General features: G+C 61.8%; 54 protein-coding genes, 1 tRNA gene and 12 pseudogenes (2 of these 67 cut by a window edge). 43 read left to right on the forward strand and 24 right to left on the reverse strand.

Features of this window, described 5'->3' with window-relative positions:
- The 4 genes and pseudogenes from truB to ACZ1HK_RS15690 form a co-directional block, all read left to right on the forward strand.
- Positions 1-22, forward strand: partial view of a tRNA pseudouridine(55) synthase TruB gene (gene truB / locus ACZ1HK_RS15675; protein WP_472629480.1) — the 3' end only. 884 nt of this gene lie to the left of the window's left edge; the window shows 22 of its 906 coding nt (coding positions 885-906); its start codon lies beyond the left edge, outside the window; its stop codon occupies positions 20-22.
- Between the two features lie 131 nt (positions 23-153).
- Positions 154-667 (forward strand): annotated as a pseudogene (locus tag ACZ1HK_RS15680) (DUF1643 domain-containing protein).
- Positions 657-1310 (forward strand): alpha/beta fold hydrolase, encoded by a 654-nt coding sequence (locus tag ACZ1HK_RS15685; protein ID WP_472629481.1) that lies wholly within the window; start codon positions 657-659, stop codon positions 1308-1310. Before ACZ1HK_RS15680 ends, ACZ1HK_RS15685 begins: the two are co-directional and overlap by 11 nt.
- Positions 1276-1641, forward strand: coding sequence for an alpha/beta fold hydrolase (locus ACZ1HK_RS15690; protein ID WP_472629482.1), 366 nt, complete (start codon positions 1276-1278; stop codon positions 1639-1641). The genes ACZ1HK_RS15685 and ACZ1HK_RS15690 overlap by 35 nt, the downstream gene beginning before the upstream one ends.
- On the opposite strand, the gene ACZ1HK_RS15695 is transcribed toward ACZ1HK_RS15690, so the two are convergent.
- Entirely contained in the window at positions 1616-3151 is a 1536-nt protein-coding gene (locus tag ACZ1HK_RS15695; protein WP_472629483.1) for a calcium-binding protein, read from the reverse strand. The two genes, ACZ1HK_RS15690 and ACZ1HK_RS15695, sit on opposite strands and share 26 nt — an antisense overlap.
- A 375-nt stretch (positions 3152-3526) precedes the next feature.
- Between ACZ1HK_RS15695 and rpsO the strand changes: the two genes are divergently transcribed.
- Positions 3527-3796: a 30S ribosomal protein S15 gene (rpsO, locus tag ACZ1HK_RS15700; RefSeq protein WP_368477324.1), complete on the forward strand. Its 270-nt coding sequence runs from the start codon at positions 3527-3529 to the stop codon at positions 3794-3796.
- Positions 3797-4065: 269 nt separating this feature from the next.
- Positions 4066-4686, forward strand: a complete 621-nt coding sequence (locus ACZ1HK_RS15705; RefSeq protein ID WP_472629484.1) for a nucleotidyltransferase domain-containing protein — start codon at positions 4066-4068, stop codon at positions 4684-4686.
- A 44-nt stretch (positions 4687-4730) separates the two neighbouring features.
- On the opposite strand, the gene ACZ1HK_RS15710 is transcribed toward ACZ1HK_RS15705, so the two are convergent.
- Entirely contained in the window at positions 4731-5048 is a 318-nt protein-coding gene (locus ACZ1HK_RS15710) for a P-II family nitrogen regulator (protein ID WP_472629485.1), read from the reverse strand.
- A 14-nt stretch (positions 5049-5062) separates the two neighbouring features.
- The gene (locus ACZ1HK_RS15715; protein WP_472629486.1) at positions 5063-6112 is read right to left on the reverse strand and encodes a sodium-dependent bicarbonate transport family permease; all 1050 of its coding nucleotides are present in this window, start codon (positions 6110-6112) and stop codon (positions 5063-5065) included.
- Positions 6113-6213: 101 nt separating this feature from the next.
- Here ACZ1HK_RS15715 and ACZ1HK_RS15720 point away from each other — a divergent pair, with 101 nt between their 5' ends.
- The 4 genes from ACZ1HK_RS15720 (at position 6214) to ACZ1HK_RS15735 (ending at position 8774) form a co-directional block, all read left to right on the forward strand.
- Positions 6214-7083, forward strand: a complete 870-nt coding sequence (locus ACZ1HK_RS15720) for a LysR family transcriptional regulator (RefSeq protein ID WP_472629487.1) — start codon at positions 6214-6216, stop codon at positions 7081-7083.
- Entirely contained in the window at positions 7080-7469 is a 390-nt protein-coding gene (locus ACZ1HK_RS15725; protein ID WP_472629488.1) for a polysaccharide deacetylase family protein, read from the forward strand. Before ACZ1HK_RS15720 ends, ACZ1HK_RS15725 begins: the two co-directional genes overlap by 4 nt.
- 155 nt (positions 7470-7624) lie before the next feature.
- Complete coding sequence (locus ACZ1HK_RS15730; protein ID WP_472629489.1) at positions 7625-7774, forward strand: hypothetical protein; 150 nt, start codon at positions 7625-7627, stop codon at positions 7772-7774.
- Between the two features lie 400 nt (positions 7775-8174).
- A complete protein-coding gene (locus ACZ1HK_RS15735) occupies positions 8175-8774 on the forward strand; it encodes a sterol desaturase family protein (RefSeq protein ID WP_472629490.1) in 600 nt (199 codons plus the stop codon).
- 399 nt (positions 8775-9173) lie between these two features.
- Here ACZ1HK_RS15735 and ACZ1HK_RS15740 read toward each other — a convergent pair whose 3' ends face one another.
- Entirely contained in the window at positions 9174-9914 is a 741-nt protein-coding gene (locus ACZ1HK_RS15740) for an RES family NAD+ phosphorylase (protein WP_472629491.1), read from the reverse strand.
- A 272-nt stretch (positions 9915-10186) separates the two neighbouring features.
- On the opposite strand from ACZ1HK_RS15740, the pseudogene pnp reads away from it, so the two are divergent.
- Positions 10187-12315: pseudogene (pnp, locus tag ACZ1HK_RS15745) on the forward strand (polyribonucleotide nucleotidyltransferase).
- A gap of 195 nt (positions 12316-12510) precedes the next feature.
- Here pnp and ACZ1HK_RS15750 read toward each other — a convergent pair.
- Both ACZ1HK_RS15750 and ACZ1HK_RS15755 read right to left on the reverse strand, forming a co-directional pair.
- Positions 12511-12915: a GNAT family N-acetyltransferase gene (locus ACZ1HK_RS15750; protein WP_472629492.1), complete on the reverse strand. Its 405-nt coding sequence runs from the start codon at positions 12913-12915 to the stop codon at positions 12511-12513.
- Between the two features lie 170 nt (positions 12916-13085).
- Positions 13086-13544, reverse strand: a complete 459-nt coding sequence (locus tag ACZ1HK_RS15755) for a hypothetical protein (protein WP_472629493.1) — start codon at positions 13542-13544, stop codon at positions 13086-13088.
- Positions 13545-13802: 258 nt separating this feature from the next.
- Between ACZ1HK_RS15755 and ACZ1HK_RS15760 the strand changes: the two genes are divergently transcribed.
- Complete coding sequence (locus ACZ1HK_RS15760; RefSeq protein ID WP_472629494.1) at positions 13803-14426, forward strand: L,D-transpeptidase; 624 nt, start codon at positions 13803-13805, stop codon at positions 14424-14426.
- Between the two features lie 204 nt (positions 14427-14630).
- On the opposite strand, the gene ACZ1HK_RS15765 is transcribed toward ACZ1HK_RS15760, so the two are convergent.
- Positions 14631-15284, reverse strand: coding sequence for a peroxiredoxin (locus tag ACZ1HK_RS15765; protein WP_472629495.1), 654 nt, complete (start codon positions 15282-15284; stop codon positions 14631-14633).
- 133 nt (positions 15285-15417) lie between these two features.
- On the opposite strand from ACZ1HK_RS15765, the pseudogene ACZ1HK_RS15770 reads away from it, so the two are divergent.
- Positions 15418-16853 (forward strand): annotated as a pseudogene (locus ACZ1HK_RS15770) (aldehyde dehydrogenase family protein).
- A 131-nt stretch (positions 16854-16984) separates the two neighbouring features.
- Here the strand turns inward: ACZ1HK_RS15770 and ACZ1HK_RS15775 are convergent.
- The 6 genes and pseudogenes from ACZ1HK_RS15775 to ACZ1HK_RS15800 all read right to left on the reverse strand — a co-directional run bounded on the left by ACZ1HK_RS15775 (position 16985) and on the right by ACZ1HK_RS15800 (position 21410).
- Complete coding sequence (locus ACZ1HK_RS15775) at positions 16985-18130, reverse strand: porin (protein ID WP_472629496.1); 1146 nt, start codon at positions 18128-18130, stop codon at positions 16985-16987.
- Positions 18131-18152: 22 nt separating this feature from the next.
- Positions 18153-18819: pseudogene (locus ACZ1HK_RS15780) on the reverse strand (RluA family pseudouridine synthase).
- Between the two features lie 461 nt (positions 18820-19280).
- A complete protein-coding gene (locus ACZ1HK_RS15785; protein WP_472629497.1) occupies positions 19281-19970 on the reverse strand; it encodes a class I SAM-dependent methyltransferase in 690 nt (229 codons plus the stop codon).
- A 104-nt stretch (positions 19971-20074) separates the two neighbouring features.
- Positions 20075-20464, reverse strand: coding sequence for a ChrR family anti-sigma-E factor (locus tag ACZ1HK_RS15790; protein ID WP_472629498.1), 390 nt, complete (start codon positions 20462-20464; stop codon positions 20075-20077).
- The gene (locus ACZ1HK_RS15795; protein ID WP_472629499.1) at positions 20412-20717 is read right to left on the reverse strand and encodes a cupin domain-containing protein; all 306 of its coding nucleotides are present in this window, start codon (positions 20715-20717) and stop codon (positions 20412-20414) included. The genes ACZ1HK_RS15790 and ACZ1HK_RS15795 overlap by 53 nt, the downstream gene beginning before the upstream one ends.
- A gap of 45 nt (positions 20718-20762) precedes the next feature.
- The gene (locus ACZ1HK_RS15800; protein ID WP_472629500.1) at positions 20763-21410 is read right to left on the reverse strand and encodes a sigma-70 family RNA polymerase sigma factor; all 648 of its coding nucleotides are present in this window, start codon (positions 21408-21410) and stop codon (positions 20763-20765) included.
- A gap of 157 nt (positions 21411-21567) precedes the next feature.
- Here ACZ1HK_RS15800 and ACZ1HK_RS15805 point away from each other — a divergent pair, with 157 nt between their 5' ends.
- From ACZ1HK_RS15805 to ACZ1HK_RS15820, 4 genes and pseudogenes are all read left to right on the forward strand, one after another.
- A complete protein-coding gene (locus ACZ1HK_RS15805; RefSeq protein ID WP_472629501.1) occupies positions 21568-22860 on the forward strand; it encodes an NAD(P)/FAD-dependent oxidoreductase in 1293 nt (430 codons plus the stop codon).
- A complete protein-coding gene (locus tag ACZ1HK_RS15810) occupies positions 22857-23621 on the forward strand; it encodes a DUF1365 domain-containing protein (RefSeq protein ID WP_472629502.1) in 765 nt (254 codons plus the stop codon). Before ACZ1HK_RS15805 ends, ACZ1HK_RS15810 begins: the two co-directional genes overlap by 4 nt.
- Positions 23622-23778: 157 nt before the next feature.
- A pseudogene (locus tag ACZ1HK_RS15815) lies at positions 23779-24517 on the forward strand (SDR family NAD(P)-dependent oxidoreductase).
- An 87-nt stretch (positions 24518-24604) separates the two neighbouring features.
- Positions 24605-24919, forward strand: a complete 315-nt coding sequence (locus ACZ1HK_RS15820; protein WP_472629503.1) for a DUF3775 domain-containing protein — start codon at positions 24605-24607, stop codon at positions 24917-24919.
- Positions 24920-24987: 68 nt separating this feature from the next.
- Here the strand turns inward: ACZ1HK_RS15820 and ACZ1HK_RS15825 are convergent.
- The 3 genes and pseudogenes from ACZ1HK_RS15825 to ACZ1HK_RS15835 form a co-directional block, all read right to left on the reverse strand.
- Positions 24988-26041, reverse strand: a pseudogene (locus ACZ1HK_RS15825) (saccharopine dehydrogenase).
- Between the two features lie 29 nt (positions 26042-26070).
- The gene (locus ACZ1HK_RS15830; RefSeq protein WP_472629504.1) at positions 26071-26772 is read right to left on the reverse strand and encodes a response regulator transcription factor; all 702 of its coding nucleotides are present in this window, start codon (positions 26770-26772) and stop codon (positions 26071-26073) included.
- Positions 26769-28676, reverse strand: a pseudogene (locus ACZ1HK_RS15835) (PAS-domain containing protein). Before ACZ1HK_RS15835 ends, ACZ1HK_RS15830 begins: the two are co-directional and overlap by 4 nt.
- A 197-nt stretch (positions 28677-28873) precedes the next feature.
- Between ACZ1HK_RS15835 and ACZ1HK_RS15840 the strand changes: the two are divergent.
- The 13 genes from ACZ1HK_RS15840 (at position 28874) to ACZ1HK_RS15900 (ending at position 40222) form a co-directional block, all read left to right on the forward strand.
- Positions 28874-30859: an AMP-binding protein gene (locus ACZ1HK_RS15840; protein WP_472629505.1), complete on the forward strand. Its 1986-nt coding sequence runs from the start codon at positions 28874-28876 to the stop codon at positions 30857-30859.
- Between the two features lie 97 nt (positions 30860-30956).
- Complete coding sequence (locus tag ACZ1HK_RS15845; RefSeq protein ID WP_472629506.1) at positions 30957-31406, forward strand: hypothetical protein; 450 nt, start codon at positions 30957-30959, stop codon at positions 31404-31406.
- Positions 31406-32227, forward strand: a complete 822-nt coding sequence (locus tag ACZ1HK_RS15850; RefSeq protein ID WP_472629507.1) for an ABC transporter ATP-binding protein — start codon at positions 31406-31408, stop codon at positions 32225-32227. Before ACZ1HK_RS15845 ends, ACZ1HK_RS15850 begins: the two co-directional genes overlap by 1 nt.
- On the forward strand, positions 32220-32741 hold the full coding sequence (locus tag ACZ1HK_RS15855; RefSeq protein ID WP_472629508.1) for a hypothetical protein: 522 nt from the start codon (positions 32220-32222) through the stop codon (positions 32739-32741). Before ACZ1HK_RS15850 ends, ACZ1HK_RS15855 begins: the two co-directional genes overlap by 8 nt.
- On the forward strand, positions 32734-33168 hold the full coding sequence (locus tag ACZ1HK_RS15860; protein ID WP_472629509.1) for a hypothetical protein: 435 nt from the start codon (positions 32734-32736) through the stop codon (positions 33166-33168). The genes ACZ1HK_RS15855 and ACZ1HK_RS15860 overlap by 8 nt, the downstream gene beginning before the upstream one ends.
- 220 nt (positions 33169-33388) lie before the next feature.
- A complete protein-coding gene (locus ACZ1HK_RS15865; RefSeq protein ID WP_472629510.1) occupies positions 33389-33805 on the forward strand; it encodes a hypothetical protein in 417 nt (138 codons plus the stop codon).
- 30 nt (positions 33806-33835) lie between these two features.
- Positions 33836-34822: a branched-chain amino acid ABC transporter permease gene (locus ACZ1HK_RS15870; RefSeq protein ID WP_472629511.1), complete on the forward strand. Its 987-nt coding sequence runs from the start codon at positions 33836-33838 to the stop codon at positions 34820-34822.
- Positions 34822-35049 (forward strand): hypothetical protein, encoded by a 228-nt coding sequence (locus ACZ1HK_RS15875; protein ID WP_472629512.1) that lies wholly within the window; start codon positions 34822-34824, stop codon positions 35047-35049. Before ACZ1HK_RS15870 ends, ACZ1HK_RS15875 begins: the two co-directional genes overlap by 1 nt.
- A gap of 15 nt (positions 35050-35064) precedes the next feature.
- Positions 35065-35493 (forward strand): hypothetical protein, encoded by a 429-nt coding sequence (locus ACZ1HK_RS15880; protein ID WP_472629513.1) that lies wholly within the window; start codon positions 35065-35067, stop codon positions 35491-35493.
- Between the two features lie 24 nt (positions 35494-35517).
- Positions 35518-36603 (forward strand): branched-chain amino acid ABC transporter permease, encoded by a 1086-nt coding sequence (locus tag ACZ1HK_RS15885; protein WP_472629514.1) that lies wholly within the window; start codon positions 35518-35520, stop codon positions 36601-36603.
- A 111-nt stretch (positions 36604-36714) separates the two neighbouring features.
- Positions 36715-37995, forward strand: a complete 1281-nt coding sequence (locus ACZ1HK_RS15890) for an ABC transporter substrate-binding protein (protein WP_472629515.1) — start codon at positions 36715-36717, stop codon at positions 37993-37995.
- Between the two features lie 171 nt (positions 37996-38166).
- Positions 38167-39003, forward strand: coding sequence for an ABC transporter ATP-binding protein (locus ACZ1HK_RS15895; RefSeq protein ID WP_472629516.1), 837 nt, complete (start codon positions 38167-38169; stop codon positions 39001-39003).
- A gap of 13 nt (positions 39004-39016) precedes the next feature.
- A complete protein-coding gene (locus ACZ1HK_RS15900) occupies positions 39017-40222 on the forward strand; it encodes a phenylacetate--CoA ligase family protein (RefSeq protein WP_472629517.1) in 1206 nt (401 codons plus the stop codon).
- 98 nt (positions 40223-40320) lie between these two features.
- Here the strand turns inward: ACZ1HK_RS15900 and ACZ1HK_RS15905 are convergent, their stop codons facing one another.
- Positions 40321-40623 carry an EF-hand domain-containing protein gene (locus ACZ1HK_RS15905; RefSeq protein ID WP_472629518.1) on the reverse strand — a complete coding sequence of 101 codons (303 nt, stop codon included), beginning with the start codon at positions 40621-40623 and terminating at the stop codon, positions 40321-40323.
- A gap of 234 nt (positions 40624-40857) precedes the next feature.
- Here ACZ1HK_RS15905 and ACZ1HK_RS15910 point away from each other — a divergent pair, with 234 nt between their 5' ends.
- Together ACZ1HK_RS15910 and ACZ1HK_RS15915 are read left to right on the forward strand one after the other, a co-directional pair.
- Positions 40858-42570, forward strand: coding sequence for a peptidoglycan-binding protein (locus ACZ1HK_RS15910; protein ID WP_472629519.1), 1713 nt, complete (start codon positions 40858-40860; stop codon positions 42568-42570).
- Between the two features lie 95 nt (positions 42571-42665).
- Positions 42666-43099 (forward strand): annotated as a pseudogene (locus tag ACZ1HK_RS15915) (DUF4329 domain-containing protein).
- A 6-nt stretch (positions 43100-43105) separates the two neighbouring features.
- On the opposite strand, the gene ACZ1HK_RS15920 reads toward ACZ1HK_RS15915, so the two are convergent.
- From ACZ1HK_RS15920 to ACZ1HK_RS15930, 3 genes are all read right to left on the reverse strand, one after another.
- Positions 43106-43246 carry a hypothetical protein gene (locus ACZ1HK_RS15920; protein ID WP_472629520.1) on the reverse strand — a complete coding sequence of 47 codons (141 nt, stop codon included), beginning with the start codon at positions 43244-43246 and terminating at the stop codon, positions 43106-43108.
- 164 nt (positions 43247-43410) lie between these two features.
- Positions 43411-43536, reverse strand: coding sequence for a type B 50S ribosomal protein L36 (gene ykgO, locus ACZ1HK_RS15925; protein ID WP_008562923.1), 126 nt, complete (start codon positions 43534-43536; stop codon positions 43411-43413).
- A gap of 177 nt (positions 43537-43713) precedes the next feature.
- A tRNA-Val gene (locus ACZ1HK_RS15930) sits at positions 43714-43788 on the reverse strand.
- 178 nt (positions 43789-43966) lie between these two features.
- Here ACZ1HK_RS15930 and ACZ1HK_RS15935 point away from each other — a divergent pair.
- A pseudogene (locus ACZ1HK_RS15935) lies at positions 43967-44825 on the forward strand (N-formylglutamate amidohydrolase).
- Between the two features lie 97 nt (positions 44826-44922).
- On the opposite strand, the pseudogene ACZ1HK_RS15940 reads toward ACZ1HK_RS15935, so the two are convergent.
- A pseudogene (locus ACZ1HK_RS15940) lies at positions 44923-46179 on the reverse strand (DNA polymerase IV).
- Positions 46180-46275: 96 nt separating this feature from the next.
- Here ACZ1HK_RS15940 and ACZ1HK_RS15945 point away from each other — a divergent pair.
- From ACZ1HK_RS15945 to ACZ1HK_RS15960, 4 genes are read left to right on the forward strand one after another with little or no spacing between them, the layout of a single operon-like run.
- On the forward strand, positions 46276-46590 hold the full coding sequence (locus tag ACZ1HK_RS15945; RefSeq protein WP_472629521.1) for an ArsR/SmtB family transcription factor: 315 nt from the start codon (positions 46276-46278) through the stop codon (positions 46588-46590).
- Positions 46590-46784 carry an SRPBCC family protein gene (locus ACZ1HK_RS15950; RefSeq protein ID WP_472629522.1) on the forward strand — a complete coding sequence of 65 codons (195 nt, stop codon included), beginning with the start codon at positions 46590-46592 and terminating at the stop codon, positions 46782-46784. The genes ACZ1HK_RS15945 and ACZ1HK_RS15950 overlap by 1 nt, the downstream gene beginning before the upstream one ends.
- Positions 46778-47002 (forward strand): SRPBCC family protein, encoded by a 225-nt coding sequence (locus tag ACZ1HK_RS15955; protein WP_472629523.1) that lies wholly within the window; start codon positions 46778-46780, stop codon positions 47000-47002. The genes ACZ1HK_RS15950 and ACZ1HK_RS15955 overlap by 7 nt, the downstream gene beginning before the upstream one ends.
- Positions 47003-47005: 3 nt before the next feature.
- Positions 47006-47317 (forward strand): DUF6958 family protein, encoded by a 312-nt coding sequence (locus tag ACZ1HK_RS15960; RefSeq protein ID WP_472629524.1) that lies wholly within the window; start codon positions 47006-47008, stop codon positions 47315-47317.
- A 157-nt stretch (positions 47318-47474) separates the two neighbouring features.
- Here ACZ1HK_RS15960 and ACZ1HK_RS15965 read toward each other — a convergent pair.
- A pseudogene (locus ACZ1HK_RS15965) lies at positions 47475-47834 on the reverse strand (GNAT family N-acetyltransferase); the annotation flags it as partial.
- Positions 47835-47881: 47 nt separating this feature from the next.
- On the opposite strand from ACZ1HK_RS15965, the gene ACZ1HK_RS15970 reads away from it, so the two are divergent.
- From ACZ1HK_RS15970 to ACZ1HK_RS15985, 4 genes are read left to right on the forward strand one after another with little or no spacing between them, the layout of a single operon-like run.
- A complete protein-coding gene (locus tag ACZ1HK_RS15970) occupies positions 47882-48772 on the forward strand; it encodes an SPFH domain-containing protein (RefSeq protein ID WP_472629525.1) in 891 nt (296 codons plus the stop codon).
- Positions 48772-49050, forward strand: coding sequence for an NfeD family protein (locus ACZ1HK_RS15975; protein WP_472629526.1), 279 nt, complete (start codon positions 48772-48774; stop codon positions 49048-49050). The genes ACZ1HK_RS15970 and ACZ1HK_RS15975 overlap by 1 nt, the downstream gene beginning before the upstream one ends.
- On the forward strand, positions 49043-49234 hold the full coding sequence (locus tag ACZ1HK_RS15980) for a hypothetical protein (protein ID WP_472629527.1): 192 nt from the start codon (positions 49043-49045) through the stop codon (positions 49232-49234). The genes ACZ1HK_RS15975 and ACZ1HK_RS15980 overlap by 8 nt, the downstream gene beginning before the upstream one ends.
- Positions 49235-49250: 16 nt before the next feature.
- Positions 49251-49781 (forward strand): hypothetical protein, encoded by a 531-nt coding sequence (locus ACZ1HK_RS15985; protein WP_472629528.1) that lies wholly within the window; start codon positions 49251-49253, stop codon positions 49779-49781.
- Positions 49782-49839: 58 nt separating this feature from the next.
- On the opposite strand, the pseudogene pyrF reads toward ACZ1HK_RS15985, so the two are convergent.
- Positions 49840-50528 (reverse strand): annotated as a pseudogene (gene pyrF / locus ACZ1HK_RS15990) (orotidine-5'-phosphate decarboxylase).
- Between the two features lie 60 nt (positions 50529-50588).
- A complete protein-coding gene (locus tag ACZ1HK_RS15995; protein ID WP_472629529.1) occupies positions 50589-50777 on the reverse strand; it encodes a hypothetical protein in 189 nt (62 codons plus the stop codon).
- Positions 50778-51137: 360 nt separating this feature from the next.
- On the opposite strand from ACZ1HK_RS15995, the gene ACZ1HK_RS16000 reads away from it, so the two are divergent.
- Entirely contained in the window at positions 51138-51644 is a 507-nt protein-coding gene (locus tag ACZ1HK_RS16000; protein WP_472629530.1) for a hypothetical protein, read from the forward strand.
- A gap of 87 nt (positions 51645-51731) precedes the next feature.
- A protein-coding gene (gene clpB / locus ACZ1HK_RS16005) for an ATP-dependent chaperone ClpB (RefSeq protein ID WP_472629531.1) crosses the window boundary here: on the forward strand, positions 51732-54109 show its 5' portion. Its footprint extends 238 nt past the window's final position; the window shows 2378 of its 2616 coding nt (coding positions 1-2378); its start codon is at positions 51732-51734; the stop codon falls past the right edge of the window.

Consider the following 54109-nt stretch of genomic DNA (forward strand, 5'->3'; position numbering starts at 1 on the left):
GGAACGTGTGTTCAATTTGTGACGGCGGGACGGGCCGTGGCGCAATGCCCGCCCACCCACCCCATTGCGCCACGGCCCGGTGCTTTGTTTGCGGGTGATGGCCCTAGAGGAGAGGGCGGATTTGCATATTTTTGGAACAAAGAGGGCGCGTGTGTGATCGAACGAGAGCATCTGAAGGGGGATGCGGCCTCGGTCGCGGTGTATTCGCCCTGTGAGCTGTATCGCTATTCCCTGACGCGGGTTTGGGACGAGGGCGGGCGGAAGGTTGCGTTTGTGATGTTGAACCCGTCGACTGCGACCGAAGTGCAAAATGATCCCACGGTGGAGCGCTGTGAGCGGCGGGCGCGGGCCTTGGGGTTTGGGGCGTTTCGGGTGCTCAACATCTTTGCCTGGCGCGCAACCGATCCGCGCGACATGCGGGCCGCGGCGGACCCGGTGGGGCCGGGCAATGATGCGGCGATCATGTCGGCACCGGATTGGGCGGATACGGTGATTTGTGCCTGGGGCACCCATGGCGCGCATCTGGGCCGGGGCCCTGAGGTGGAGTGCATGCTGCGCGGGGCGGGGGTGGAGTCTGATGCATCTGGGCCTATCGAAGGAGGGGCATCCGAAGCATCCGCTTTACATTGGCTACAAGGTGCAACCGGAGGTGTGGCATGCCGATTGAGGGATTTGCGCAGAGCTTTGTTGAAGTGGGCGCGGTGCGGCTGAGTGTGCACCGGGCGGGATCCGGCGCGCCGTTGATCCTGCTGCACGGATTTCCGCAGAACCACCATTGCTGGGAGAAGATCGCACCTGCTTTGGCCGAACGGTTCGATGTGATCATCCCGGATCTGCGCGGATATGGGCAGAGCGACGCGCCCGATGGTGTGGCGGCCTATGCCAAGCGAGAGATGGCGCGCGATATTGTCGGGCTGATGGATGCGCTGGGATTGGAGCGCGCCCATGTGCTGGGGCATGACCGGGGCGCGCGGGTGTCGTATCGGCTGGCGTTGGATGCGCCGGAGCGGGTGGATCGGCTGGGAATCATCGAAATTGTGCCGACTGGGGATTTCTGGGCGGCTTGGGACGCGGAGCTGGCCCTGGCGGCCTATCACTGGACCTTCCTCGCGCAGCCCGCACCCTTGCCGGAGCGGATGATCGCGGCGGACGGGCCAGGCTATATCGACTGGACGCTGGCCAGCCTGGACCCATGGCCGGTCGCTGGATGTGTTCGGGGCGGAGGCGTTGGAGAGCTACCGTGCGCAGGGGGCGGACCCGGTGCGGGTTGCGGCGATGTGCAACGACTACCGCGCAGGCGCGACGATTGACCGGCGCATTGATGCGGAAAGCCGGGCGGCGGGCGCGAAGATCAAGGCGCCGATGTTGTTTGTCTGGGGCGCGGGCGGGTTCCCGGCCAAGACGGGCGATCCGTTGGGCGTTTGGCGCGATTGGGCAGAGGATTTGCGGGGGGTTGAGCTGGAAGGCTCGGGCCATTTCGCAATGGAAGAGGTGCCGGAGGCGGTATTGGCAGCGGTTCTAGAGCACTTCTGCTTAGGTGGCGGTGTCGCAATGAAATGCCCCCGCAGATACCTGGATCTGCGGGGGCGCACTGCTCGGGCTTTTATGATGTTCGTCAGGCGCTTGTGCGCAGGTCGATGACACTTGGGTCGAGGCCCTGCGCGCCCGCGACGCTGAGAATGACTTGCCCGTTCAGGACGATATCGGCGCCGGAGCCGTCGGCAAAGTCCTGCACTTCGATCACGGGGTTCGGGGTGACAGCGGGATCGTAGATCACCTCAATCCGGTCTTCGGACGGGTTGAAATCGGACACGGTTCCAGCGGACGCATCGTCGGTGATGTGATCGCCGCTGACAAAGGTATCCGCCCCTGACCCGCCTTGGGCGACATCGTTATTGCCCAGAATGATCTGGTCATCGCCACTGCCACCGAGGAGCAGGTCGCCTGCATCCTGATCCCCGCTGCCATGGCTGAAGGTGCCGTTGAGCGTGTCATTGCCGGAGCCACCGTTGAGGGTATCTGCACCTGCGCCGCCGTGCAGGATATCATCCTCGCTGCCGCCATAGAGCGCATCATCGCCCTCGCCCCCGAACAAGGCGTCGCGGTCCGCGCCGCCGTCTAGCGTGTCATGGCCCTCGCCGCCATCCAGGAAGTCGATGCCGTCGCCGCCATGCAGGTCGTCATCCCCGAAATCGCCGTGCAATTCATCATTGCCGCCGCCACCGGAGAGGAGGTCATTGCCGTCGTCGCCGAACAGGGCATCCTGGCCGTCGCCGCCGGTCAGCACATCGTTGTTGAAGCTGCCGGTCAGCGCGTCGACACCGCCGGTTCCGAAGGCGGCATCGATATCACCGCGCGCATCCAGCATGTCGCCGGCGCCCCCCAGATCGGACAGGTTCGATCCCAGATCGTCCATAATGGCATCAAGCACCGCCGCGCCGGGGACGCCATCGCTGATGGTTTCGACCACGTCGACGATTGGGTCGATCAGGGGCACATCACCAAGGTCTTCGGGCAGATCAAGCGGCAGGTCCGGGACCAGGCCGGAGCCATCGATCAGACTGATGCCATCCTGCTCATCCTCACTCATTTGGACGAAAATATCCTTCTCGGACATGTCAGCGGCATCCTGCACGATGGTCACGGGTTGCCCGTTGGCATTGATGATGGCGTCTTCCGTGTCAGGATCCGCGTCCACGGTAATGACGGGCATGTCTTTTTCGCCGCCCTCAAAATCCATGACCAGCATGTCCGTGCCGGGCCAGAAATCGGTGACGAGGGGCACTTCTGCCCCGTCGTCCAGCAGGGTGGTTTCCGTCACCTCTAGCAGGGTATTCCCCGCGGCAGCCTCGGCCATTGGAGCTGCGTCAAAGGTGTCGGCCTCAGCCGCATCTTCATCGGCCATGTCGACATCGTCGAGCGGCGTGTAGCCAAGCGTTTCAGCGCGGGCTTGAAGAGAGGGATCTTCCGCCTCGTCCTCGGAGAAGAGCAGATCATCGAGGGTGGTCATCCCCGTAGGCACATCTTCGGGGGCATCACCCCCGTCTGCAGCACCGTTTGCCTCTTCCTCCTCCTCCGTTTCGGGGTTGAACAGGCCATCCACGGTGAGGCCCGCGAGCAATAGGGCAAGGACACTTCCGGCGACGAGCATTTGGGTTCCCTCAGATTGATGGGCTAGGTGAAACAGATTCAGGAGACATCGACCCCAAGGGGGCCTGACCCGGCCTTCTGGCAGAGTTCCGGTTCTTGGCGCATCGTCGCGGATCGCGTCGGGCACAGGTTTGGCAGATCCGGGATAGCCCCTGACGTCTTGCCGAACCCTAAAGACCAAGCCCCATAATACCGAAAATTTGACCCATTGGCGCCGCCGAATTTGGCCTTTGGTTAATGGCGCGGGGAGGGAGGGGTTTTCACAGGGAAGGATTCGGTGTACGGCCCCGCATCCGCCATTGCGCGGACCCTCCACGGGCCCTGCTGGACGACATCCCGGCTTGCGCCATACCACACAAACCCAAAGGAGACCCCGATGTCGATTACAGCTGAAGAAAAGCAGCGCCTGATGAAGGAATTCGCCACGAAAGAAGGCGATACCGGTTCCCCTGAAGTTCAGGTGGCCATCCTCACCAGCCGCATCACGACCCTGACCGAGCACTTCAAGACCCACAAGAAGGACAACCACGGCCGCCGTGGCCTCCTGAAGATGGTCGCGCAGCGCCGGAAGCTTCTGGACTACACCCGCGCCAAGGATGAGGCCCGCTACCAGGACCTGATCAAGCGCCTGGGCATCCGTCGCTAAGACGGACGTTCGGACAGCGAAAAGAAGGGCCCCGGTGGGGCCCTTTGTTTTTGGGGCATGGCTTTGTTAGAGGCGGCTGGTAGGGTGTCGGAGCTCTGCGGGAGAAGCCGAATGACACATGATGAGGTAATCGACGTCATTTCCGAATCCTTCGCGGTGCGGCCGGTATCCGCGCGCTATTTCTGAGCGGAAGCTACTGCAACGGGCTTGCCGATGAACACAGCGATATCGACTTTCTCCTTGTCTCAGAAGACGGCGCAACGGATGCGATGGCGGCCCAATGGCGCGCGGCAATCGAACGGACCGGCGAGATCGTGCTCTGGTGGGACCAGACCACTGCCCCGGTCCTGATCAACGCGATCACCGAGGACTGGACGCGCACGGATGTGGTGATCCTGAAACCCGACCAGCTTGGCCGTCAGACACAGAGCGCGTTGAAGCCGCTCTTCGACCACGACGGCCTTACGAGCAACTCGCCGCACGTCCGCTTGAAGTGGCACCGGATGCCAAACGGTTTCGGTATCAGGTGGAGGATCATCCGCATCCTTGGCCTGATCCCGCTGGCCGTGGGCGAAGAATACCTCAACGGGGCGCTTGCCGTTTCATTGCTGCGCAACAAGCTGGTCGATCTGATGGTCGAGAACGAATGCCACGAACCGTGGGGTATCTTGCACCTCAATCGACTCATAACCGCAGAGCAGAAGGCGATTTTGATGTCGATGCCCCCGCTCTGCCGGAGGGATGCGATGATCGAAGCACAACTGGCTTATGCAGCGTTCATTGCTTCGAGACTTGCGCGCCAGCGGGCCGACTCGCCTTGGGCTATGAATTCTCGTGCCTTGGAACAGTTCGAGGCCGTGACTCTGGTCCCGGTTGAAAGAAATGCCTAGAGATCGAGCGACTCTTACGCCATGAGCGGCGCTGATTAGGTGGGTCAGACCGCGAACTTATGCGGCCTGAGGATATGCACCGGCTCCACATAGGCGATGCCGGAATAGTGCTGGAAGTAGCGGTCAGCAATGGTCTGGATGATGGCCTCGGCCTTCTCAGCATCGCTGACAATCGCCTCGATCTTCACGTTGGACAGGACGCCGCCCACGCCGGGGCGGTTGGCCGAGCGTTTGCCGCGGCTGCCGCGTCCGCCCGCATCGACATGGGTGTAGCCGGTCGCGCCGCCCTCCATGATCAGCGCGGCGACGCCGTCGAGGATGCTGCGTTCGGTGATGATCACGAGTTTGGTTGCGTCGTACATGTCAGCTCTCCGCGTCAAAGGCCGATTGTGAGGTCTGCGAGCGCGATCCAGAGCGGGATCGACAGGATCGCAACTGGGGTGCCGAGGCCGGTGGATGTGCCCACGTAGGACGAGGGGTTCGCCTCGGGCAAGGCCCCGCGCAGGGTGGGTGGGCCGGAGATGTCGGAGGAAGACGCCGCCATGACCGCCAGCAGGACAACGCCGCCGCCGGAAAAGCCGGTGAATTGGTGGACGATCAGGCCTGCGCCGAAGCCAAGCGCGCCGTGGACGAGGGGCGCGAGGAGACCGTAGGCGATGTATGCATGGGCCACGCCCTTGAGCTCCGACAGGCGCGACCAGGCCTCCATCCCCATGATGAGCATCAGGATCGACAGGAGGCCCCGGAAGAGGATGTCGTAGAAGCTTTCGTAGACGGAGTCCGGCCGGGCGAGGATGCCGAGGGCAAGGCCGAGGAGAAGGGCGGAGATGGCGGCTGAGCGGAAGGTGTCGACGAGGATGCCTTTGACCATCCCTTGCGCCAGGCCTTGCGGCCCGGCGTTGGCGGTGGCGGTTCCGCCGGGGGAGGCGTTGATGGCGGCGGCGGCTTTGCGTTCGGCGGAGAGGCGGGCGAGGACAATGGCGGTGACGAGCGCGGCAATGTCCATGAACGGATAAAGCGCGCCAATGAAGCCCTCATATGCGATGCCTTCACTGTCGAGCATCGCCATGGCCGCGGCGAGGGTGGAGGCGGAGACGGCGCCGAACAGGCCCGCCGTGGCGTAGCCGTCCATCGGGTTGACCTTCTTGAAGCGGGCGAGGGTTCCGATACCGAGAAGCACAATGGCGATGCCGACAAAGGCTGCGAAGAGGGCGGGGACGGCGAGGGCGAGCAGGTCGGCCTCCCGCACCGAAATGCCTGCGCCGAGGCCGACTTTCATCAGCAGCAGGAAGACGATCCACTTGTAGACCGGCTCAGGAATTTCAAGCTTGGAGCCGAAAGCCGCCAGTGCCATGCCGCCGATCAGAAAGGCGAGCGTGGGCTTCTGCATCTGTTCCACAACGGTTGTGGCAATGTCGATCAGCATGGGCGTGCCCCCGATTGGGTGTGTCGTTTCGGGGGAAATAGCGGCGAGCCTTTCAGATAAAAAATATATCTTTCTTCACGTAATGTTCTATTTTGTGGAACATGGACCAGTTGAACTATCATCATTTGCGATACTTCCGAGATGTGGCCCATGAGGGAAACCTGACGCGCACGGCGGAGAAGCTGAACGTGTCGCAATCGGCCCTGTCGACGCAGATCAAGCAGTTGGAGGCGCGGCTGGGGCATGCGCTGTTTGAGCGGGTCGGGCGGCGGCTTGAGCTGACGGAGGTGGGGCGGATCGCGCTGGACCATGCGGACCGGATCTTTGCGACGGGCGCGGATTTGATGGCGGTTTTGCAGCAGAGCGGTGCGCGGATGCCACCGTTGCGGGTGGGGGCTGCTTCGACCCTGTCGCGGAATTTTCAGCGGCGGTTTTTGGGGCCGGTTCTGGGACGGGAGGATGTGGAGTTGATCCTGCGCTCAGGCTCGGAGGCGGAGCTGGTGGACGGGCTGACGAGCCTGTCGCTGGACGTGGCGCTGATGACGGAGCCGCCGCGCGGGGATGGGCGGGCCGAGCTGCGTGCGCATAGGCTGGCAGAGCAGGGCGTGGGGCTGCATGGGGTGCCGGGGCTGATGGCGGGTACGTTGGAGGCGCTGCTGGCGGAGGGGCGTTTTCTGGTGCCGACAGACCCGACGATCAACGCGGGCTTCGTGGCGTTGGGCGAGCGGTACGGCGTGACGCCGCAGATCGCGGCGAGCGTGGACGACATGGCGATGGTGCGACTGCTGGCCCGTGAGGGCGCGGGGATTGCGGTGACGCCTTCGGTGGTGGTGGCCGATGAGTTGGAAAGCGGGCGGCTGGTGAGCGCGCCGTACGATCTGGGCATTGCGGAACGGTTCTTTGCGGTGACGTTGAAGCGGACATTTCCGCATCCGTTGTTGGACGGGCTTATTGAGGCGGCGGGGACATGAGGTGGCTTCTGGCGCTCTTTGGGCTGGCAGCCCTCCTCGCAGCTGTGTTGTGGCAGGTGAGCCGGGCACGGGAGTTCCAGGTCTTTGGCGAGATCGTCACGCGTGGGGATGGATCGGCGCAGATTGTGGCGCTGACTTTCGATGATGGACCGACGGCGCGGCATACGGCGGCACTGTTGGAGGGCTTGGGGGACGCAAGGGCGACGTTCTTTCTGGTAGGGCAGGATCTTGTCGCGAACCTGGAGGCGGCGGAGGCGATTGTCGCGGCGGGGCATGAGATTGGGAACCATTCGTGGGACCATCCGCGGATGGTGTTGATGTCTGCCTCTGCCGTGCGGGCGCAGATCGAGGACACGGACGCGGCGATCCGGGCCGCTGGGATATGAGGGCGCGATCCCGTTTCGGCCTCCTTTCGGGAAAAAGCTGTTCGTGTTGCCTTGGGTTCTGTCGCAAATGGGGCGGCCCTCCGTGATGTGGTCGATGGAGCCGGATACGGTGCTGGGGGCGGAGATGACGGCGGAGGACCTGACGGAATATCGTCGTGGAGGGCGCGGAGGCGGGGGAAATCATCCTGCTGCACGGGATGTTCAGCGGCAATGTGGCGACGCGTGAGGCTTTGCCGGGGATCGTGGAGGGGCTGGCCGAACGAGGGTTTGAGTTCGTCACGGTCAGCGAGATTTTGGCGGAGTGATCACGCGTGATCAAGGTTGAAATCGGAGCTTTGAGCGGGATTTATCGTTTGAAAACAATGGCCGGCCTTCGAGAATAGTTCTATGATTATAGAAATGTCCGAAACATGGTTAACGGGGTGTCTCGCGCTTCGAGAAAGGTGAATCGCCAATACCTGCCACGCCTTCGGCGCTCTCGGGACATTGGCGATAAGGGTCGTCTCAACGATTTCTCGAAACGCTTGGACGCAGCGTTTTGCTTCGGGTTGTGGGGCGTGTCGAGCTAGGGTTCGTGCAAGGAGGGACGGACCATGATCCCAACATTGCGCGTCTTGATCCATATGGGCGGATTGCAGCGGTTGGCGCCGTTTTGGGTGGCTGGTCTGGTGCTGTTTGCGGTGAATTTCGGAGTGGCTTGTTTGTGTGGCCGTCCTCTACGGCGTCGTGCTGCAATTCTTCGTGGAATACGTCCTGCACCGGTTTGTCTATCACCGCGAGCCTCCGACGGAGCAGTCGCCGTTCAACGCGCTCTACCGGGCGCATATCGGGCACCATGAGTTTCCGAATGAGCCGGAGTTCTTCACCGGCGGGGACGATTGGTTTGCGGTGAAGTTCGGGGTTGGGGCGGTTGTTTTGCATACGCTGGTGTTGTGGCCTTTGCTTGGGTTTTGGGATGCGGGCCTGTTCGGGGCGGTGGCGTTGTTCGTGGGGTCGGTGAGCGCGTTCACGTTCTATGAATATTGCCACACGCTGGCGCATCTGGACGTGCCGAAGGGGTGGTTCGGGAAGCGTGTGACCCATGAGCATCTGCGGCACCACTTCAACGACCACGACAGCAATTTCCATGTGAGTTTCGGGATGGGCTGGATCGATGCGCTGTTCGGGACGGGGTATGATCGGGACGTTGCGAAGGCGCGGTTTGATCGGGGGACGGTGATGAGCCTGGGGATGGACCCGGAGGACTTGCGGCTGGTCACGGCGCGGAAGGCTTGGGGGTTGCCGGAGCGTGGTTCCGGGCGCTGAACACCGGCGTCGACGGGCCTGGGTGCGGCGATCCGGACGGATGTGGGTGGCAGTTTATGGTGGCCGAGTTAGTGTGACCAATTGGCGGAGCGCTTGGGGTGGCCAAATCGCCGGGCCCGGGGCAGGCCCGTCCCTTCTCGGTATATCGCGTTGCGATACCCTGTCAGGCTATGGGTGGTAGGGCGGATTTTGTCCGCAGTTAATCCGCCAACCAAATAGCGCGCGCAAATGGCACTTTCGGATCTTGGCAATACCAATTTCCTTATTGCATTACTCCAGCGCAATTTGGGCGCAACCGGCGAAACCGGATCGTTTACCCTTCTGCATTTTCTTTGTTGTCCAACGAACTGTTCTTCCAGAAAGCGTTGCCATTCACTTCAGCTGTGGGACGTTTCCAATCTATCCGGTAGAGGCCTGAGTGACGGGAATAGCTGCGTCTGGATCAAACAACGCGATGTTTGAAGCCTTTATGCTTTCCTCTTCTTCCGAACGCCCGTCTTGCTTCCAACCGTTTGACCAGAACGAAGTACGATAGGCTAGTCCATGAAAGCCCCGTTCTTTGAGGGCAGACGCCAATAGATTGCAGGTGCGATAGTGTAGTTCGCGCTCTGCGTCGGAAACACGTCGGGATACAAATTCGGTTGTTTGGAAAAGAAGCCACGCATCGAGTGCCTCTTGCGATGGGGATTCATCAAGCCAGCCTAACGGTATGCCGCCTTTCTTTAGAAGTTTTGCCAAGCGTATTGGGCGTACAGTGCGAAATTTTGCTACGGTGCAGGTATCGGTGGACAAAGCTCGTGACTCGGATAGAGCCACTTCAATTGAAGTAGACAAATATAGGACAGGATTGAGTGGAGGATTAAACCTTCCCAGAAGCGTTCTTTCGCGAGGGGGCGCTCCAATATCGCTTCCTGTCAATGGATAGAAATCAATATGTCCAGGTCGAGAGGTGTCATCTTCGATGTAATCCTTGCGCGCACGAAAGGCCGTAAAGCCCTCATCCAATGCTTCCTCGTCACCTACGCGCACGACCGCGTCCACAATTCTTTCAGCAGAATCGCATGCGGCGCGGAGATCGATCAGCCCTCCAAGCGCCAAGGAGTCCGCGATTCTACTTGGATGATGTTCACGACTGCTCAAAGCATCTTCTCTTTTCAAAAGGTTGGGATCGCAACCTTATTGCGTTGGCAGCGATGCTTTCAAGCGACGGCAAACAAGAAGGCAGTTGAGTTCTACGCGTTCCACCCTCCCCTTCCCAAACCCCCTGAACCCGTGTATGTGCCGCCTCATCTGAGACGAGGCGCTCTGACCCGGCGTTCGCAACGAGGATAAGGGTCGGCGGCAATGGGGCCGCCATATGGATGAGGGACGCGGGCAAGGGGCCTGCGAGTGCCCTCGAATAGGAAACGCAGATGTTCAACATTGTTAAGAAAGAGATCCAGTGGGGCGAAGAGACGCTCACGCTGGAAACCGGGCGTGTGGCTCGACAGGCCGATGGGTCTGTGATTGCGACGTTAGGGGAAACCTCCGTCATGGCGAACGTGACGTTCGCGAAGGCTCCGAAGCCGGGAATGGATTTCTTCCCGCTGACGGTTCACTACCAAGAGAAATACTACGCCGCCGGTAAGGTTCCGGGTGGCTTCTTCAAGCGTGAGGCGCGGCCGACCGAGAAAGAGACGCTGACCGCGCGTCTGATCGACCGTCCGATCCGCCCGCTGTTTGTGCCGGGGTTCAAGAATGAGACGCTGGTGATGTGCACGGTGCTGTCGCATGACCTCGTGAACGACCCGGATATGGTTGCGATGATCGCGGCCTCCGCCGCCCTTACGATCTCGGGCGCGCCGTTCCGTGGGCCGATCGCGGGTGCACGGGTTGGTTTTGAGGATGGCGAGTACATCTTGAACCCGACGGTCGACGACATGCACGACCTGCGCAACAACCCTGAGCAGCGGCTCGACCTGGTTGTGGCGGGCACGAAAGACGCCGTGATGATGGTGGAATCGGAGGCCTATGAGCTTTCGGAAGCCGAGATGCTGGGGGCGGTGAAATTCGCCCATGAGAGCATTCAGCCGGTCATCGACTGCATCATTGATCTGGCGGAAGAGGCGGCGAAGGAGCCGTTCGATTTCCAGCCGCCGGATTATTCGGAGCTGTATGAGACGCTGCGCGCGGCTGGCGAAGACAAGATGCGCGAAGCCTATGCGATCAAGGATAAGCAGGAGCGTCAGAACGCGGTGGCTGCTGTGAAGGAGGGCCTGAAGGAGGGTCTTTCGGAGGAGCAGCTTGAGGATCCGAACCTGTCGTCGGCTTTGAAAAAGCTGGAGAGCACGGTTTTGCGGTCGGACGTCGTCAAGAACGGGCGTCGGATTGACGGTCGGGCGTTGGATGAGGTGCGCGATATCGTGTGCGAGACCAAGGTTCTGCCGCGGACGCATGGCTCGGCCCTGTTCACGCGCGGTGAGACGCAAGGTCTGGTCGTGACGACGCTGGGTACGGGCGACGATGAGCAGTTCATCGACGCGCTGCACGGCAACTTCAAATCCAACTTCCTGCTGCACTACAACTTCCCCCCTATTCGGTGGGTGAAGCCGGTCGCGTGGGCCCTCCGGGTCGCCGTGAGATCGGGCACGGGAAGCTCGCGTGGCGCGCGCTGCAGGCGGTTCTGCCTGCGGCGACGGATTTCCCCTACACGGTGCGTGTGGTGTCGGAGATCACCGAATCCAACGGCTCGTCGTCGATGGCGTCGGTTTGCGGCGGCTCCCTGTCCATGATGGATGCGGGTGTTCCGCTGAAGGCGCCGGTTGCCGGTGTGGCCATGGGTCTGGTGTTGGAAGAGGACGGCTCCTACGGGATCCTGACCGACATTCTGGGTGATGAGGATCACCTGGGCGACATGGACTTCAAAGTGGCAGGCACCGAAGCAGGGATCACCTCGCTCCAGATGGACATCAAGGTTGCGGGCATCACGCCCGAGATCATGGAAAAGGCGCTGGAGCAGGCGAAAGCCGGGCGTCTGCACATCCTGGGTGAGATGAACAAGGCGGTCTCCGAGGCCGGTGAGTTCTCCGAACACGCGCCGCGCATCGAGACGATGCAGATCCCGACCGACAAGATCCGTGAAGTGATCGGCTCGGGCGGTAAGGTCATTCGCGAGATCGTGGAAGTGTCGGGCGCCAAGGTCGACATCAACGACGAAGGCATCATCAAGATCGCATCACCCAACGGCGACTCGATCAAGAAAGCCTATGACATGATCCACTCGATCGTGGCCGAGCCGGAAGAAGGCAAGGTCTACAAGGGCAAGGTCGTGAAGATCGTCGATTTCGGCGCCTTCGTGAACTTCTTCGGCAAGCGCGATGGTCTGGTGCACGTGTCCCAGATCGAGAACCGCCGCCTGAACCACCCCTCCGACGTCCTGAAAGAGGGCCAGGAAGTGTGGGTCAAGCTGTTGGGCTTCGACGATCGCGGCAAGGTCCGGCTGGCCATGAAGATGGTCAACCAGGAGACCGGCGAAGAGATGGCCAAGGAAGAGGCTGAGTAAGCCCTTTCTGCCAGAGACTAGGGAGAGGCCCTGCGCGTTGCGTGGGGCCTTTTCGTTTGGCTGCAGACATGAGGCTTGGCTGTGGCCATGAGGCGGAAGACGGGTTCGAGCCCCACTCTGCCGAACGCTGCGGAGTGTGCGAGGTTCAGCTCAGGCGATTATGGATCATACGCTTTTTCGTGTTGGTTTTCGGCGTCATAGCTCTTTCTGCATGTCTATCCGTTTGGGGCCTTCCGGGTAATCAAACTGAGCGAACGTCTCATACCCCATACGCCTGTAGAATTCTTCCGCTTGGAAGGAGTACGTGAATAGCATTGCGCGCGTGGCCCCTCGCTTTCGCGCCTCATGCTCAATCGCAATCAACAGGTTTCGCCCGACCCCCTGCCCTCGAAGTGCCTCGTCGACCCATAGACCGCGAACCTCGAGAGCGCCCATGTTGATGATGCCACGTCCTCCGGCTGCGATTTTCCCGTCGCGGCGGACAACGCAAGAGTAGCTACGCCAATTCCAAGTCGAGTTAGCTGCATTATACTTCGAGAAATTGGCCGAGTATTCGGCGTAAACCAAATCGTCGGACTCGACCAATTCGATGGATTGCATGTTGCTGTTGTCCTATTTCAGCGATGACGGATCGCGTGATTTGGTGGGCCGAGGTTATTGAACGGCCGACCGTTGCTCAACATCAGCGGCCGGAGCAATTGCCCCGCAAGGCTACCATGGCCGGGACGTCAACCAACCGTGGCGTCTGCTTTCCATCGAATTTGTGGATGCTATTCCGCGCCCGGAACGCTTGTCCAATCCACATGCTGGGTGCCGCAGAATTGGTAGGCCTGACTGATGCCGTCGCTGATCCGGTCCAGCCCGTTGGCCTGATTGAAGGCGACCCATTCGTTGAAGATGTCCGCCACGCCGGTAAAGCGGGTGTCGGCAAAGGCGCCTGCGACCTCGACCTCCATATCGAATTGCTCGGATTCCATGATGTGCACGACCATGGCCATGTTGCGGGCGACGTCTTGCCGTTCACGGAAGACCGCAACGCTTTGCGCATCATCGGCAAACACCACAGCCAGGGATTGGTAGAGCCCGCCGCACAGGACGGGAACGCGGGTCTCGGATGTGGGGTCAGCCGCCTCGAACACACGGTCGAGGAAGGCGTCGTCCGTCTCTTGCGCTGCAACAGGGAGAGCGGCGAGGGACAGCAGACAGGCAAGAAGGGGTATTTCATCCAAACTCTCCAATAGGGTCAGAGGGATAGAAGCAGGGCGTGGCCATGGCGCACAATGCAGGGGAACCTGCCCCCAGTTCGCGCGTTTCCCCGTAAGAATCGCTTCCAATTGTGCCAGATTGGCCGCATAGGCAGGTTTCACTTACGCAGAAGTGACTGAAATCGCCGGACAGGGGACTTGTCCACAGGCCCTCGATTGCAAACAATAGGGCAAGCGATTCTAGACGTTCAAAGCTGCCAGACGACCGATAAGGACAAGACCATGTTAACCCGCCGCCACTTCATTATCACCACCACGACGCTGTTTTCCGGCGCGATTGCTGCGCCTGCCCTGGCGCAAGACGCTGTGGAGCTTGGCGTGGACGAGGCCCCCGATCAGGGGCCGATCGCCGGCGCAAACAACCCCTGGGGCTTGCATCCGCGTTTCATGCCGCAGCGTGTTCAGGCCAATGATGGTTTGACACCGGGCGATATCCACGTGGACCCGACATCGCGCTACCTCTACCATATTGAGGATGGCGGCACGGCCATGCGCTACGGCGTGGCCATCGGGCGTGCAGGCCTGTACCAGGCCGGGCGCTTCCGCATTGGTCGCACGGCGGATTGGCCGTCCTGGACGCCGACCGCCAACATGATCGCGCGCGAGCCCGAGATTTACGCGCAATATGCCGGTGGCGTGCCGGGTGGCCCAGACAACCCGCTGGGTGCGCGGGCGATCTATCTCTACACCGGCGGGCGCGACACCTATCTGCGCATCCACGGCACGCCGCAGCCCTGGTCGATCGGCACCTCGGCCTCTTCCGGCTGTGTGCGTCTGGTCAATGACCACGTGATCCAGCTGGAGGCCAATGTGCGCGTTGGCGCGACGGCGGTTCTGCACAGCTGATCCGACAGGCCGTTCGAACGCAAAAGCCCCGACCGATTGGCCGGGGCTTTTCTTTGCGGCAGACCAAGTTTGCGCCCGCTGACGCGGTCGCCCAAGGCGAGGGTCGGACATTGTGCGCCATCGGTTCGAGCATGATGGACGACGCCCTCGCGCTCCCCGAGGTATTTCAAACCAGTGGAAGACGGGCGCGGGCCATTCGATTGTTCACCCTGGCAGTTTTGCCATGCGCAGATAGGGCAGTTTCTTGTCGATGGCGCCGTATTTGGCGATGGCGTCCTCATCCGAGACGGCCACGGGGACCACGACATCTTCGCCCGGCACCCAGTTGGCGGGGGTGGCGATGTTTTCGCGCGCCGCCGTCTGCAGGCCATCGAGCGCGCGCAGGACTTCGGCGAAGTTGCGGCCCACGTTCATCGGGTAGGTCATCGTCAGCTTCAGCTTCTTGTCTGGCCCGATGATGAAGACGGAGCGCACGGTGGCGGTGTCGTTGGGCGTGCGGTTCTCGGGCAGGGCCGTTTCCGCGGGAAGCATGTCGAACGCCTCAGAAATCGCGAGGTCGGTGTCGGCGGCGATGGGGAAGCCTGCTTTGGCGCCGCCAACGGATTCGATATCGCCTTTCCATTTCACGTGATCCTCGACGCCATCGACGGAGACGCCGAGCACCTTGGTGTTCCGTGCGGCCCATTCATCGGCCAGCTGTGCCACGGCGCCGAATTCGGTTGTGCAGACGGGCGTGAAATCCTTGGGGTGAGAGAACAGGATCATCCAGCTGTCGCCGATGTAATCATGCAGGGTCATCGTGCCCTGATCGGTGGTTACGGTGAGGTTGGGGATTTCGTCGTTGATGCGCAGGCCCATGGGAAAGCTCCTCTCTCGCGTGCAGGTGAGTCCCGGGTGACCATAGGCGTTGACGTGGCCCGCGTGAAGCGGGCTTGCGCCGCCGTTCAAGCCCTGTCACGGTCCCGCGCGAAATCTGCTTCGGGAGGCGGTCATGGACAACGCTAAGAACTTCTACATTGACGGCAAATGGGTGGCCCCGGCCAAGGCCCGTGACTTTGACGTAATCGACCCCTCGACCGAGGAGGTCGGCGCGGTGATCTCGCTTGGCGATCAGGCGGATACCGATGCGGCGGTGGCCGCCGCCAAGCGCGCGTTCGAGACCTGGGGCTGGAGTGATCCGGCGGAGCGCATCGCCTTGGCCGAGAAGCTGTTGGAGATCTATAAGGCGCGGTCCGAGGAGATGGCGCAGGCCATCAGCCTTGAGATGGGCGCGCCGCTGGATCTTGCGCGGGCGCAGCAGGTGGGCGCGGGGTCGTGGCACCTGGAAGGGTTCATCAACGCGGCCAAGGACTTCGTCTGGGATCATCCGCTGGGGGATTGGGCCCCGAGCGAGCGGACGGTCTATGAGCCGATTGGCGTTTGCGCGCTGATCACGCCGTGGAACTGGCCGATGAACCAGATCGTGTTGAAGGTTGTGCCCGCGTTGCTGGCGGGCTGCACGATGGTGTTGAAGCCGTCGGAGATTGCGCCGCTGTCGGGCATCCTGTTCAGCGAGTTCATGGACGAGGCCGGGGTTCCTGCTGGCGTCTACAACATGGTGAACGGCGATGGCGCGGGCGTAGGCTCGCAGCTTTCGGCCCACAAGGACGTGGATATGGTGAGCTTCACCGGATCGACGCGGGCCGGGCGGCTGATTTCGAGGGCGGGTGCGGACACGATCAAGCGCGTGTCGCTGGAGTTGGGCGGCAAGGGCGCGAATATCATCTTCGCCGATGCCCATGAAAAGGCGGTCAAGAACGGCGTGATCCGCTGCTTCCGCAACACCGGGCCAGAGCTGTAACGCGCCGACGCGGATGCTGGTGGAGCGCTCTCGGTATGAGCAGGCCGTGGAAGAGGCGACCGCGGCGGCGCAAAGCGTGACGGTTGGACCGGCGAATGAGGAGGGGCGGCATATTGGGCCGGCCGTGTCCGAGCTGCAATTCAACAAGATTCAGGACCTGATCCAGGTGGGGATCGATGAAGGTGCCAAGCTGATGGCCGGTGGAACGGGTCGGCCCGAGAACCTCAACCGGGGCTACTACATCCGGCCTACGGTCTTTGCCGATGTGACGCCGGACATGACGATCTACCGCGAGGAGATTTTCGGGCCGGTTCTTGGCGATCATGCCGTTTGATGATGAGGATCACGCGGTGGCGATTGCCAATGACACCGATTACGGGCTGACGAACTACGTGCAGACCGGCGATCAGGAGAAGCTGCGCCGGGTGGCGCGGCGGCTGCGGTCGGGGATGGTTGAAGGCAATTCGCAAGGGTTCGCGATGGGCTCACCCTTTGGGGGCTACAAGCAATCGGGCAATGGGCGCGAAGGCGGCCGGTTCGGGCTGCATGAGTTCCTGGAGACGAAGGCTGTCAGCGGCTGGGGGTAATGCTGCCTGACGGGGGAGACGCTGGCCTTGCGGCCTCGCCCCTCCCACCGTCCCGCAGGATTGAGTTCACCAACACGCAAAGAAAGGCGGGCTGATGCAGCCCGCCTTCCGATATCCGATGAGCTTTCCGGTTAGAACGTGAAGCTGAGGCCCAGCGAGTATTGCCGGATATCAATGAAAGGATTTCCGGCAATCTCGGAATTCGACGATCCGTAGCCCGCAAGGACCGACGCGCCGCCGCCAAGGTCGTATGCTGCGGAGAGGCCAAAGCCTGCCCCGTCAAAATAGTTCAGATTTGCAGATGGAACATCGACGTCCAGCACACCGTAATTCGCGTGGAAGCTGAATTCATCTGCAGTCAGACCAATTCCGACCGCATGGTGGTAGGCCTCAAAAGGAGTGCCCAAAATGCGTGTCGCCTGCACTCCGATACCGAAGGTGTCGATCGCGCTGCCCTGCAAGGTCCAAACCGCAGCAAGGCTGCCACCGAACTCCTCTGCATCGAAGAAAGTGAGAGGGAAAAGTGCTGTGCCATCAAATTCAAGCAACTGACCGGTGAGCTCAGAACGACCCTGGTAACCGATACCGGCCCGAATGTTCAGGTTGTCGTAGTCACGTTCATAGCTGAGCCCGATGCCGTAGATCGGGTCGAGTGTGCCGCCGGCAGGATCGTCGTCCATTTCCACCGACAACTGCCCGGTAAAGGAGTCGAACGTATAGCTGAAGCGCGCGATCTGGCCGTCATGCGTGCCATCAAGGAAGGAGCCGCGATAGCCCCAATGGCTCGTGCTTTCATCGTTGATGGACCCAGGGTTCAGGATATTGCCCGCCTCGGTCAGAGCCGCGTCGAGCGCGCCGTCGGTATCGCCAAGAAAGAAGGCACTGTTTCCAGACTGAATGAAGACAGTGACGCCACCGTCATCTTCGCCAACGGCTTCTGCATCTTCATCAAGGTCGATGGCGGCCCCGAAAACGATCCCGTTGTCGCTTTCGCCGGACATCGTGAAGGTCACATCGATGTCCTGACGAAATTGCAAAGGTCGATCAAGAATGGTGGTTCCGGAAACGCTTGCGCGACCACCGGACACGCCCATTTCGGCGCTGCCGGTCAAGGCGATATCTGCGGCCGCGACGCCGGCTGTGGCACACAAAACGGTGGTTGAAAAAGGATTGTACGCATTTCGGTCCCTCGAACAGCGCTGAATTCTGGTGATTTGACGGTTACGGAGGGTGCATTTCAATCGGCGCCGAACAGAATTGGGCGTGCAGTGTTGCAATCCTGCCGCCTTGTTTTGTTGTCTAAAACGGAACCGGAGCCCGAAAAGTCATTCCAATTCCGCCATTTGGATGACGCAGCTTTAGGCTTTCGGCGTGGAGCATCAGGCGGGGGAAATCGCGCGCTGCGCCGGTGGCATAGAAGGGGTCGCCGAGAATCGGGTGGCCGATTTCGCGCATGTGGACGCGGAGTTGATGGGAGCGGCCGGTTTTGGGAAACAGACGCATGCGGGTGGTGCCGTCTTCGATCTTAAGGCGACGCCAATCGGTTTGGGCGGGTTTGCCGGTCTCGATAGTTGACGTGTTGCAGCGGGCGGTTGGGCCAGTCGACAATCAGGGGCAGGTCGATATGGCCCTGCTTCTCGGTCACCTCGCCCCAGACGCGGGCGACGTAGGTTTTCTTCATGTGGCGGCGTTCGAATTGCAGGCCGAGATGGCGCTGCGCGGCGGGTGTGCGGGCGAAGACCATGATGCCGGAGGTGTCCATGTCGAGTCTGTGGACGAGAAGCGCCTCGGGGAAAGCGATTTGCAGGCGGGCGATCAGGCAATCGGCGAGGTGGTCACCTTTGCCGGGCACGCTGAGCAGGCCCGCGGGTTTGTTCACGAGGATCAACTCATGATCTTCGTGAATGATGTCGAGGGGCGTGTCTGGGGGTGTAGACGAAGGCGTCTGACATCGGCTTCGGCTCAGCCCGATGCGTTGAGGATGTTCATCGCATTCATGGCGATCAGGACGAAGGTGAGAAAGAACAAGCGTCTTGCGTTCCTGTTTGTCTTCTTCGCTGGTCAGCCAGTATTTCACCTGCGCCATGAAGCCGCCAGTGGACGGGAAGGCGCCGCCGGTCTGATCTTCGTTGCGGCGGCGAAATTTGAACAGGACGGAATACATCATGAAGGCCCAGGCGATGAAGACAAGCGCCTGCAGGATAAGGCGGATGATGGCGCCGGTGGTCATTCTTGCGGGTCCTTCCAAAGCTGCCATGCGGACCAGAGCGGCTGAGCCGCCGAAGAACGCCCCGCCGATGATCACGATTTCAAGCGAGGCGATACCAAAGATGCCGGTGCGCGCAAAGCCCCCGATCAGGAAGGCCAGCCCTGCGAGGCTGGCGATGAGGCGGAATTTCAGCTCGCCACGGGAGGGGCCGAAGCGGTTCACGCGTCCGCTTTGACGGCGTGGATGTACCAGCCCGGGGCAGACGACCAGACGGTTTCGCCGCGCCGCCCGGAATAGTGCGATGCGCCTTTGAAGCGCGCGCGGGCCTCAAGGATGTCAAAGGTGGCGGCGATGGTTTCGACAAGTCCACGGATGGCCTTGTCGCCGCGTCCCTTGACGGTCAGCGCCGATGTGCGGCGCCCGAAGACGAGGGGCAGAAGGCTGGCTTGTGCATAGCCAAGCTCCTGTAAGGTGGCGAACCACCAGCTTGGCGTGTGGCGGTGGAAGTCATCGGGGTGGCCGTGGACCGGGTAGATCCAGGGTACGATGATATGACAGCTTCCGCCTGGCTTCAGAACGCGGGTCACTTCGGTCAGCGATCCGACATCGTCCTGGATATGTTCGAATACGTTGAAGCTTGTCACGGCGTCGAAGCGGTTATCCGCGTAGGGCAGAGGCGCGCCGACTTCGACCAGGTCGGTTGGGTTGAATTCCTGCGAGATGTTCACGGATCGAACCGTCGGCCCGTCCGGCAGGAGGGCGCTGTAGCTGGTCGTCTCACCGCCGCCGAAATCCAGCACCTCCCCGGCGAGGTGGAGGTTGGAGATCAGCTCATGCTCCATCCGGCGCAGCATGGTCCGTTTCGCGCCATAGGCCCGCAGACTGCGGAAGCGTGCGAAACTGGGCAACGGGGGTTGCTGAGTTCGAATGTCATGGGGCCGCCCTTGAGTTCACCACCCTCCGTTTCCGGCCTAAATGGCCGGAATGCAAGGGTGGTGCTGCGCCGGTGCGATCAGATCCCGAGGAAGGGTTGCGCGATGCGGGGCAGGAGGCCCTGGAACTTGAGCCGGGCGTCGGTGGCCACAAGGCAGATACAATCCTCGCCCGGTTCGGCGATGGGGGTGTGGCTGACATTCGGGTCTGCGACCTCGATATCGCCCCGGGCAAAAACGCCATCTTCGTCGCGGAAGGCGCCTTTGAGGACCAGGGTCATCTCGGTCCCGTTATGGCTGTGTTCCGGCATGGAGCGGCCAGCGGGGATTTTCAGCAGCCGGGCCGTGCCGTTTTCATCGGAATGCAGCACGCATTGCTTTACGCCGCGGCCCACATAGCGCCATCGCACAGCCTCTTCATCGCCGCCTACGACGGATTGCAGCGGCGTGGGGAAGGTGCCGGGCATCATGATCGGGACGTTCCGCCGGAGCGCCGCCGGTGATTTTGGCGAGCGTCTGTTCCAGGCTGTCTTCGGCCACGTCGACTTGGTCAAGGTCTTCGAGGACGGCGCCGCCGACGGCTTCGAACGCCTCAAGGCGCGCGCGCGCGTCATCGCAGAGCGACACATGGGTTGCGATCACAAGGTCAAATGCCTGCGGCAACGCCCCTGTCGCATAGCCCATGAGAAGATCGTCGGGCGCTTGATGTTGGATATCGGTCATTGGTCTGTTGTCTGCTTGGTCGGAATTTGTCTTGTAGAAGTCTGCTTAGTTCATCGAATGTCTTAACCGTTCCAAGGCCAACCTAATGCGGGACTTGATCGTGCCAAGGGGCAGACCGGTTTCCGCAGCAATCTCGGAATGGGAGAGATCGCCGAAATAGGCGTGCTGGATCAGCTCGCGTTGCTTTTCCGGGAGTTTGGCCAAAGCTGTGGCCAGACGTCCGGTATCTTGTTGCAGGGCGATGACATCCGCCTGATCGGGCGCCTGTTCGGGCCCCCAGGGCAGATCTTCGGGCTCGGGCCGCGCGTAACGGCGCAACAGATCGATCTTCCGATTGCGGGCAATCGTAAAGATCCACGTCGCAACGGAAGCGCGCGACGGATCATACATGTGAGCCTTGTGCCAAAGTGTGGCCATGACGTCCTGCATACATTCTTCAGCGAGGCTTTCGTCGGCCCCGGACTTCATCAGAAACGCCTTCACCCGTGGGGCGAAATGCCGAAAGAGTTCGGCAAAGGCCTTCCTGTCTTGGTCCTGCGCGATGGCTGACATGCGTGTCACCCAATGCGCATCTGTGGTTTCATGTGCCGTCACGGTCTTTCCACGCAGCTTTAATCGCACCGGACTTACCGTTTTAGCGGCAGGGATCGGCGCGGCAACTGTCTCTTCAGCGTGGTCGTTCGCGAACAGCATACCCGTCTTACGGGGATTCCCTAGGGTGGATCACTAATACACGCTCAGAGAAAAGATTTCATGTGAAAAGGAATGTTTTTCGGAGGTTTTTCTTTGATCTACTTGCGGTTGCGCCCCGTAACCCGATCAACCAGAAACGTGAGGTCAGGGGGAATGAATGCCGTTTGAAACGCCGGGTGCTGTCCCGAAACGCATTGCTGTCATCGGGGCCGGGATATCCGGCATGTCGGCGGCCTATCATCTTGCAACCGACAACCATGTAACCCTGATTGAGGCCGAGGGCCGATTGGGTGGGCATGCGCGCACGGTTGTGGCGGGAAAGAATGGCGATCAGCCGGTGGATACGGGCTTTATCGTATTCAACCGTGTGAATTACCCCAACCTTTGCAAGCTGTTCGAAGAGTTGGACGTTCCGGTCACGGAATCGGACATGTCCTTTGCCGCGTCCATTGGGGGCGGTCGCATCGAATACGGGCTGCGCAGCGCCAAGGCACTGTTCGCGCAGCCGAGCAATGCGTTGCGCCCCGGTTTCGTTCGGATGGTGCGCGACCTGTTCCGGTTCAATGCGCAGGCCGCTGAACTGGCCACGGACAGCACGATCACTTTGCGGGAGTTCCTTGACCAGCTTGGCATGGGCCGCTGGTTCCGCGACTATTACATCACACCGGTTTCGGGCGCGATCTGGTCGACCCCGAAAGAGGAGATCATGGATTTCCCGGCCCAGGCGATGATCCGTTTCTTCCGCAATCACCACCTGTTGCACCATACCGGGCAGCATCAATGGTATACGGTGCAGGGAGGCTCCATCGAATATGTCACCCGGCTGGAGCGTGCGATGCGCGGACGCGGGATCGACATTCGCCTTGGGCGCGGGGTCGAGGCTGTGAAGCGCACCAGCGCCGGTGCTGAGGTTCGTATGGGCGGGCATTGGGAGGCGTTTGATGAGGTCGTCTTCGCCACCCATTCCGACCAGACGCTGGCCATGCTGGCCGACCCGACCCCGGCTGAGGAAGCCGCGCTGAGTGCCGTACGCTACCAGCCCAACCGTGCGGTGCTTCACGCGGACGCGAACGCCATGCCGAAACGGCGCGCGACGTGGAGCAGCTGGAACTACACCGAGCGTCCGGGCCATGAGGGCGGGCCGATTGACCTGACCTATTGGATGAATTGTCTGCAGCCGATCCCGGAATCGGATCCGCTGTTCGTGACGCTGAACTCCCGCGCGCCGATCAACGAGGCGTTGATCTATGATGAGGTCGATTTCGCGCATCCGGTCTACGATCTGGCCGCTTTGGCGGCGCAATCCACGATCCGCGATCTGAACGGGGACAATGCCACCTGGTTCTGCGGGGCCTGGATGAAGAACGGGTTCCACGAAGACGGCTATGCCAGCGCGCTGGACGTCGTCGAAGGGTTGCGCACCAAGGATCGGAGTGTTCTGGCCGCATGAGCGAAGGCGTCGATCATATCGCGGGTGAGACCTTCCACGGGCGCAAGGGCGCTGTGGAGAACGCGTTCCGCTATGGGATCGACTACGTGATGCTGGATGCTGAGGCGGGCGCGCGGGGCCCGGCTTTGTTCGGGCGCAACCGGGCGGGGTTCTTCTCACTTCAGGACAAGGATCATGGCGGCCCGCCGAAGGAGGGACGCGGTGCGCCCTGGGCGCGGGAGGTTCTGGCGGCCCATGGTCTAACGGGCGTGACGGACGGCAAGCTGATGCTGCTCGCGCAACCGCGGGTCATGGGGCATGTGTTCAACCCGGTCTCCTTCTGGTTGGCGCAGGATCGGCAGGGGCGGCTGCGGGCGGTGATTGCTGAGGTGACGAACACGTTCGGCGACCGGCATTCCTATCTGTGCGCGCATCACGATCACCGCCCGATTGAGCGCGATGATCACTTGAACGCGACGAAGATCTTCCATGTCTCGCCGTTTCAGCCCATCGACGGCGGCTATGCCTTTCGGTTTGATATCCGGCCCGACCGGATCGGCATCTGGATTGAATTTGTCACGGGCAATGAGGGCGTGCTGGCGACACTGACGGGCAAACGGGCGGAATTGACCAACGGCTCCATCCTGAAGGCGGCTTTGCGGCGGCCCCTCGGCTCGCGCCGCGTGCTGGGGTTGATCCATTGGCAGGCCCTGAAGCTGTGGTGGAAAGGCGCGCGGTATCGTGTGCGGCCCGAGCCGCCGGTGGAAGACGTCAGCCGGTAAAGACCGGCCCCGAGTCTTAGGCGATGTTCCGCGCCCGTGAACTTTCCCCGGATTGCAGCGTTGCGCCTGTGACATATGTTTTTGAGACGGTGCACGGCACCTGAGATTTTGGCGGTCCGGCGCTTGGGCCGAACGGATACACTGGAAAGGACGAACGATGCGGGAATGGAGCGGGAAACGCTATTGGCTGGTGGGCGCATCGGAAGGGCTGGGGCGCAGTCTGGCCCATTGCCTGAGCCGCGCGGGGGTGGAGTTGGTTTTGTCCGCCCGCACTGCCGACCGTTTGGAAAGCCTTGTGGAAGAGCTTCCGGGCCAGGCCAGCATCGTGACCGTGGATGTGGCAGATACCGAAGTCTGTGAAGGCAGCGGCTGCCGAGGTGGGTGAGATCGACGGGATGGTCTTCCTGGCCGGGCTCGGCACTCTGATCAAGACCCAGGAGTGGGACGCGGAGAAGGTCGAACAATTGTTCGACGTGAACCTGACCGGCGCCGCGCGGGTGATCGGGCAGGTGATCAAACCGATGGTGGATCGCAATGCGGGCCATATCGTTCTGACCGGCTCCCTTTCCGCCTATCGCGGGCTTCCGGCGGCGGTGGGGTACTCGGCGTCGAAGGCCGGGCTGATGTCCTTGGCGGAGTCGATGCATGGCGATCTGAAGGACACCGACATCAATGTTCAGATCGTGAATCCCGGCTATATCGAGACGCGGATGCAGGACGATAACCCCTATTCCAAGCCGTTCATCATGACGCCCGATGCCGCCGCGCAAGAGGTGTTCGAGCACATGAACACCGACAATTTCCACAAGGCCTTTCCCTTCGGCTTCAGCCTGCTGTTCCGCCTGTCACGCCTGATGCCGACAGCGTTCTACGAATGGATGTTCTTCCGCCGATAAGGCCCGCTCACGCGCAATTTGCGCTGAATCAAGGCGCGTCGTGTATCCTCCTGTTTGAGTAACCCTCGTGAACAGGAGGAAGACCCCATGGAAATATCAGCACGGGCCGTGGCGCAGGTGATCCTGATGGGCCATGAATTGGAACGCGCGGAGGGCGAGTTGCGCGGCTTCGTGGATCGTTTGGGACGCGAAGAGCAGGCAGAGTTGGTGGCACTTTTCTGGGTCGGGCGTGGATCGTTCGAGGCGGAGGATTTCGCCGAGGCGCTTTCGACGGCCAAGGCCGAGGCCACGGTGCCGACAGTCGACTACCTGATGGGCAGCCCGCATTTTGCCGACCATCTTGAAGCGGGGGCGGAGGCGATGGGCCTCGACGTGGCAGGGCAAGAGGAAGACCTGCTTTAGCAAGGGTTTGCGCCGGCTTCGCCGTCGCCCGGGGCGCGCTCGGGCTGACGCCCTCGCGCGCCGGGGACTTATTCGACCAGCGCGGCTTTGAAGGTCTGTTCGGCGCGTGCCCAGACGCCGGTTTGGTCCTTGGGTAGATCCAGAAGGCTTGGCAAAAGCTGCTCCGCGTAATCCTCCGCGCTTTCCAGCGGCAGAAGGGAGGGCAGGTTGTCGATGGCCATGACGTCAAGCGGCGGCGTGTCGGCCACGCGCAGGACCGGATCGGCCCATGTGGTCGTGCGGTCATAGACCTTGATGGGGGAGAAATCGCTGTCCGGATCGCAGGCAATGTCCCCGATCACGGACAGGCGGCGCGGCGCGGTCTTGGCGTTTTCAGGCACAAAGACGGGCACGCCGGGTGTAGCGAGGATGCAGTTCAGGAACAGGTCGTGTTGCAGGATTTCGGGGAACGGCCCGCCATGGGCGGTCTCGGCCATGTCCCAGCGTTGTCGGGTGAATGCCGAGCACTTCCAGCAGGGCTGCGGCGCCCGAGCCGGTCCGCCCAAGCGCGCCGATGATCAGCGCGGTGGGGCGGCGGTGGCCGATGGTTGCGAGGGCCTCAGTGAGTTGGAGGATCAACGCCTCCTTCCCTGGCCAGTCGGTGACGGCGGGCATGGCACGGCCTGCCTGCTGCGCGGCCCAGGCGGCGACGGACAGTCCAGCGCCGACATATCCGGCCCAGAAGCCGAAAGCCGCAACGCGGCGACCGCTTTCATCGACAAGGTATTCGAGGTCGAGAAGGGTGCCGCCGCCCTCCTTGAACCGGTCGAGCAGGTGGCGGCCTGAGGGTTGGCCTTTGAAGGCATGGCCGAACAGGATGTGGCGGTGGGACAGCGGGCCGGTATCGTCCGGCAACTCCTTCAGCCCGAAGATGATGGCGTCCGAGGGCGCGGTGCGCCAGCTGCCTTGCGGGGCGATGCCGATCCCTGCGGCACGGTATTCGGTGGTGGGAATGATACGATCCGGGCTGTCTTCGATCGTCACTTGCAGACCCGCCGCCAGCAACGCTTTCGCCCCTTCCGGGGTCAGCCCGACACGGCGTTCATTGGCGCGTTCCTCGGCGCGGACCCAGAGATGTGTCATGGCTGGTTGCTCCCTTCACCGTGCCAGTATCACTGCCAGCTGACGTCGCCCAGAAAGATGTAGCCCGCCCCGTAGATCGTCTTGATGAGGCGCGGGTTTTTCGGGTCTTCCCGCAGCTTGGTGCGCAGGCGCGAGATGCGGACATCCATGGCGCGGTCGAAACTGTCGCCCGCAACGCCGCCCAGACTTTCCTGCATCTGCTGGCGGGAGATCAGCCGCTTCGGCGCTTCGAGGAACAGGCGCAGCACCTCGCCCTCGGCATGGGAAAAGGGCGTATCCGTCCCATCCTCGGCGGTCAGGATGTAGCTGTCGAATTGCGCGATCCAGCCATTGAAATGGGCGGTGGAGCGAGCGCGATCCTGCGTCTTTGGCGTGCGGAGGCGGGCACGGACACGGGCGACAACTTCGATGGGATCGAAGGGTTTGATGATGTAATCGTCGGCCCCAAGCTCCAGCCCCGTGACGCGGTCCTGCACTTGGGCGCGGCCCGAGATGATGATGATCGCAGCCCCAGATTCCAGCGCCAGGCGGTGGACGACGGCAAGGCCGTCACGGTCGGGCAGGCCCAGATCGACAAGGCAGACATCGGGCGTGGTACGGCGGAGCGCGGCCTCGAACTCCGTCGCGCGGGCGAAGGCGGCGGTGCGGAAGCCTGCATCTTGCAGCGCATCGGAGAGCATGGCGCGGATCTGCGGCTCGTCGTCAAGGATGGTGACAAGCGGCGGGCTCATGCGGCGACCTCAGCGCTGAGAAGGCGGTGCAGATCGCCAGGGGTGACGGGTTTGGACAGGACGGGCCAGCGGGCAGCGCCCTCCGCGCGGAGCGGGTCCGTTGCAGGTAGTGAGGTCATCAGGGCGAGGTTCAGATCAGGGTGCCGTGCTGCGATGCTTTTGCAGAGCGCAACGCCGTCTCGGCGACCCAGTCTGATGTCGGACAGCACCCAATCGAGGCCCGGCAGATCGGCGAGCGTCTCGGCCTCCTCCGCCGAGGCGGCTTCGATCACCTGATGGCCCAGGTCGGTCAGCATTTCTCGCACGTCAGCGCGCAAGTCGGGCATGTCGTCGACCAGCAGGATCAGACGCGGCCGTGCCTCGGCCTCCGCAGGTTTCAGGGGCAAGCGCAGCGAGACGCGCGCACCGGTTTTCGTGTTGGACAAGCGCATCGTGCCACCGGTCAGCTTCACGAGATCATAGACCATGGTGAGGCCCAGACCGGAGCCTTCATCGCCCTTGGTCGTAAAGAAGGGATCAAGGGCGGAGGCCAGCGCATCGTCAGAGAAGCCCGCTCCGGTATCATCGACGGTGATTTCCAGCCAAGTGTCCTTCACGGGTCGAAGCGTCATTGTGATCTGCCCCGCGCCGTCCATCGCATCCCGCGCGTTCAGCACGAGGTTCAAAAGACTGTCTGACAGCGACCCGGCGTCGAGCATCAGGGCGGGGTGGGTGACCTCATGCGACAGGTGGAGGGTCACGGTGTCGGGCAAGGCTGCGCGGGCCAGCGGCGCGAAGGTGTCGAGGAAATCCTGCACGACGACGGGCGCGGTCTGCACAGCGCGGTGCCCGGTCATGCCTGCGATCTTGTCCAGCAGGGTGCCGCCCCGACGCACGGCCATACGGGTGGCTGAGGTCAGCTCTTGCGCACCGAGGGGTAGGGGCATCTTTTCCAGACCGGGTCTGCAGGCCAAGGATGATGGTCAGCAGATTGGCAAAATCATGGGCAAGGCCTGAGGTCAGCTGCGCGGCCAGTTCCCGCTTGTGGGTTTGCAGAAGCGCGGCGCGCGCCTGCGCTTCCTCGGTCACGTCGGTCGACAGCAAGTAAACGCCGCCTTCTGCGGTTTCATCCGGCGTAAAGGCGGACCGGATACGGCGCCCCGTTGCAGGGTCGGTGAATTCGCGCACCGACGCCTCGCCTTGTGCTGCCCGGGTCAGGTTGTCCTGCAAAAGCTGCGCTGTGTCTGGGCCAAGGGCCTCGGCAAAGCTGAGGCCGACAATGTCGCTGTGCCGATCTGGCAGAAGGGCCGACAGGCGGCGGTTGGTGAAGGTGTAGATCCCTTCCTCATCCACATGGGCGATGTGGGCCGGGGTCATCTCTGTGACCAAACGCGTGCGCGCCTCCATCTCGGTCAGCTCGGCTTTGGCTTCCTGCAGTTGTGCAATCGTCGCCTCTAGCCGCCGGTTCGTCAGCGCGAGTTCCTCGGCGTGGGTCAAAAGCTGGTCGGACAATTCCTCGGACCGGGCGCGCAGCAGGGCCTCCTGCCGTTTGACGGAAGTGATGTCGGTATAGACCGTCACCCACCCCCCTCGGGCAACGGAGAGCCTTCGACCGAGATCGTGCGCCCATTGGCGCGGGTGCGTTCGACGTAATGGGCCACAAAAGCCAGCGCCTGATCCACCTTGTCGGCAACAAACGCATCGGCATCCTCGACATGGCCGTATTCACCGGTCTCCACGAGGTAGCGGATCGTGTCATCAAAGCGTGCGCCGGAGGTGACGAGGCGCGTGGGCAAGCCGAACATCTCTTGAAAGGGGCGGTTGCAGACGGCCAGCCGCAGATCGGCATCATAAATGGAAAGTGCCTGCTGGATCAGGTTCAGGCCCGCGCGCGTGAAGCTTTCCGTTGTCCGATCCCTAGGCAATCCCGCGCCCTCCTTCTTTCATGGCTAGCCGCTGAAATGGCCCGCGCCAAGGCCAGGCTGCGGTCTGTTACAATTCGAAAGGTTTGCGAAAAAGTCAGGTAACGCTTGACCCATCATCTTCCTGTGGCACGGTACGCAGGCGGAGGCCCGGCGCGAAAGATCGCGGCCCCGTGCACGCCGGTTCGGGAGATCGGCGAATGGGAGGACTAGATTTGGCCGATATTCAACCGTCTCCGGACGCGCCCCAATCCGTGCCTGCGCTGCTGCGCAGGAACGCAAGCCAATTTGGATCAAGCCCCGCCTACCGCGAAAAGGAATTCGGCATCTGGCAAAGCTGGACCTGGGCCGAGACCGCCGATGAGATCGAGGCGCTCGCCCTCGGTATGCTGGCCCTTGGCCTGAACCGGGGCGACCATGTCGCCGTGATCGGCCGCAACCGTCCGGCGCTTTACTGGTCGATGGTTGCGGTGGAAATGGCGGGCGGCGTTCCCGTACCGCTCTACCAGGATGCGGTTTCGGAAGAGATGGCCTATGTGCTGGACCATTGCGGCGCGCGGTTTGTGGTGGCGGGCGATCAGGAGCAGGTCGACAAGGTCATCGACGCGCAGGAAAACGGCCCCGGCATTGAACATACCATCTACCTCGACCCGCGAGGCCTTCGGAAATACGACCATGCCCGGCTGAGCTCGTTTGCAGACGTTCAGGCGAAGGGCCGCGCGGCAACGGAGTTGAAGGCGGAACTGGCGACACGCGAGGGCGAGCTCACCTACGACAGCACCTGCGTGATGCTCTACACCTCGGGCACGACGGGCAAGCCGAAGGGTGTGGTCCTGTCGAACCGCAACATTATCGAAGCCTCGAAATCTTCCAGCGAGTTCGATCACCTTCGCCGCGATGACGAAGTTCTGGCCTATTTGCCGATGGCCTGGGTCGGTGATTTCATCTTCTCGATCGGTCAGGCCTACTGGACGGGCTTCTGCGTCAATTGCCCCGAGAGTGCCGACACGATGATGACCGATCTGCGTGAGATCGGTCCGACCTACTTTTTCGCCCCGCCGCGCGTGTTTGAGAACCTGCTGACCAGCGTGATGATCCGCATGGAAGATGCCGGGCGCTTCAAGAAGAAACTCTTCGACCGGGCCATGGCGCGCGCGAAAGAGATTGGGCCGAAGATCCTGGACGGGAAACCAGTGACCGGGGCTGAGAAGCTCGCCTATGCGTTTGATCGGGCCATGGTAATCGGACCGCTCAAGAATACCCTTGGCATGAGCCGGGTGCGGGTGGGCTACACTGCGGGCGAAGCAATTGGGCCGGAGATTTTCGATTTCTACCGGGCCTTGGGGATTAACCTGAAACAGCTCTACGGCCAGACCGAGGCTTCGGTCTTTATCACGCAGCAGCCCGACAGTGAGGTGCGCCCCGATACGGTCGGCGTTCCGTCCCCCGGCGTGGAGTTAAAAATCGGCGACAATGGCGAGGTCTTCTACCGCTCGCCCGGCACGTTTGTGGAGTATTTCAAGAACCCTGAAAGCACGGCAGACACAAAGGACCCGGAGGGCTGGGTTGCCACGGGCGATGCGGGCTTCATCGAGGAAGATACAGGCCATCTGCGGATACTCGACCGGGCGAAGGATGTCGGCAAGACGGCAGCGGGGGGCTTATTCGCGCCGAAATATGTGGAGAATAAACTCAAGTTCTATCCCGACATCCTGGAGGCTGTGGTCTTCGGGAACGAACGGGAATTCTGCACGGCCTTCATCAACATCGACCTGACGGCGGTGGGCAATTGGGCGGAGCGCAACAACATCGCCTATGCCTCCTATCAGGAACTGGCCGGGCATCCGGATGTGCTGGCCTCGCTGCAAGGCCATGTGGAGGCCGTGAACCGGTCAATCGCCGAAGATCCGATGCTGGCCCATTGCCAGATTGCGCGGTTCCTTGTGCTGCACAAGGAGTTGGACGCCGATGACGGGGAGCTGACCCGGACGCGGAAAGTGCGTCGGCGGATCATCGAGGAGAAATTCGGCGACCTGATCGAGGCGCTTTATGACGGCTCGACCGAGAAATACACCGAGACGGAAGTGACCTACGAGGATGGCCGCAAGGGCAAGATCTCGGCCACGTTGGAGATCCGCGATGCGGCGACGGTGGGTGTCGAGACCGCGCAGATGGCGGCGGAATGATGGGCGGGTTTGCTGCGCAAATACGCTCGGCCACGTTCTTTTGCATGGCAAAGAACGCACCCTTCGCCCCTCCCACCCTCCCGCAGGGGATGCGCGCGTGATCGTCGTGTTTGCCATAGGAACAACGTTGCTGGTGCTGGCATTGCCGGCACCGGGCGATGGGCCGGTTCTGGCGCGACCGATGGTCAAAAAACGGCTGTGGCAGGTGGGTGTGGCCTTGTGTGCGCTGGCGATTGTGGCGGGCGATTTTCATGCAGGCGGCGTCTCGGCGCTGTTGCTGGTGGTGACGGTGTTGGGCACCGCGACGGGGTTGCTGTTCTGGCTGGATGGGGGCCGTTTCGATGCGCATCACACGCGGCGTTCGCTTGGCTGGTACTTTGTGAGATCTGGGCCGGGTGGCTGGCCGATGGGTGGGCACCGGATGATGGCTTTGATCACTGCAGCGCTGCTTTTGGGGATGTTGGCGTTGCGGCCTGTGGCGCGAGACCTTCTTGGGCTGGATACGACAGGCATTGAGGCCGTGATGATCATGATGGGGGTGGCGTGATGCTGGACCAGAGCACGGGTGGATACACCACTGCGGACGGGCGCAAGATCGGTGATGTTGTGATGGAGATGCGCGGAATTACCCTGCGATTTGGCGGGGTTGAAGCGATCAAGGACATCTCGTTCGACGTGCGCGAGGGGGAAATCCGGGCGATCATCGGGCCGAACGGGGCGGGCAAATCCTCGATGCTCAATGTCATCTCGGGCTTCTATCATCCGCAGGAGGGGGAGGTGCTTTACAAAGGCTCCAAACGGCCCCCGATGAAACCCTATCAGGTCGCGCGCCAAGGTATTGCCCGCACGTTTCAGAACATCGCCCTGTTCGAAGGCATGAGTGTTCTCGACAACGTCATGACCGGGCGTCTGAACCATATGAAGACCGGCTTTTTCGCGCAGGGGCTTTGGTGGGGAAAAGCCGAGGCGGAGGAAACCAAGAATCGCGCCAAGGCTGAGGAAATCATTGATTTTCTTGAGATTCAGGCGATCCGCAAGACGCCGGTTGGGCGCTTGCCCTATGGCCTGAAAAAGCGGGTGGAGCTGGCGCGTGCGCTGGCGGCCGAGCCGCAGATCCTGCTGCTGGATGAGCCGATGGCGGGGATGAACGTCGAGGAGAAGGAAGACATGTCGCGCTTCATCCTCGACGTGAATGACGAGTTCGGCACGACCATCGTTCTGATCGAGCATGACATGGGCGTTGTGATGGACCTCAGCGACCGCGTAGTCGTGATGGATTACGGCAAGAAGATCGGCGACGGGACGCCCGATGAGGTGCGCAACAATCAGGAAGTGATCGACGCCTATCTTGGGGTCTCGCATGACTGAAGCACGTGCCACCTGCATGAAACGTGGATTTTCCATTTGTGCGGCGGCGGCTGTCGCGGTGGCTCTTGTCGGACCTGCATCGGCGCAAGAGCCCGATGGCGCGGTGTTTATTGAGGCGGTCGAAGGATGCCTGTCCTGGGCAGATATGGGGTTCGAGACCGCTACGGCATTGCAGAACAGCGCCAATTTCGAAACCTCGACTGGCTTCATGATCGATGAATTGTACGTCCATGAGCCCAGCGGTATTCGGGTCGTGATTACGGGGCGCGTGTGTTCTGTAGAGAGCACGGCGGGCGCCGAACTTGACGGTGACACCAGCAACGCTCTGGTCGCGCGGATGGAAGAGCTGGTCGTCGCTGGCCGCGCCTATAGTCAGGGACCGATGGAATACCTTCTTTGCACCGAAGTGCCGGGGGCGTTCACGGCGGGGCCACACGGGGACGCGTTCTTCGCGGTTTTCACCCACGGTCTGGAACGGACCTTGGAAAGTGCGGCGGTGCTTTGTGATGGATGATTGGCGCGTCTTCCTTTCCGCAGCATTCCTTGCGCTGCCCGCCCATGCGCAGGTCAGCGATACGCTGGCTGAATTCGAGGCGCGGTGCCTGACACCGATGATCGAAGTGCGCGAGAGCGACCTGAGCGGGCTGGAGCGCATCCCGCACCGGGCGGCTTGGGAGAGCTGGGTGCCTTCCGAAGGGAATTGGGAATTGCGCCGGGCGCTGCCGGGGGCGGTCGCGCAGTATTGCGCGATCTTCGGGGAGTACACGCACGCCGAAAGCGAGGCCTGGGCCGAGGCGGCCGTGGCCTCGGGTGACTACGAGGTGGTGGAGACGGAACCGCTGCGCCTGCATTCGACGTTTATCCGCGAGCCGGTGATCGAGGTGGAGTTCGACATTCTGATGCCGAGCGTGACCGTTATCGAGACGAATTTGGAGAGTTGAGGGTGAAGCGAGCGACTCACATCGTCTGTGCTGCACTAACCGTTTCTAGCATCGGTGCCTCGGCGTCAGTCTATGCACAAGATGCGACTTGGTCCGATGTCATTTGGTCTTTGAGTGCGTGTGTGGATCAATTCAGGAGCCAGCAATACGCTTACTACGAGTCTCAAACCGATTGGTTCACGGAGCAATTCGCGGGGACACACCCTTTATCGAGCGGAACTTGCGCATCGTTCACGGCCGCGAATTAACGGACCGGCGATTTCCGCTGCAGGGTTCGTGGTGGGTCGAATACGGTATGGAAGGTGAGTTCGATCAAACGCGCTTCTTCTGTCGCATGATCGGCCCGGGGCCTGCGGATCACCATTCAGAAGACGCCTTAATGGCACGCTGGATTGAACGCGGGATGGACGATGGCGTTTTCCAAGAGTTGGGCCATGCGTCCGCAGATATTAGCGTGTGCAACGCGGGCGGTCGGTTGGCGCATATCGATCTTGACCCTTCAGGCGTCGAATTGATTTTCGAACTGCGGACACAAGTCAGGACCGATCTGGACGCCGTTCATCCCATACCAAACTGCGAGTCGCCCTTCCGCATACCCATCGGGCTCTTGAGCCGACCCATTAGGAACCTCGAATGACTGCGACTAAGCCAACTATGGAGCAGCCCAATGCCTGACCAGTTAATCTTTGCTATGGAAGTGATCCTGAACGGATTGCTGAATGGGGTGATGTATTCGCTTGTCGCCTTGGGCTTTGTCCTGATCTTCAAGGCATCCGGCATCTTCAACTATGCGCAAGGCGTGATGGCCCTGTTCGCCGCGATGACGCTGGTGGGCATCCAGCAGGGGCGGGTGCCGTTTGGCCACCTCATCAACGCCATCTTCGGGACGGACATCCACTATTTCGGGTGGGAGGTTCCGGCGCTGGCGGCGATCCTGATGACCGTGCTGATCATGATCGCCTTCGCCTATCTGGTGCAGCGGTTCGTTTTCAAACATCTGGTGGGGCAGGAACCGATCATCCTGTTCATGGCGACGATTGGCCTGGCGTATTTCCTTGAAGGCGTGAGTGACCTGATGTGGGGCTCGGAAATTCGCAACCTCGATGTGGGTCTGCCGCAGGGGATCAACGACTGGATCGACGTGACCACGTTCGAGGCGTTGGGCTATGGCTTCTTCATCGACAATCTCGACATCGCGGCGGCGATTATTGCGGCGATCCTCGTGATGAGCCTGATTGCCTATTCGCAATACACCAAGAATGGCCGTGCGATGCGGGCGGTGGCGGATGACCACCAAGCTGCGCTCAGCGTGGGGATTTCGCTGAACTACGTGTGGATTTTGGTCTGGTCGCTGGCGGGCATGGTGGCCCTTGTGGCGGGTGTGATGTGGGGCTCAAAATCGGGCGTGCAGTTCTCGCTTTCGCTGATTGCATTGAAGGCTTTGCCAGTGCTCATGCTGGGCGGCTTTACCTCAATCCCCGGCGCGATTGTGGGCGGCCTGATCATCGGTGTGGGTGAGGCGCTGTTCGAGTTCGCCATCGGCCCGATGATCGGTGGCGCGACGGAGAATTGGTTCGCCTATGTGCTGGCGCTCGTGTTCCTGGTGTTCCGGCCGCAGGGCCTGTTCGGGGAGAAGATCATTGAGCGGGTTTGATGTGGCGTCGGCGGATTGGATGGGTCCTGATCGGCCTTGTGGGGGCCATGGCGCTTTTGCCGGGCGCAATCGTCGGAGCGTTGCGCCTGTGGTGGCGGTTGACCGATCCCGAGCGGTTCGAAACGACCTCGTTCTTGATACATTACGATTGGTGGGCGTGGCCTCTGATCGGCGTGATGGGATTGGGTGGTGCGGCATTGATCTGGTCGGCCCGGTTGGACCGATAGGGAGAGGCAATCACGATGGCGCAAGACCAACCCAAACCCCTGTTCGTGCGACTGCTGCTGTTCGTGCTCGGGGGCGGCTGCGCGCTGATCGTGGTGACCATGGCCATCTTCATCCCGTTGGCGATGGTGGCCGATTGGGGTGGCGGGTCACGCGGGCGCTCGGTCGGCGGGTTCGAGTTGCTGGTGGGCCTGAGCATTCTGGACGCGGGGTTCGGATTGCCGCACGTGATCTTCGCGCGGGACACGGTGAACTGGAAATGGATGGTGGGCATTCCCGGTGTCTTGGTTGCGGGCCTGATCTGGGCCCATTTGGATCAAGCCGGGGACCTGTTCAGCTATTTGATCATCATCGCAATCGCGGTCGTGCTGGGGATGGGCTTTTTCTTTTCCTTCCGCGCGCTTTCAGGGCGCGCGCCGCCGCAGGCATGGCGGGACAAGCCATGAGAATTTCGCAAGGGAGCGTAGAGCATGCTGTATCGTGAGGCCGGTGATTTCTCGACCACCTATAGCCAGGACAACCAGACGTTCCCGATCCGGTTTGATCGGATGGGCTATTACTTTGCACTGCTGATCGGCGCGGTCGTTATCCCGTTCCTGATCAATGACTATTGGGCGAATTCGCTGCTGATCCCGTTCCTGATCTACGCGATTGCGGCGATTGGGCTGAATATCCTGACGGGCTATTGCGGGCAGGTCTCGCTTGGGACCGGTGGGTTCATGGCGGTGGGGGCGTATACGTCCTACAAGCTGATGACGGCGTTTCCGGGGCTCGACATGATCTCGATCACGCTGTTGTCGGGGTTCATGACTGCGATGGTGGGGGTGGCGTTCGGGCTACCAAGCCTGCGGATCAAGGGGTTCTACCTGGCCGTGGCAACGCTGGCGGCGCAGTTCTTTCTGGTGTGGATGTTCAACAAGGTGGGGTGGTTCTACAACTACTCCGCCTCGGGCCAAATCAGTGCGCCGGAGCGGGATTTCTTCTACTTCATTAACTTGCCGGTGACGGGGCCGAATGCGGAATCGTGGGTGAAATACCTGTTCTGCTTCCTGTTTGTGTTCGTGCTGTCCTGGGTGGCGCGGAACTTGACGCGTGGCTCGGTCGGGCGGCAATGGATGGCGATCCGCGACATGGATATCGCGGCGGAGATCATCGGGGTGAACCCGCTCAAGGCCAAGCTGACGGCGTTTGCTGTGTCCTCGTTCTACGTCGGTGTGTCGGGAGCGTTGTTGTTCACCGTCTATCTGGGCGCGGTGGAAGTGGGTGAGGTTTACGGCATCACCAAGAGCTTCCTGGTCCTGTTCATGATCATCATTGGGGGGCTAGGCTCGATCTTCGGCTCCTTCGCGGGGGCGGCGTTCATGGTGCTTTTGCCTGTGTTCTTGAAATTGCTGCTGGTGGACGGGCTTGGCTTTGACACGGCGCTGAGCGCGCATTTCCAGTTCGTCATCGTAGGTGCGTTGATCATGTTCTTCCTGATCGTGGAGCCGCACGGGCTCGCGCGCCTCTGGTCGCTGGCCAAGGAGAAACTGAGATTGTGGCCGTTCCCGCACTAGGCGGGGTCGCCCAAACGGGGCGCTCCGCAAAGGAGCGTGCCGCCAATACCCCGAGGCTCATGAGGCCCGGGAAAACCGAAGTCGGAAAATATCCAAGGGAGGAATGACCCGATGAAGAAACTGACAATCCTGGCGCTGACAAGCGCGATGATCGCGGGCACACCTGCGATGGCGGACCTTGTGTTCCCGTCGCTGAGCTACCGGACAGGGCCTTACGCGGCGGGCGGCATCCCGTTTGCCGATGGCTATGCCGACTACATGACGCTGCTGAACCAGCGCGACGGTGGCATCGGTGGCGTGGAGACCCGCGTGGTGGAGTGCGAAACCGCCTACAACACCGAGCGTGGCGTGGAATGCTATGAGAGCACCCGCGGCGAAGGCGCGCTGGTCTATCAGCCGCTGTCGACTGGCATCACCTACCAGCTGATCCCGCGCACGACGGCGGACGGTATCCCGCTTCACACAATGGGCTATGGCCGGACCTCTGCCGCCAACGGCAACGTCTTCAGCCACACCTTCAACTATCCCGCGAACTACTGGGACGCGGCAAGCGTGATCGTGAATCAGCTGCTGGAAGAGAATGACGGCAGCCTTGAAGGGCAGACCATCGCGCTCCTCTACCACAACTCGGCCTATGGCCGTGAGCCGATCCGCACGCTGCAAACGTTGGCGGAACAGGAAGGCTTCACCCTGACCGAGATTGCCGTTGACCATCCCGGTCAGGAGCAGGGCAACCAGTGGCTGCAAATCCGCCGCGAGCGTCCTGACTATGTGGTCATGTGGGGCTGGGGCGTGATGAACCAGGTTGCGGTTCAGGAAGCCATCAACACCCGTTACCCGATGGAGAATTTCATCGGCAACTGGTGGTCGGGTGCGGACCATGACGTGGAGCAGGCCGGTGCAGATGCGGCGGGCTATCGTTCGCTGAACATGAACCGTCTAGGCGACATGCCCGTGTTTGCCGAAATCCAGGAGCATGTGATTGATGCAGGGTTGGCAGCCGGTGACGGATCGAACCTGGGTAACGTGCTGTATACGCGCGGCATGTATGCGGCCTTCCTGGCGGCAGAAGCGGCGGCCTTGGCGCAGGAGATGTCGGGTGAGAGCGAGATCACACCTGCCCATATGCGCGACGCGATGGAGGCACTTGTCATCGACGCGGCGACTATGGAAGCCGCTGGCATGCCGGGCATTGGGCCGGAATTCGCGGTTTCCTGCGAAGACCACGGCGGCACCGGCATGGCGATCATGCAGCAGTGGGATGGCGAGCAGTGGGTGACACTGACCGACTTCATTGCGCCCGACGACAGCGTGACCCAGCCCCTGGTTCTGGAAGATTCGGCGCAGTACGCCGAGGAAAACGGGATCGAGCCGCAATGCGCGGAAAGCTGATCCGTTGATCTGAAACCTCCGGCGGCGGCGCGTGCTGCTGCCGCCGGAATTTGCATATTTTTGGAACAAAGATGGGCAGGGCGTGCCCGGATATGCGACCGCTGCGAGGAGGGCCGGAGGCCTGAGGCGTAAAGGTCGCGCGCGCGCCGTTAACCTTAATCGGGGATGAAGATGCTGGATCAGACCACTGAGACGGACGTGCAGGCGGAGACGCTGCTGGAGGTCAACAATATCGAGGTGATCTACAACCACGTGATCCTCGTGTTGAAGGGCGTGTCGCTGAAGGTGCCCAAGGGCGGGATCACCGCCTTGTTGGGCGGCAATGGGGCTGGCAAGACCACAACGCTGAAGGCAATTTCCAACCTGCTGCATTCTGAGCGTGGGGAAGTGACCAAGGGATCGATCCTGTACCGCGATGAGCCGGTGGCCGATCTGTCACCGTCGGACCTTGTGGATCGCGGTGTCATTCAGGTGATGGAGGGGCGGCATTGCTTTGAGCATCTGACTGTCGAGGAAAACCTGCTGACCGGCAGCTATACCCGCAAGGACGGGCGCGCGGCGATCGCCGCCGATCTGGAGCTGGTCTACGATTATTTCCCGCGCCTGAAAGAGCGGCGGACGAGCCAGGCGGGCTATACCTCGGGCGGGGAACAGCAGATGTGCGCGATTGGCCGCGCGTTGATGTCCAGGCCTGAGACGATCCTGTTGGATGAGCCGAGCATGGGCCTTGCCCCGCAGCTGGTGGAACAGATTTTCGGCATCGTGAAGCGGCTGAACGAGGAGCAGGGCGTGACCTTCCTGCTGGCCGAGCAGAACACCAATGTGGCGCTGCGGTTTGCCCATTATGGATACATTCTGGAGAGCGGGCGCGTTGTGATGGACGGCCCGGCGGCGGAATTGCGCGAAAACCCGGATGTGAAGGAATTCTACCTCGGCATGTCCGAGGAAGGGCGGAAGTCGTTCCGCGATGTGCGGTCGTATCGTCGCCGCAAGCGTTGGTTGAGCTGAGGGAGCGCGGGTGATGCTGGACAAGATCCAAGGCCATTTCGACGCGCTGGAGACGCGCAGCGCGGATCAGCGCACGGCGGAGCATTTGGCGGCGCTGAATGCGCAGTTGGAGCGCGTGGCGCAGGCGCAGGACAGTTGCCTGATTTCAGGGCCTTTGGAAGATCTGTCCGGCCTTGCGGCCCTGCCTGTTCTGCGAAAATCCGATCTGGTCGCGTGGCAGGCCGAGACCCCGCCCTTTGGCGGCATGGCTGTGTCCAATGCGGCGCACATCTTCCAAAGCCCCGGCCCGATTTATGAGCCCGGCGGGATCAGCCATGATTGGTGGCGGATGGGGCGGTTCCTGCACGCGGTGGGCATCGGTGCCGATGATATCGTGCAGAATTGTTTCGGCTATCACCTGACGCCGGCGGGGATGATCTTTGAGTCTGGCGCGCGGGCGGTCGGCGCGACCGTTCTGCCGGCAGGTGTCGGACAGACCGAATTGCAGGTGCGCGCGGCCAAGGACATCGGGTGCACGGCCTATGCGGGCACGCCGGATTACCTGAAGGTGATCCTCGACAAGGCCGATGAGATGGGGGAGGCGCTGTCCTTTACCCGCGCCGCGGTTGGAGGTGGGGCGCTGTTCCCATCGCTGCGGCAGGAATATGCGGATCGGGGGATCACCTGCCTGCAATGCTATGCGACGGCTGATCTGGGCAATATCGCTTATGAGAGTCAGGCCATCGAGGGGATGATCCTCGATGAAGGCGTCATCGTGGAAATCGTGCGCCCGGGCACCGGCGATCCGGTGGCCGAAGGTGAGGTCGGGGAGGTTGTTGTGACCTCGCTCAACCCCGACTACCCATTGATCCGGTTTGCCACAGGCGATTTGAGCGCCCTGATGCCCGGTCAAAGCCCGTGCGGGCGCACCAATGCGCGCATCAAGGGATGGATGGGGCGCGCCGATCAGACCACCAAGATCAAGGGCATGTTCGTGCGGCCGGAACAGGTGGCGGATTTTGTCGCCAAAACCGGTGTGGCCAAGGCCCGCGTCATCGCCACGCGCGAGGGTGAGATGGACGCGATGATTGTGCAGGTGGAAGGGGACGCGCCGGATGCGGGGCGTCTGGCTGATGCGGTGGTCGCGACACTCAAGCTGAAAGGGCAGATCGACATCGTGGCGCCTGGCAGCCTGCCGAATGACGGCAAGGTCATCGACGATCAGCGCAGCTACGACTAAAGCACTTTGCGTTCTATCAGAGGCACACTTATTGCGTTCGCGCCATCGGCGCGAGGCAGCGGGTCGCGATTCAAATCAAACGCAAAGTGTTCTAGGGCTTAGCGATTGCTGCTTTCGGCAGCGCGCAATTCGGCCGGGGTGGCATAGCCATTGCCGTCCACATCCACGCGATTGAATGCGATCCCGTAGGCGCCAAGGTTGCGGATGCGGCGCGACATGGGCGCGCCGATTTCGGCCATGGTGGCAATGAAGGTGCGGAATTCGTCCGGGGTAAGCAGCTCATCCCCGTTTCGATCTGCAGCGAGGAAAGCCTGAACGCTTTCCTCTTCATATTGCGCCTGCGCGGCCGAGGGCAGACCAGCAAGGGCCGCCAGAATGGCCATGTGTCCGAGATATCTCATGGTGATCTCATTGGGTTCGATTGAAGCGTATATGGAATATAGGAACGCGGACGATCACTTGCCGGTTCCATTGTCGTGAGCACACTCGGATCGGCGGCTATTCGCCAAAGGCGCATGCCTCGTCATTGGATGACAGCGTGATGGCCCGGCCCGGCCAATTCCCCGTTATCGTTTAGCGTCTGGCCTGCATGCTAGAAAAATCGCAACGAAACGAATCGACGGAGACGACCCGAAATGCGTGCCAGCCTCATCGCCCTGACTGCCGGCCTGATTGCCAGTTTATCGCCCATCGCGGCCGCGGCCGATACGGCCCTTCTGATCGTCAACGACCGCTACAGGAACGCCCAGAACCTGCGTGAAGGGGGATCCGTCGAGGCATTGGGTGCTCGGCTGCAAGATGCGGGCTTCGATGTGATCACAGTGGCCGATGGCGATGGCGCCGATATGCGCGACGGGTTGGAGCGCCTTTTGGCTGCAAATGAAACGGACCGCGTTCTGGTGGCCGTTGTCGGCCATTTCGCCCGCTCGCGCACCGACAGCTGGCTGTTGGGTAGCGGCGTGGACGAGCCAAACCTGGCCACTGTCAGCGGAGATGGCCTTAGCCTGTCCGTGCTCATGGAGGCCGCGGCAAGCGCGCCGGGCCGCTCGGTCATCCTGTTGGGGCTGGAGCGACGGCGTATCACCCTTGGCCAAGGGTTGGGCGCGGGTGTGGGCCGGGTCGACGCGCCGCAGGGCGTCACGGTTGTGGCTGGGATGCCGGAAGATGTGGCCGATTTCGCACGCTACCAACTGCTTGCGCCGGGCACCGACCTTGAAGCGGCCCTCAACGCGGCGCAGAGCCTGCGCAGCTTTGGGTTTGTCTCGTCTGAACTGCCCTTTTTCCCGGCCATCGCCCAGGCCCCTGCTCCAACGCCCACGCCGACCCCACAGCCGCCTGCGCCGTCGCAGCCCAGTGCGGATGAAACGGCGCTGTGGGAGGCAGCGGTGGAGCTGGACACAGCGGGTGCTTACCGCGCCTACGTGACCCGCTATCCCAACGGCTTCTATGTCAACGATGCGCGCGCGCGCATTGATGCGTTCGAGAATGATCCCACCGCTTTGGCGCGCGCCGCGGAAGATGCGTTGAACCTGACGCGCGACCAGCGCCAGCAGATACAGCGCAGCCTGTCGATCCTCGACTACGACACGCGCGGCATTGACGGTATTTTTGGCACGGGCACGCGGACGGCCATCCGGGGCTGGCAAGAGGCCAACGGCCTGCCGACGACAAGCTATCTGGATGCGCCGCAGATCAATTCCCTGTCGCAGCAAGCCTCGGTCCGCGCGGCGGAATTGGAGGAAGAGGCCCGCATCGCCCGCGAGGCGGCGGAACGGGCCGATCGGGCCTATTGGCAGGTGACGGGTCAGGGATCGACCGAAGAGGGGCTGCGGGCCTATCTTGGGCGCTACCCGGACGGCCTGTTTGCTGAACTCGCGGAGGACCGGCTGGAGCAATATGAACGTGCGGCCCGAGCCGAGGCTGAGGCGCGCGACCGCGCAGCCTGGGATGTCGCGCGAGGCACAGATACGGTGCCCGCCTATCAGGGCTATCTGAACGAGTATCCGGACGGTTCCTTCCGTGATCAGGCACAGGCCCGGATCAACCAGCTTCAAGGCAATGATGGGGGCCTGACGGAAGCGCAGCGGGCCCAATTGCTGGCACAGGAAAACGCGCTGAACCTGCCGCCGGTGACCCGTTCGTTGATCGAGCAGCGCCTGGCCGCCCTGGGGCTGGAGCCCGGACGGATCGATGGCCGCTTTGATGCCAATACCCGCCGTGCCATTCGCCGCTATCAACGCGCGCGGGGTCTGGACGTGACGGGATATTTGAACCAGCCTTCCGTCGTGCGCCTGCTGGCCGAAACGGTCGGCGGCATTCTGCAGATCGATGGGATTATCAACCGGTGAAATATCTCTTTGTTGCGGCGGCCCTGTTCGGGGCCGCACTGGGACCGCAAGCTGCACAGGCTCAGGATGCGGCGGAATTGGCCGCGGCCCGTCAGGTGCTGCTGCAGCTTCAGCCGCGCAGCTTTTCCGAGAACCTTGAATATTGCGGCTATATCGGCCGCATGCCGGATGGGCGGTTGATGGCCACTGAGGTCACACGTGGCGATGCCTGGGGGTGCCTCAGCCGGGGGATGAAAGCCGGTTCGTGGAGGTTGTGGCCAGTTTCCACACCCATGCCGCGTTTGACCACGCCGCGGATAGCGAAGTGCCCTCAAGCGACGACATGTATGGCGACATCGAAGAGCAGGTGAACGGCTATGTCGCCACGCCCGGCGGGCGGCTTTGGTATATTGATCACCGCCGTCAGGTCGCCAGGCAGGTCTGTGGCTTGGGCTGCATGGGGCAGGATCCCAACTTCGTCCCCGGCGATGCGGGTCCGATTGCACAAAGCTACGGCTTGCAGGATCTTTTGCGCCGCGAGGGGCGCTAAGGCGCTTTAAGGATCGAGGGCGACGCCCGCGGGGCAGCCGACGGGGACGTTGCCGTTGCTGTCTGGCGTGCAATCCTGCGTTTGCGCAGCGATCGGCAGGGCGGTCAGGGCGATGAAAAGCGCGGTCAAAATCGGGCGCAGGGTCATGGAAACGGTCTTTCTCTAAAAAAATCTGGTGCAAGATACACGATTCTTTTGCTGCTGCGCTACGGCGTGAAATCCGTAGGCGGAAATCCGATCATCTCACAAACCCGGCATGAAAAAAGCCGCCCCGATTGGGGGCGGCTTTTTGGTGGGTCGCTCAGATGACCTTAGCCCTGGCGGGCTTTGAACCGGCGCTGCGTCTTGTTGATGACGTAGACGCGGCCCTTACGGCGCACAACGCGGCAATCGCGGTGGCGGTTCTTGAGCGAGCGGAGCGAGTTCTTGACCTTCATGGGTCTTCTCCTTCGTCGCGGCGCGTCAGCTGCGCCTGGTTTCGGTCTGGGCGCGCAATGCCGCGCCCGGTGAATATCTCGTGGCCCTGATCGGGGCCTGTGGTCTGGTCCGATTTCAGACTTTCCTACGGAAAGTCGAAACTCGGTTGCCGACACTTTGTTGCACAAAGTGCGGCCTGGTGGGCGATACTGGGATCGAACCAGTGACCCCTTCGATGTCAACGAAGTGCTCTACCGCTGAGCTAATCGCCCTTTTACCTTTGCGGAGCATCTTTGCCGGGCAAGTCTGCGCAAACAGACGCCAAGCCCAAGGCGCGCTGACCGCGTGGGTGAGCGGTCGTATAAAAGGTTGCCCGGACCCGTGCAAGGGCTTTTGGCTTCGGTGGAAAAGCCGCTATATTCGAGGGTAACGAATTTGACTGGAAGCTTTATGCACGCCGCGTTCCGCCTCGATCTGCCACGCGAAATTACCAGCTGTGTCACAGTGGCCTCGCCGCATTCTGGGCGCCATTACCCGACCGCATTTTTGCGGGCGTCTGTGCTGGACGAGCGTACGATCTCGCTCATCGGAGGATGCGTATATTGACCGGCTTGCGGCGGCGGCGCCTGCCTTGGGCGCGCCACTGCTGGCCGCCGAATGGCCGCGGGCTTATCTGGACCTGAACCGGGCCGCGGATGAGTTGGATCCGGGTGTGATCGACGGGGTGGGCCGCGCCGTGCAAACGCCGCGGATCAATTCCGGGCTGGGTGTGATCCCGCGGGTCGTAGCCAATGGGCGCGCGATCTACCGCGGAAAGCTGACCCGCGCCGAAGCGGAGGCCCGGATTGCGCAGATCTGGCAGCCCTACCATGGGGAGTTGGAGCGACTTTTGCGCAATGCGCGCGAGGAATTCGGACAGGCGGTTCTGATCGACATGCATTCCATGCCCCATGAGGCGCTCGATTCGGTGGCGCGACCGGGCACGCCACGGCCCGAGGTAGTCTTGGGCGACCGCTTTGGCGCATCTGCAAGCACCGAGATTGTCGATGTATTGGAGCAGAGCTTTCTGGAGGCGGGCCTTGTCGTCAGCCGAAATGCCCCTTTCGCGGGCGCTTACATCACGCAGCGCTACGGGCGGCCGACCAAAGGGTTTCATGCCGTTCAGGTGGAGATCGATCGCGCGCTCTACATGAATGAGCGCATGGTGCGCCCGAATGCGAATTTTGAGGCGGTGAAGGCCATTGTAGCACAGGTGCTGGCCCGCGTGATCGGCGCGTTGCCCGGACGGATGCCTTTGGCGGCGGAGTGACGTCGGCAGACGCTCGTCCGGCTTGGGCCGAACATCGCCCCTCCCACCGTCCCGTATTCCAGCGCGCGGGAGTCGCGTTTGTGGCAAGGTCACGACCCTAGCGGAGTGCGCGCCCTTTCAAGATAGCATCTGAGCCGAACCGGTCGCGGATCGCGTCCGAGGCGCGTTCGGCCTTGATCCTCGCGGCCTCCTGTGGATCCAGGAGATTGCCTTCACGATCGGCCTGATCCTCAGCAATCAGGTCCGAGACGCCGACACCCAGCAGACGGTAGGGTTTTGGATGGTCCATGTGATCGAAAAGCGCGCGCGCGGTGCCGTAAATGCGGTCTGCGGTTTGTGTCGCGTCAGGGCAGCGTGTTGCGCCGCGTGATGAGTTTGAAATCCGCGCGTTTGAGTTTCAGCGTGACGGTGCGACCCGCAATGCCCTTGGCCTTGAGGCGGTCCGCGACCTTTTCGGCCATGCGCCATATATGGCCGTCAAGCAGATCGACCGAGGCGATGTCGTCGTTAAAGGTTGTTTCGTTAGACACGCCCTTCACGGCACGGTCGCGTTTGACAGAGCGATGATCTTCGCCGCGCGCGAGGTGCCAAAGCCGTTCGCCCATGGACCCGAAGCGCTCGCCCAATGCCTCCCGCTCCCACCGGCGCAGATCGGCGAAGGTGTTGATCCCGGCCTTGTTGAGGGAGGCCTGCCCGACCTCGCCGATGCCCCAGATCATGCGGACCGGTTTGTCTGACAGGAAATCGAGCGTCTCTGCTGCGCCGATGACCGAAAAGCCGCGGGGTTTTTCGAGGTCCGAGGCAATCTTGGCGAGGAATTTGTTGTGCGACAGGCCGATTGAGCCGGTGATGCCGATCTCTTCCCGCATCCGTTTCACGAGGCCGCGCCAGCATCACGGCGGGGGGCTTGCCATGCAGGCGCGCCGTGCCGGTGAGGTCCATGAAGGCTTCATCCAGGGACAGCGGTTCGATTGAGGGGGTGAGCTCCTCCATCAGCGCGCGGACTTGTTTGGAAACCTCGACATAGGTGTCCATCCGACCTTTCACCACAACCGCTTCGGGGCAGAGTTTGAGCGCCTGGAACATCGGCATGGCCGAGCGCACGCCTTTGATCCGTGCGATGTAGCAGGCGGTAGAGACCACGCCGCGCCGCCCACCGCCGATGATCACGGGCTTGTCGCGGATCGCAGGGTTATCGCGCTTTTCGACAGACGCGTAGAAGGCGTCGCAATCCATGTGCGCGATGGAGAGGTCGAAGAGTTCCGGATGCGCATGTCACGCGCGGCGAGCGGCACACCGGGCATCGGCGCGCATCATCGAAGGTTTCCAGGCAATCGCGGCAAAGGGCGGGCATGGGGGCAGGATACGCCTGTGCGGGCGGAAGCGGAAGGATGGGAATGCAAATAAATTAGTAATTGCTAATATTAATGATTGCTAATATGAAGCCGCCATGACACAGGAAGATCCCTTCAAGGCCCTGGCCGATCCGACCCGGCGCGCAATCCTTGACCGGCTGCGCGCGAGCCCGGCCAGCGTTGGGGATCTGACCGATGGGCTTCCAATCAGCCAATCGGCTGTTTCGCAGCAGCTTGGCGTGTTGCGGGCTGCAGGTTTGGTGAAGCAGGAGCGGGATGGCCAGCGCCGCATTTATTCTGTGGATGGCGACGGCTTTGCGCAGGTCCGCGATTGGATCACGCACTATGAGGCTTTCTGGGATGAGAAGCTGGACGATTTGGCTGCGCATTTAGCCAAGGGACGGAATTGATGGGCGTGCGTGAGATCATCCGCGAAGTAGACTTGCCGCATCCGCCGGAGCGCGTTTGGACCGCGTTTTCGACCAGTGCAGACTTGGCCGCGTGGCTGATGCCCAATGACTTCCGCCCCGAACTGGGTGTGCCGTTCACCTTTCGCGCCGATCCTGCACCAGGCTTTGACGGATCGTGCATTGCGAGGTGCTGAAATTTGATCCGCCGCGGCTTTGGCAGGTCAGCTGGAAAGCCGGGAAGGTCGATACCGTTTTGACGATTACCCTGGCGCCAGCGCCGGGAGGCACGCGTCTGCGTCTTAGCCATACGGGGTTTGGGGCGGGCACGGTGTTGCCGAGGGTCGTCCTCGGCATGGGCTGGACACGCCTGTTGCGCGGAAAGCTGATGGATTTGCTGACAGAGGAGGGCTGAGAGATGGCGAAGAAATTGGAAGAGCGCGTGGCCTGCCGGACCCCGGCGGAGGGAAAGGGCGGGACAAACAATATCCCGGTCTGGAAATACGAGGCCGTCAGCACGGCCATTCGTAGCGTTTTGGAAGAGGCAGGCGCGGAGGGTATGCTGAACAAGGACTTGCGCGCTGCGGTGGGCGCACGGATGAGTGCGGAGGATCTGGAAAACCTCGGCAAGCTCGGATGGCACGTTGTGACCGTGAAGCTAGAGATGGAAGTGCGGGGCGAGGTTGTGCGCCTTCCCGGAAAAGGTCCGCTAAAGATCGCGGCGGCTTAGCCATTTTTCCATGTAGATGCGGGGGAACCCGTGTTCGACCACTTCGCGGTAGGGGCGGTAGCCCAAACGCCAGTAATAATCGCGATCTCGATTGCATCCGGGCGTGGGTGTAGAGGCGGATCAGATCGTATTCCATATCCGTGGCGCGCGCTTCGGCCAAATCCATGAGGCGGCGGCCATGGCCCTTGCCCTGTGCGTCCGGCGCGACAGCGACATTGTCGAGAAGCAGGGCATCGTCCAGAGGGATCAGGACCAAGAGAGCCTCGATGCGGTCCCCCTCCAGCACTGTCACCTGACCCTTGGCGATATGCGCGGCATAATCGTCCAGCATCGGGCCCGGTTTTGCGCCGATGATCGCCATCCAGGGCGCGTAAGCCGCCTCAACCAGCGCCTCAACCTGCGGGAGATCGGCGGGCGTGGCGGCGCGCAAAATGACGTTGGCCATGGGCAACACCTGCTTGAATTGCCGGGATTCCGCCGTCGATTGGGGGTGGAGTCGCGCGCGCGGAACCCTCATATCCTTTTCACATGAAGCTAGAAGACCAGATCAGAGGATTTTTGGCCATGCTTGAAGACCTGTTGGGCGATTTGCTCGGCGGTAGCGGGTTCGTGCTCGCCATCGCACTTTTCATCATTCTTTGCATTTACCTTGGTATTCGGATCGTTCCGCAATCCGAAAAGCACGTGGTTGAGCGGTTCGGCCGCCTGAAATCGGTGCTCGGGCCAGGGATCAACTTCATCATCCCGTTCCTGGACCGGGTGGCGCACAAGGTGTCCGTGTTGGAGCGCCAGCTGCCGACGGCCAGCCAGGATGCGATCACCTCGGATAACGTGTTGCTGGTGGTTGAAACCAGCGTGTTCTACCGCGTGTTGGAGCCGGAGAAGACGGTCTACCGCATCCGCGATGTCGACGCGGCGATTGCCACCACGGTGGCCGGTATCGTCCGCGCCCAGATTGGTAAGATGGAGTTGGACGAAGTGCAGGCCAACCGCGCCACGCTGATCGCCCAGATCAAGGAACAGGTCGAGTCGGCCGTGGACGACTGGGGGATCGAAGTGACACGCGCAGAAATCCTCGATGTGGGTCTTGATCAAGCAACGCGCGATGCGATGTTGCAGCAGCTCAACGCCGAGCGTGAGCGCCGCGCCGCCGTGACCCGCGCCGAAGGTCAGCGTCGCGCGGTGGAGCTTCAGTCGGACGCGGAGCTTTATGCCGCCAGACAGGAAGCAGAAGCCCGCCGCGTGTCAGCGGATGCCGAAGCCTACGCCACCGGCGTCGTGGCCGAAGCGATCCAGAAAGGCGGGCTGGAAGCCGTGCAATACAACATTGCGCTGGAGCAGGTGAGGAGCATTGCTAAGGTGGCCGAAGGGCAGGGCAGCCAGACGATTATTGTGCCTGCCGACGCGGTAGATGCCTTCGGCAAAGCGTTTACAATGCTGAAAGGCCGGGGCTGATGGATCCGTTCTGGGGCCAATGGTGGGTCTGGGGTGTTGCGGCGGTCGCGTTGGCGGTCGGCGAGGTTCTGTTACCGTCTTACGTGTTGTTGGGCTTTGGCGTGGGGGCGGGGATCGTCGCCCTTCTGCTGTTGATCGGAGTTCCGGTGGCATCCTCTCTGCCGGTCCTGTTGCTGGTCTTCGCAGTCACGTCGCTGATCGCATGGATCCTGCTGCGGCGCTTTCTGGGCGTCTATAACGGCCAGGTGAAGACGTTCGACCACGACATCAATGACTGACTTGAAAGAGTATGCGCCGCTGTCCGACCGGGTGGCGGCGCTGGGCGAGCATGACGACCTGCTGATCGACGCAAGCGCCTTTGGCGATCTGGCCGAGATCACCCCATTTCGGCGACATCATCATCGACAATGGCTACCGTCGGTCGATTGGGTGGGCTGGGCCGGGCGAGGACCGACCCTATGAAATTTCTGATCGCACCGTGGGCGTCATCACCTACGCAGAGCCTGAGGCGCTGCGCCGGATCGGCCTCTGGATGCTGCATCTGCTGTTCTCGGGGCGCGAATGGGGCGGGCTTGAGCTGACGCACCCGACCAGCCGGGTGAAGCACCTTTATGTGGAGATCGAGCAGCCCGAGCCTGTGCCCTACTTTCTGAAGACGGAAGGCAAGCTACGCTACACGGCCTATGAGCATTGGCCGAAGGAGGTGCGCCGCCATCCGTTCGCGGAAATCGGCATGTCGGGGGTGCACCGGGTTGAGCCCGAGGATCGCCCCCTCTTTGCCTTTGGCTGGAGCGAGCGGCAGACCGCTATGGCCCCGAAAGTCACAGAAGCGGACCAACTTATCATCGCGCTCTCCCCGCGGGCCTGTGCGCCATGGCGAGCCTGTTTTTCGATATTGGCCACAAGACGCTTGGCCATAACGAGGTCGATATGGAACCGCCGATCGTGGGATTTGCGGCGACCCAGCCCCGCTCCATCGAGGCTCGGTTCTGGATGCCGGGCTCGCTAGGCTTCTATGCCGACAGTCTGGACGGCATCACGCTGCCTCCGGTGCCGGAGGACTAGGTTCACGCCAACTCGCTCAACACTCGCTCGGCCGCTGCTTTCGGGTCCTGATGCTGCCATATCGGTCGGCCCACAACGATATGGTCGGCCCCGTCGGCAATGGCTTGTGCCGGTGTCGCCACGCGCTTCTGGTCGCCCAAGGCAGCCCCGTCGGGGCGCACGCCCGGGGTGACGATCAAACGCCCATTTGCCTCTGGCAACGCGCGGATCATCGAGGCCTCTTGGGGCGAGGCGATGACGCCATCGGCGCCGGCGTCAAACGCTCGGCCCGCGCGCTCCGCCACGAGATCGGGGATTGCGCCGTCGCGGATCAGGGAGGCGTCAAGATCATCACGGTCGAGCGAGGTCAGGATCGTCACGGCAAGGATTTGCGTCTTTGATCCGGCGGCCCCTCTTTCGCGGCCCGCACGACATGAGGGTCGCCGTGGACCGTCAGGAAATCCAGATCGAACTGCGCCAGGCCGCGCACGGCGGCCTCGACTGTTGCGCCGATGTCGAACAGCTTCATGTCGAGGAAGATACGTTTGCCGTGGTCCTGCTTGAGCTCATTGGCAAGCGCGAGGCCGCCACCCGTCAGCATCCCGAGCCCGATTTTGTAGAACGAAACGCTGTCACCGATCTGTTCGGTCAGGGCCAATCCCTGCAACACGTTTGGCACATCAAGTGCCACGATCAGGCGATCATCGGCCATCTGAGCTTCCCCCGTTCCAAACCCGCGCCTTGCTTAGGCGCGCGGACGGGGAAGTCCATCTTAGGCGGCAGCCAAAGCTGCGTCGCGCAGGCCACGCGTGATGCGCTGGAATTCGGCGGTCAGTGGTGCACGCAGTTGCACGACACGGCGGTGGATGCCGGTGGCGTCGAGGTATTGAACCTCGGCGCGGAAGGCTGAGGCTTCGGGGTCATAGGCGACGCGATGCAGGCTCAGGCAAGGGGTCGACATTGGGTTTCTCCAACAAAATCGACGGCAATTGACGCCATCTGTGGGGGTTATGTGGGAAGTAAACGCAATATGTCGAGGCGGGTTCCCCTTACCTCAAACGGATGTGAATCGTCGTGACAGGCCAAAAAAACGGTCCGGGCCGCCCAACACCAAAGGCAACCCGGACCTGACGCACACATATAGGGGCGTGTGCGTTTTTTCCCGAACTGCACTGGGGATAAGAGGTCGTGCGGTCCGATGGGCGCTCTGGATGCGCCCGATGAACTCTATATGGGGGATCGAAGCGGGATTGTTGCGGGGAATAAGCGCCCGGGTTTTCCCCTGCTTGTGTGCGCCCCGCCTGGGCTGCAAGATCGGCGAATGCGGCAGCCCAAGGATATAGCAGCGGCCTTCGAGGCTTTTGATGGCACTCACGTTGATCCGCTGCGGGGGCTATTGGCCGGGCCGCTTTCGCCGGACGCCGAAGGCACCCTTCTGGCAGCCATTCCTGGCCCGGATGAAGTGGCCGCGACCTGGTTGATCAAAGCCTTGGTCGAAAAGGGAAAGCTGGGTGCAGGGCAGGTGGCCCATGCGTTTGAACGGTTTGATCAGGTCACCGAACCCGATGCGGCCCTGCATCTTTTGCAATGCGCACAATATGCACCGCAGGCCGCCCCGCTCCTCCGCCCTCATCTGACGCCGTATTACAGGCATGCCAAGATCCTGCTGCGGGTCTGGGCCTTTGATGCCTATTGCCGTGGCGCGCCACCGGAAGAGGATTTGACGGAGCGCATCAAACAGGGCCTTCGGATGCGCCACGCCTCCATGCGCGCAAGGTCCAAAGCGCTGGCGCGCGACTTTGGCATTGATCTTGAGAACGGCAATTAGCGTTCCCATCTAACGATCAAGGCCCGACGGGTCGCGTGCCGCCAAGCGGGCGTGGCCAACCTGGGCGCTTGAAAAAGGAGAGACGACATGAACGTGGAGAAGTTCACGGATCGCGCGCGTGGTTTCATTCAGGCCGCGCAGACGATTGCACAGCGGGAAGACCATCAGAAGCTGGTTCCCGAACATTTGCTGAAAGCTTTGCTTGATGATGAGGAGGGGCTTGCCTCCAACCTCATTACCCGTGCGGGTGGCGCGCCCGAACGTGTGCGTGAGGCGCTTGAAGGCGCGATTGCGAAACTGCCCAAGGTCACGGGCGACGGTGCGCAGGTTTACCTCGATAAGCAATTCGCCAAGGTGCTGGACGAGGCGGAGAAGGTCGCGACAAAGGCGGGTGACAGTTTCGTGCCGGTTGAACGGCTGCTGACCGCTTTGGCGATGGTCAAATCCGGCGCGAAGGATGCGTTGGATGCGGGTGCGGTGAACGCACAGGCGCTGAACGCCGCGATCAATGATTTGCGCAAAGGCAAGACGGCGGATTCGGCAAGCGCCGAAGACAATTACGATGCGCTGAACAAGTACGCCCGCGACCTGACCGCCGCGGCGCGCGAGGGCAAGATCGACCCGATCATCGGCCGCGACGAGGAAATCCGCCGCGCGATGCAGGTTCTGTCGCGCCGGACGAAAAACAACCCAGTCCTGATTGGTGAGCCCGGCGTGGGTAAGACTGCGATTGCCGAGGGCCTGGCGCTGCGCATCGTGAACGGTGATGTGCCGGAGAGCTTGCGCAACAAGACGCTGATGTCGCTCGACATGGGTGCGTTGATTGCGGGCGCGAAATATCGCGGCGAGTTTGAGGAGCGGTTGAAATCCGTCCTTGGCGAGATTGCCAATGCCGCCGGTGAGATCATCCTCTTCATCGACGAAATGCATGTGCTTGTTGGCGCGGGCAAAACCGATGGCGCGATGGATGCGGCCAACTTGATCAAACCTGCCTTGGCGCGGGGTGAGTTGCACTGTGTGGGCGCCACCACGCTGAACGAATACCGCAAATACGTCGAAAAGGACGCGGCGCTGGCCCGCCGCTTCCAGCCCCTTGTGGTGGAGGAGCCGACGGTGGAAGACACCGTGTCGATCCTGCGCGGCATCAAGGAGAAGTACGAATTGCACCATGGTGTGCGCATCTCCGACAGCGCGCTGGTTAGCGCGGCGACGCTCAGCCACCGCTACATCACCGACCGGTTCCTGCCCGACAAAGCCATCGACCTGATGGACGAGGCGGCCTCCCGCCTGCGGATGGAGGTGGACTCTAAGCCTGAGGAGCTCGACGCGCTCGACCGTCAGATCCTGCAGATGCAGATTGAGGCCGAAGCGTTGAAGAAAGAAGACGATGCGGCGTCCAAGGACCGGCTGGCGAAGCTTGAGAAAGAGCTTGGCGATTTGCAGGAGCAGTCCGCCGAAATGACCGCCAAGTGGCAGTCCGAGCGGGACAAGCTGGAATCGGCGCGCTCCATCAAGGAGCAACTCGACCATGCGCGGGCTGAATTGGATCAGGCCAAGCGGAACGGTGACCTCGGGAAAGCCGGGGAGCTTTCGTATGGCGTGATCCCGCAGCTGGAAAAGCAGTTGGCCGAGGCCGAGGATCAGGACGAAGACGTCATGGTCGAAGAGGCTGTGCGCCCGGAACAGATTGCCGAAGTCGTTGAGCGTTGGACGGGCGTGCCCGTGGCCAAGATGCTCGAAGGCGAACGCGAGAAGCTCCTCCGCATGGAAGACGAGCTTGGCAAACGCGTGATCGGTCAGCATCAGGCCGTTTCCGCCGTCAGCCGCGCCGTGCGCCGTGCGCGCGCGGGCCTGCAGGATGAGGGGCGGCCCTTGGGCTCCTTCCTGTTCCTCGGGCCGACCGGCGTGGGCAAGACCGAACTCACCAAGGCGCTCGCGGAATACCTGTTCGATGATGATCAGGCGATGGTCCGCATCGACATGTCCGAGTTCATGGAAAAGCACGCGGTGGCCCGCCTGATCGGCGCGCCTCCGGGTTACGTGGGCTATGACGAAGGTGGCGTTCTGACTGAGGCGGTGCGTCGGCGTCCGTATCAGGTGATCCTGTTTGATGAGGTCGAAAAGGCCCATCCCGAGGTCTTCAACGTCCTGCTGCAGGTTCTGGATGACGGCATCCTGACCGATGGTCAGGGTCGGCAGGTCGATTTCAAGCAGACGCTGATCGTGCTGACGTCGAACCTCGGCAGCCAAGCCTTGTCACATCTGCCCGAAGGCGCAGATGCGGGCCAGGCGCGGTCCGATGTGATGGACGCTGTCCGCGCCCATTTCCGGCCAGAATTCCTGAACCGTCTGGATGACATGATCGTCTTCGACCGGCTCAGCCGCGCGGATATGGATGGCATCGTGAAGATCCAGCTTGGCCGGCTTGAAAAGCGTCTGGCCGCCCGCAAGATCCACCTGGATCT

Source organism: Gymnodinialimonas sp. JB5-7 (assembly GCF_055693405.1).

Coding starts and splice junctions, on each gene's coding strand:
- ACZ1HK_RS15685 (WP_472629481.1), top strand. CDS start 657: ATGCCGATTGAGGGATTTGCGCAGAGCTTTGTTGAAGTGGGCGCGGTG.
- ACZ1HK_RS15690 (WP_472629482.1), top strand. CDS start 1,276: ATGTGCAACGACTACCGCGCAGGCGCGACGATTGACCGGCGCATTGAT.
- ACZ1HK_RS15695 (WP_472629483.1), bottom strand. CDS start 3,151: ATGCTCGTCGCCGGAAGTGTCCTTGCCCTATTGCTCGCGGGCCTCACC.
- rpsO (WP_368477324.1), top strand. CDS start 3,527: ATGTCGATTACAGCTGAAGAAAAGCAGCGCCTGATGAAGGAATTCGCC.
- ACZ1HK_RS15705 (WP_472629484.1), top strand. CDS start 4,066: ATGGCGGCCCAATGGCGCGCGGCAATCGAACGGACCGGCGAGATCGTG.
- ACZ1HK_RS15710 (WP_472629485.1), bottom strand. CDS start 5,048: ATGTACGACGCAACCAAACTCGTGATCATCACCGAACGCAGCATCCTC.
- ACZ1HK_RS15715 (WP_472629486.1), bottom strand. CDS start 6,112: ATGCTGATCGACATTGCCACAACCGTTGTGGAACAGATGCAGAAGCCC.
- ACZ1HK_RS15720 (WP_472629487.1), top strand. CDS start 6,214: ATGGACCAGTTGAACTATCATCATTTGCGATACTTCCGAGATGTGGCC.
- ACZ1HK_RS15725 (WP_472629488.1), top strand. CDS start 7,080: ATGAGGTGGCTTCTGGCGCTCTTTGGGCTGGCAGCCCTCCTCGCAGCT.
- ACZ1HK_RS15750 (WP_472629492.1), bottom strand. CDS start 12,915: ATGCAATCCATCGAATTGGTCGAGTCCGACGATTTGGTTTACGCCGAA.
- ACZ1HK_RS15760 (WP_472629494.1), top strand. CDS start 13,803: ATGTTAACCCGCCGCCACTTCATTATCACCACCACGACGCTGTTTTCC.
- ACZ1HK_RS15765 (WP_472629495.1), bottom strand. CDS start 15,284: ATGGGCCTGCGCATCAACGACGAAATCCCCAACCTCACCGTAACCACC.
- ACZ1HK_RS15790 (WP_472629498.1), bottom strand. CDS start 20,464: ATGATGCCCGGCACCTTCCCCACGCCGCTGCAATCCGTCGTAGGCGGC.
- ACZ1HK_RS15795 (WP_472629499.1), bottom strand. CDS start 20,717: ATGACCGATATCCAACATCAAGCGCCCGACGATCTTCTCATGGGCTAT.
- ACZ1HK_RS15800 (WP_472629500.1), bottom strand. CDS start 21,410: ATGCTGTTCGCGAACGACCACGCTGAAGAGACAGTTGCCGCGCCGATC.
- ACZ1HK_RS15805 (WP_472629501.1), top strand. CDS start 21,568: ATGCCGTTTGAAACGCCGGGTGCTGTCCCGAAACGCATTGCTGTCATC.
- ACZ1HK_RS15810 (WP_472629502.1), top strand. CDS start 22,857: ATGAGCGAAGGCGTCGATCATATCGCGGGTGAGACCTTCCACGGGCGC.
- ACZ1HK_RS15820 (WP_472629503.1), top strand. CDS start 24,605: ATGGAAATATCAGCACGGGCCGTGGCGCAGGTGATCCTGATGGGCCAT.
- ACZ1HK_RS15830 (WP_472629504.1), bottom strand. CDS start 26,772: ATGAGCCCGCCGCTTGTCACCATCCTTGACGACGAGCCGCAGATCCGC.
- ACZ1HK_RS15840 (WP_472629505.1), top strand. CDS start 28,874: ATGGGAGGACTAGATTTGGCCGATATTCAACCGTCTCCGGACGCGCCC.
- ACZ1HK_RS15850 (WP_472629507.1), top strand. CDS start 31,406: ATGCTGGACCAGAGCACGGGTGGATACACCACTGCGGACGGGCGCAAG.
- ACZ1HK_RS15855 (WP_472629508.1), top strand. CDS start 32,220: ATGACTGAAGCACGTGCCACCTGCATGAAACGTGGATTTTCCATTTGT.
- ACZ1HK_RS15860 (WP_472629509.1), top strand. CDS start 32,734: ATGGATGATTGGCGCGTCTTCCTTTCCGCAGCATTCCTTGCGCTGCCC.
- ACZ1HK_RS15870 (WP_472629511.1), top strand. CDS start 33,836: ATGCCTGACCAGTTAATCTTTGCTATGGAAGTGATCCTGAACGGATTG.
- ACZ1HK_RS15875 (WP_472629512.1), top strand. CDS start 34,822: ATGTGGCGTCGGCGGATTGGATGGGTCCTGATCGGCCTTGTGGGGGCC.
- ACZ1HK_RS15880 (WP_472629513.1), top strand. CDS start 35,065: ATGGCGCAAGACCAACCCAAACCCCTGTTCGTGCGACTGCTGCTGTTC.
- ACZ1HK_RS15885 (WP_472629514.1), top strand. CDS start 35,518: ATGCTGTATCGTGAGGCCGGTGATTTCTCGACCACCTATAGCCAGGAC.
- ACZ1HK_RS15890 (WP_472629515.1), top strand. CDS start 36,715: ATGAAGAAACTGACAATCCTGGCGCTGACAAGCGCGATGATCGCGGGC.
- ACZ1HK_RS15895 (WP_472629516.1), top strand. CDS start 38,167: ATGCTGGATCAGACCACTGAGACGGACGTGCAGGCGGAGACGCTGCTG.
- ACZ1HK_RS15900 (WP_472629517.1), top strand. CDS start 39,017: ATGCTGGACAAGATCCAAGGCCATTTCGACGCGCTGGAGACGCGCAGC.
- ACZ1HK_RS15905 (WP_472629518.1), bottom strand. CDS start 40,623: ATGAGATATCTCGGACACATGGCCATTCTGGCGGCCCTTGCTGGTCTG.
- ACZ1HK_RS15910 (WP_472629519.1), top strand. CDS start 40,858: ATGCGTGCCAGCCTCATCGCCCTGACTGCCGGCCTGATTGCCAGTTTA.
- ACZ1HK_RS15920 (WP_472629520.1), bottom strand. CDS start 43,246: ATGACCCTGCGCCCGATTTTGACCGCGCTTTTCATCGCCCTGACCGCC.
- ykgO (WP_008562923.1), bottom strand. CDS start 43,536: ATGAAGGTCAAGAACTCGCTCCGCTCGCTCAAGAACCGCCACCGCGAT.
- ACZ1HK_RS15945 (WP_472629521.1), top strand. CDS start 46,276: ATGACACAGGAAGATCCCTTCAAGGCCCTGGCCGATCCGACCCGGCGC.
- ACZ1HK_RS15950 (WP_472629522.1), top strand. CDS start 46,590: ATGGGCGTGCGTGAGATCATCCGCGAAGTAGACTTGCCGCATCCGCCG.
- ACZ1HK_RS15960 (WP_472629524.1), top strand. CDS start 47,006: ATGGCGAAGAAATTGGAAGAGCGCGTGGCCTGCCGGACCCCGGCGGAG.
- ACZ1HK_RS15970 (WP_472629525.1), top strand. CDS start 47,882: ATGCTTGAAGACCTGTTGGGCGATTTGCTCGGCGGTAGCGGGTTCGTG.
- ACZ1HK_RS15975 (WP_472629526.1), top strand. CDS start 48,772: ATGGATCCGTTCTGGGGCCAATGGTGGGTCTGGGGTGTTGCGGCGGTC.
- ACZ1HK_RS15980 (WP_472629527.1), top strand. CDS start 49,043: ATGACTGACTTGAAAGAGTATGCGCCGCTGTCCGACCGGGTGGCGGCG.
- ACZ1HK_RS15995 (WP_472629529.1), bottom strand. CDS start 50,777: ATGTCGACCCCTTGCCTGAGCCTGCATCGCGTCGCCTATGACCCCGAA.
- ACZ1HK_RS16000 (WP_472629530.1), top strand. CDS start 51,138: ATGCGGCAGCCCAAGGATATAGCAGCGGCCTTCGAGGCTTTTGATGGC.